The 57,671-nt window shown below is 72.0% G+C and carries 44 protein-coding genes and 5 pseudogenes (1 of these 49 only partly in view); 37 read left to right on the forward strand and 12 right to left on the reverse strand.

Annotated elements, in window-relative coordinates; genetic code table 11:
* Positions 1-98 precede the first annotated feature (98 nt).
* The 4 genes from ACQPYA_RS07625 to ACQPYA_RS07640 form a co-directional block, all read right to left on the reverse strand.
* Entirely contained in the window at positions 99-590 is a 492-nt protein-coding gene (locus tag ACQPYA_RS07625; RefSeq protein ID WP_433531933.1) for a universal stress protein, read from the reverse strand.
* Positions 591-595: 5 nt separating this feature from the next.
* Complete coding sequence (locus tag ACQPYA_RS07630) at positions 596-2,209, reverse strand: MDR family MFS transporter (RefSeq protein WP_433531934.1); 1,614 nt, start codon at positions 2,207-2,209, stop codon at positions 596-598.
* 111 nt (positions 2,210-2,320) lie between these two features.
* Positions 2,321-2,761, reverse strand: coding sequence for a MarR family winged helix-turn-helix transcriptional regulator (locus ACQPYA_RS07635; protein ID WP_433531935.1), 441 nt, complete (start codon positions 2,759-2,761; stop codon positions 2,321-2,323).
* A gap of 13 nt (positions 2,762-2,774) precedes the next feature.
* On the reverse strand, positions 2,775-4,469 hold the full coding sequence (locus ACQPYA_RS07640) for an alkaline phosphatase D family protein (protein ID WP_433531936.1): 1,695 nt from the start codon (positions 4,467-4,469) through the stop codon (positions 2,775-2,777).
* 147 nt (positions 4,470-4,616) lie between these two features.
* On the opposite strand from ACQPYA_RS07640, the gene ftsY reads away from it, so the two are divergent.
* From ftsY to ACQPYA_RS07770, 26 genes and pseudogenes are all read left to right on the forward strand, one after another.
* On the forward strand, positions 4,617-5,804 hold the full coding sequence (gene ftsY, locus ACQPYA_RS07645) for a signal recognition particle-docking protein FtsY (RefSeq protein WP_433531937.1): 1,188 nt from the start codon (positions 4,617-4,619) through the stop codon (positions 5,802-5,804).
* Positions 5,805-5,810: 6 nt separating this feature from the next.
* Positions 5,811-6,674 carry a phosphotransferase gene (locus ACQPYA_RS07650; RefSeq protein WP_433531938.1) on the forward strand — a complete coding sequence of 288 codons (864 nt, stop codon included), beginning with the start codon at positions 5,811-5,813 and terminating at the stop codon, positions 6,672-6,674.
* A gap of 170 nt (positions 6,675-6,844) precedes the next feature.
* Complete coding sequence (locus ACQPYA_RS07655) at positions 6,845-8,212, forward strand: ammonium transporter (RefSeq protein ID WP_433531939.1); 1,368 nt, start codon at positions 6,845-6,847, stop codon at positions 8,210-8,212.
* Positions 8,213-8,237: 25 nt separating this feature from the next.
* Positions 8,238-8,576: a P-II family nitrogen regulator gene (locus tag ACQPYA_RS07660; protein ID WP_433533410.1), complete on the forward strand. Its 339-nt coding sequence runs from the start codon at positions 8,238-8,240 to the stop codon at positions 8,574-8,576.
* Between the two features lie 11 nt (positions 8,577-8,587).
* Positions 8,588-10,957: an HD domain-containing protein gene (locus ACQPYA_RS07665; protein ID WP_433531940.1), complete on the forward strand. Its 2,370-nt coding sequence runs from the start codon at positions 8,588-8,590 to the stop codon at positions 10,955-10,957.
* Positions 10,873-11,109 carry a hypothetical protein gene (locus tag ACQPYA_RS07670; protein WP_433531941.1) on the forward strand — a complete coding sequence of 79 codons (237 nt, stop codon included), beginning with the start codon at positions 10,873-10,875 and terminating at the stop codon, positions 11,107-11,109. Before ACQPYA_RS07665 ends, ACQPYA_RS07670 begins: the two co-directional genes overlap by 85 nt.
* Positions 11,110-11,263: 154 nt before the next feature.
* Positions 11,264-12,163 (forward strand): ABC transporter ATP-binding protein, encoded by a 900-nt coding sequence (locus tag ACQPYA_RS07675; protein ID WP_433531942.1) that lies wholly within the window; start codon positions 11,264-11,266, stop codon positions 12,161-12,163.
* Positions 12,153-12,974 carry an ABC transporter permease gene (locus ACQPYA_RS07680; RefSeq protein WP_433531943.1) on the forward strand — a complete coding sequence of 274 codons (822 nt, stop codon included), beginning with the start codon at positions 12,153-12,155 and terminating at the stop codon, positions 12,972-12,974. The genes ACQPYA_RS07675 and ACQPYA_RS07680 overlap by 11 nt, the downstream gene beginning before the upstream one ends.
* Before the next feature lie 177 nt (positions 12,975-13,151).
* Complete coding sequence (locus tag ACQPYA_RS07685) at positions 13,152-14,279, forward strand: sensor histidine kinase (protein WP_433531944.1); 1,128 nt, start codon at positions 13,152-13,154, stop codon at positions 14,277-14,279.
* On the forward strand, positions 14,276-14,932 hold the full coding sequence (locus ACQPYA_RS07690) for a response regulator transcription factor (RefSeq protein WP_433531945.1): 657 nt from the start codon (positions 14,276-14,278) through the stop codon (positions 14,930-14,932). The genes ACQPYA_RS07685 and ACQPYA_RS07690 overlap by 4 nt, the downstream gene beginning before the upstream one ends.
* A gap of 160 nt (positions 14,933-15,092) precedes the next feature.
* Entirely contained in the window at positions 15,093-16,640 is a 1,548-nt protein-coding gene (gene ffh / locus ACQPYA_RS07695) for a signal recognition particle protein (RefSeq protein WP_433531946.1), read from the forward strand.
* Between the two features lie 2 nt (positions 16,641-16,642).
* Positions 16,643-16,795 (forward strand): hypothetical protein, encoded by a 153-nt coding sequence (locus tag ACQPYA_RS07700; protein ID WP_433531947.1) that lies wholly within the window; start codon positions 16,643-16,645, stop codon positions 16,793-16,795.
* Positions 16,796-16,813: 18 nt separating this feature from the next.
* On the forward strand, positions 16,814-17,905 hold the full coding sequence (locus tag ACQPYA_RS07705) for an amidohydrolase family protein (protein ID WP_433531948.1): 1,092 nt from the start codon (positions 16,814-16,816) through the stop codon (positions 17,903-17,905).
* Between the two features lie 111 nt (positions 17,906-18,016).
* Positions 18,017-19,423: a proline--tRNA ligase gene (proS, locus tag ACQPYA_RS07710; protein ID WP_433531949.1), complete on the forward strand. Its 1,407-nt coding sequence runs from the start codon at positions 18,017-18,019 to the stop codon at positions 19,421-19,423.
* A gap of 106 nt (positions 19,424-19,529) precedes the next feature.
* Positions 19,530-20,177: a DUF402 domain-containing protein gene (locus ACQPYA_RS07715; protein ID WP_433531950.1), complete on the forward strand. Its 648-nt coding sequence runs from the start codon at positions 19,530-19,532 to the stop codon at positions 20,175-20,177.
* 292 nt (positions 20,178-20,469) lie between these two features.
* Positions 20,470-20,922 (forward strand): 30S ribosomal protein S16, encoded by a 453-nt coding sequence (gene rpsP, locus ACQPYA_RS07720; RefSeq protein WP_433531951.1) that lies wholly within the window; start codon positions 20,470-20,472, stop codon positions 20,920-20,922.
* Positions 20,897-21,157: an RNA-binding protein gene (locus tag ACQPYA_RS07725; protein WP_175440282.1), complete on the forward strand. Its 261-nt coding sequence runs from the start codon at positions 20,897-20,899 to the stop codon at positions 21,155-21,157. Before rpsP ends, ACQPYA_RS07725 begins: the two co-directional genes overlap by 26 nt.
* On the forward strand, positions 21,157-21,720 hold the full coding sequence (gene rimM, locus ACQPYA_RS07730) for a ribosome maturation factor RimM (RefSeq protein ID WP_433531952.1): 564 nt from the start codon (positions 21,157-21,159) through the stop codon (positions 21,718-21,720). The genes ACQPYA_RS07725 and rimM overlap by 1 nt, the downstream gene beginning before the upstream one ends.
* A gap of 17 nt (positions 21,721-21,737) precedes the next feature.
* Entirely contained in the window at positions 21,738-22,511 is a 774-nt protein-coding gene (gene trmD, locus ACQPYA_RS07735; protein WP_433531953.1) for a tRNA (guanosine(37)-N1)-methyltransferase TrmD, read from the forward strand.
* 144 nt (positions 22,512-22,655) lie between these two features.
* Positions 22,656-23,012 (forward strand): 50S ribosomal protein L19, encoded by a 357-nt coding sequence (gene rplS, locus ACQPYA_RS07740; protein WP_013732104.1) that lies wholly within the window; start codon positions 22,656-22,658, stop codon positions 23,010-23,012.
* A gap of 183 nt (positions 23,013-23,195) precedes the next feature.
* A pseudogene (gene lepB / locus ACQPYA_RS07745) lies at positions 23,196-24,070 on the forward strand (signal peptidase I).
* A 9-nt stretch (positions 24,071-24,079) separates the two neighbouring features.
* On the forward strand, positions 24,080-24,715 hold the full coding sequence (lepB, locus tag ACQPYA_RS07750) for a signal peptidase I (protein ID WP_433531954.1): 636 nt from the start codon (positions 24,080-24,082) through the stop codon (positions 24,713-24,715).
* A gap of 8 nt (positions 24,716-24,723) precedes the next feature.
* Positions 24,724-25,302 (forward strand): NUDIX hydrolase, encoded by a 579-nt coding sequence (locus ACQPYA_RS07755; protein WP_433531955.1) that lies wholly within the window; start codon positions 24,724-24,726, stop codon positions 25,300-25,302.
* A complete protein-coding gene (locus ACQPYA_RS07760; RefSeq protein WP_433531956.1) occupies positions 25,296-26,108 on the forward strand; it encodes a ribonuclease HII in 813 nt (270 codons plus the stop codon). The genes ACQPYA_RS07755 and ACQPYA_RS07760 overlap by 7 nt, the downstream gene beginning before the upstream one ends.
* Entirely contained in the window at positions 26,105-26,428 is a 324-nt protein-coding gene (locus ACQPYA_RS07765; protein ID WP_011905215.1) for a DUF2469 domain-containing protein, read from the forward strand. Before ACQPYA_RS07760 ends, ACQPYA_RS07765 begins: the two co-directional genes overlap by 4 nt.
* Before the next feature lie 204 nt (positions 26,429-26,632).
* Positions 26,633-27,259, forward strand: a pseudogene (locus ACQPYA_RS07770) (murein hydrolase activator EnvC family protein); the annotation flags it as partial.
* 124 nt (positions 27,260-27,383) lie between these two features.
* Here ACQPYA_RS07770 and ACQPYA_RS07775 read toward each other — a convergent pair.
* The 5 genes and pseudogenes from ACQPYA_RS07775 to ACQPYA_RS07795 all read right to left on the reverse strand — a co-directional run bounded on the left by ACQPYA_RS07775 (position 27,384) and on the right by ACQPYA_RS07795 (position 33,110).
* Positions 27,384-28,565: an aminotransferase class V-fold PLP-dependent enzyme gene (locus ACQPYA_RS07775; RefSeq protein ID WP_433531957.1), complete on the reverse strand. Its 1,182-nt coding sequence runs from the start codon at positions 28,563-28,565 to the stop codon at positions 27,384-27,386.
* Between the two features lie 138 nt (positions 28,566-28,703).
* Positions 28,704-29,776: pseudogene (locus ACQPYA_RS07780) on the reverse strand (tyrosine recombinase XerC).
* A 190-nt stretch (positions 29,777-29,966) separates the two neighbouring features.
* The gene (locus ACQPYA_RS07785; RefSeq protein ID WP_433531958.1) at positions 29,967-31,157 is read right to left on the reverse strand and encodes a DNA-processing protein DprA; all 1,191 of its coding nucleotides are present in this window, start codon (positions 31,155-31,157) and stop codon (positions 29,967-29,969) included.
* Positions 31,158-31,233: 76 nt separating this feature from the next.
* Positions 31,234-32,751 carry a YifB family Mg chelatase-like AAA ATPase gene (locus ACQPYA_RS07790; protein ID WP_433531959.1) on the reverse strand — a complete coding sequence of 506 codons (1,518 nt, stop codon included), beginning with the start codon at positions 32,749-32,751 and terminating at the stop codon, positions 31,234-31,236.
* A complete protein-coding gene (locus ACQPYA_RS07795; RefSeq protein ID WP_433531960.1) occupies positions 32,751-33,110 on the reverse strand; it encodes a YraN family protein in 360 nt (119 codons plus the stop codon). Before ACQPYA_RS07795 ends, ACQPYA_RS07790 begins: the two co-directional genes overlap by 1 nt.
* 303 nt (positions 33,111-33,413) lie before the next feature.
* Here ACQPYA_RS07795 and ACQPYA_RS07800 point away from each other — a divergent pair, with 303 nt between their 5' ends.
* From ACQPYA_RS07800 to ACQPYA_RS07835, 8 genes and pseudogenes are all read left to right on the forward strand, one after another.
* Positions 33,414-34,298 carry a hypothetical protein gene (locus tag ACQPYA_RS07800; RefSeq protein ID WP_433531961.1) on the forward strand — a complete coding sequence of 295 codons (885 nt, stop codon included), beginning with the start codon at positions 33,414-33,416 and terminating at the stop codon, positions 34,296-34,298.
* A gap of 323 nt (positions 34,299-34,621) precedes the next feature.
* Positions 34,622-35,464, forward strand: coding sequence for a 30S ribosomal protein S2 (gene rpsB, locus ACQPYA_RS07805; protein WP_433531962.1), 843 nt, complete (start codon positions 34,622-34,624; stop codon positions 35,462-35,464).
* 135 nt (positions 35,465-35,599) lie between these two features.
* Entirely contained in the window at positions 35,600-36,427 is an 828-nt protein-coding gene (gene tsf / locus ACQPYA_RS07810; RefSeq protein ID WP_433531963.1) for a translation elongation factor Ts, read from the forward strand.
* Positions 36,428-36,585: 158 nt separating this feature from the next.
* Positions 36,586-37,353 (forward strand): UMP kinase, encoded by a 768-nt coding sequence (gene pyrH / locus ACQPYA_RS07815; protein ID WP_433531964.1) that lies wholly within the window; start codon positions 36,586-36,588, stop codon positions 37,351-37,353.
* Positions 37,354-37,433: 80 nt separating this feature from the next.
* Complete coding sequence (gene frr / locus ACQPYA_RS07820) at positions 37,434-37,991, forward strand: ribosome recycling factor (RefSeq protein ID WP_433533411.1); 558 nt, start codon at positions 37,434-37,436, stop codon at positions 37,989-37,991.
* Positions 37,992-38,777: 786 nt separating this feature from the next.
* Positions 38,778-40,049 (forward strand): annotated as a pseudogene (locus tag ACQPYA_RS07825) (phosphatidate cytidylyltransferase); the annotation flags it as partial.
* A gap of 104 nt (positions 40,050-40,153) precedes the next feature.
* A complete protein-coding gene (gene rlmN / locus ACQPYA_RS07830) occupies positions 40,154-41,335 on the forward strand; it encodes a 23S rRNA (adenine(2503)-C(2))-methyltransferase RlmN (RefSeq protein ID WP_433531965.1) in 1,182 nt (393 codons plus the stop codon).
* Positions 41,335-42,455: pseudogene (locus tag ACQPYA_RS07835) on the forward strand (DivIVA domain-containing protein). Before rlmN ends, ACQPYA_RS07835 begins: the two are co-directional and overlap by 1 nt.
* A gap of 77 nt (positions 42,456-42,532) precedes the next feature.
* Here ACQPYA_RS07835 and ACQPYA_RS07840 read toward each other — a convergent pair.
* Entirely contained in the window at positions 42,533-42,754 is a 222-nt protein-coding gene (locus ACQPYA_RS07840) for a DUF2631 domain-containing protein (RefSeq protein ID WP_433531966.1), read from the reverse strand.
* Positions 42,755-42,978: 224 nt separating this feature from the next.
* Here ACQPYA_RS07840 and ACQPYA_RS07845 point away from each other — a divergent pair, with 224 nt between their 5' ends.
* Entirely contained in the window at positions 42,979-44,550 is a 1,572-nt protein-coding gene (locus ACQPYA_RS07845; RefSeq protein ID WP_433531967.1) for a Rieske 2Fe-2S domain-containing protein, read from the forward strand.
* 114 nt (positions 44,551-44,664) lie between these two features.
* Here the strand turns inward: ACQPYA_RS07845 and ACQPYA_RS07850 are convergent, their stop codons facing one another.
* Entirely contained in the window at positions 44,665-46,200 is a 1,536-nt protein-coding gene (locus ACQPYA_RS07850; protein ID WP_433533412.1) for a phytoene desaturase family protein, read from the reverse strand.
* 337 nt (positions 46,201-46,537) lie between these two features.
* Between ACQPYA_RS07850 and ACQPYA_RS07855 the strand changes: the two genes are divergently transcribed.
* On the forward strand, positions 46,538-49,108 hold the full coding sequence (locus ACQPYA_RS07855) for a M14 family metallopeptidase (RefSeq protein WP_433531968.1): 2,571 nt from the start codon (positions 46,538-46,540) through the stop codon (positions 49,106-49,108).
* Positions 49,109-49,278: 170 nt separating this feature from the next.
* Here the strand turns inward: ACQPYA_RS07855 and ACQPYA_RS07860 are convergent, their stop codons facing one another.
* Positions 49,279-52,458, reverse strand: a complete 3,180-nt coding sequence (locus tag ACQPYA_RS07860; protein WP_433531969.1) for a DNRLRE domain-containing protein — start codon at positions 52,456-52,458, stop codon at positions 49,279-49,281.
* Positions 52,459-52,899: 441 nt separating this feature from the next.
* Here ACQPYA_RS07860 and ACQPYA_RS07865 point away from each other — a divergent pair, with 441 nt between their 5' ends.
* Positions 52,900-57,671, forward strand: partial view of a ricin-type beta-trefoil lectin domain protein gene (locus tag ACQPYA_RS07865; RefSeq protein ID WP_433531970.1) — the 5' portion only. Its footprint extends 3,046 nt past the window's final position; only the first 4,772 of its 7,818 coding nucleotides appear in the window; it begins with the start codon at positions 52,900-52,902; its stop codon lies off the right edge, out of view.

A 57,671-nucleotide genomic window follows, 5' to 3' on the forward strand; every position in this document is an offset into this window, starting at 1 on the left:
CGCACCCGACCACCGGCGACACGATTTCGGCCGGGCCGAAATGTTAGGAGGGGGCCCCTATACAACGCTAGGCGTTAATAGGGGGCCCTTCCTTTCGCTCAGGGGACGACGATGACGGGCCAGCGGCCGGTGCGGACCAGGCGGGTGGCGACCGAGCCGACCAGGCGGTGCCCGGCCTGCTCAGAGGCGCCCACCACGACCAGGTCCGCCCGGGTCTCGTCGGCCGCGGCGCAGAGTTCGGTGTACGCGTCGCCGCGCCGGCCCAGAAAGGTCACCGGCACTCCCAGTTCGTCGGCGCCGCGCCGGCACTCCTGGCGCAGCTCCTCGGCCAGCTCGTCGTGGGTCTGCTGGACGGCACCGGCCACCACGCCCGAGATCATCGTGGCGTAGGCGGCCGGCGAGCTGACGAAGACCACCACGAGCCCGGAGCCCTGGCGGCGGGCCAGCCCGGCGGCGTACGCGGCGGCGCGCAGCGAGGTCCGGCTGCCGTCGACGCCGACCAGGACCACCCGCGGCCCGTCCGTGCCCCGCTCGTACGGCAGCGGGCGGGCCTGCGGGCCGTACTGCTCGCGATCGACCGGGCTGTTCACCGGGGTCAGTCCCGACCGGTCGGGATCACGGCTGCGCCGCCACCCGCGGCCACGGTCGACTCCTGCTCGACCTCGTCGGCGATCGGCCCGCCGGTGTGTCGCAGCAGCGGCACCTCCTTGATGAAGAGGACCGCGATCAGGGCGATCAGCCCGAACGGCGCGGCGGCCAGGAAGATGTCCCCGGCGCCGTGCCCGTACGCGGCCTCCACGACCGCCCGGATCGGGGCGGGCAGGGTGTGCACGTCCGGCAGTGTGCTGCCGCCGCTGCCCGAGGTCGGGATGCCGAGCGCGGCCAGTCCGTCGGCGAGGTACCGCTTGACGTTGTGGCCCAGCAGCGCACCCAGCGCGCTGACGCCGACCGCGCCGCCGAGGCTGCGGAAGAAGGCGACCACCGAGCTGGCCGCGCCGAGTTCGTGCGTGCCGACGGTGTTCTGCACGGCCAGCACCAGGTTCTGCATGGTCATGCCGACGCCGATGCCGACCAGCGCCATGAAGCTGGCCAGCAGCCAGTACGGGGTGTCCACCCGTACCGTGCCCATCAGCGCGAAGCCGACGGTGAGCAGGGCCGACCCGGCGACCAGGTAGCGCTTCCAGCGTCCCGTGCTGGTGATGAGCCGGCCGACGACCGTGGAGGAGACCAGCAGGCCGAGGATCATCGGCAGGGTCATCAGGCCGGACATGGTCGGGCTCACCCCGCGGCTGATCTGGAAGTACTGGCCGAGGAAGACCGAGGCGCCGAACATGCCGACGCCGACCGCGATGCTCGCCACCACCGAGAGGGTGATGGTGCGGTTGCGGAACAGCCGCGGCGGGATCAGCGGCTCGCTGGCCCGGTTCTCCACCCGGATCGCCGCGGCACCGAGCAGCAGCGCGCCGCCCACCATGACCGTGCTCTGCCAGGAGAACCAGTCGTACGTGTTGCCGGCCAGCGAGACCCAGATCAGCAGCAGCGAGACGGCGGCGGTGATCAGCGTGGCGCCCCACCAGTCGATCTTCACCTTGCGCTTGACCACCGGCAGGTCGAGGGTCTTCTGGAGCACGATCAGGGCGAGGACGGCGAACGGCACGCCCACGTAGAAGCACCAGCGCCAGCCGAGCCAGGAGGTGTCGACGATGACGCCGCCGATCAGCGGGCCGCCGATGGTGCCGACGGCCATGACCGCGCCGAGGTAGCCGCTGTACCGGCCGCGCTCGCGGGGCGCGATCATCGTCGCCATGATCACCTGAGCCAGCGCGGTGAGGCCGCCGGCGCCGACGCCCTGGAGCACCCGGCAGGCGATCAGCTGGCCGGTGGACTGGGAGAGCCCGGCCAGCACGGAGCCGAGCACGAACACCGTCAGGGCGACCTGGACCAGCACCTTCTTGCTGGTCAGGTCGGCGAGCTTGCCCCAGAGCGGGGTGGTCGCGGTGGTCGCCAGCAGCGTCGAGGTGACCACCCAGGTGTACGCGGACTGGGTGCCGTGCAGTTCGGTGATGATCCGGGGCAGCGCGTTCGCGACGACCGTGCCGGACAGGATCGCGACGAACATGCCCAGCAGCAGGCCGGAGAGCGCTTCCAGGGTCTGCCGGTGGGTCATGTTGACGGTGGTCGCCCGGGCGGGCGCGGTCACCTGCGTCATGGGGGATGCCTCCGGATGGAGTCGAGAGTTGTTGCCTGAGGCAAACACTAAGGCTTGGTTGCCTCAAGCAACAACTTGACGGGCGGCCGGCCTATTCCGCTTCCGCAGAGGTCATCCCCAGGCGTCGTTGAAGCGCCGGAGCAGGCGCGCGAAGTCCTCGACGTCCTGCTGTGGCCAGCTCTCCAGGGCCCGGCGGATCTGCCCGAGGCGCGGCGCGCGGGCGTTGTCGAACCGGCGCTGACCCTCCTCGGTCAGGCTGAGCTGGGCGGCCCGCCGGTCGCTCGGGTCCGGTTCACGCCGGACCAGCCCGAGGCTCTCCAGGCTCTGGATCTGCCGGCTCAGCGTGCCCTTGCCGATGCGGAGCCGGGCGGCCAGGTCGGTGAGGCGGATTGCGCCGGAGCGGCGCAACCAGAGCAGCAGCCCGTACGTGTTCGGCTCCAGGTCGGGATGCACCTCGCTGGCGATCTCCCAGGAGATCGCGCGCCCACGGCGCAGCAGTGCGGTCAGCTCGTGCTCGACCTCGCGCAGGCTCTCCGGCAACTGCTCGTCCACTCGGGCAGCGTACTCAGCCGGCGTCGGTCAGCCGGTGCCGTGCCACCTCGCGGAGGTGACCGTCGGCGGTGGTGCCCTCGATGGTCACCTCGGCGGTGCGGCCGGCGTGGGTGAGGGTCGCCACCGCGTTGCCGAAGTACGGGCCGGCCAGCTTGCGCCACCGCACGCTGGGGCGGCGCACCCCGGCGCTGCGGGCCAGTGCCCGGGTCGCGCCGGCCGGGCCACGGGTCCAGCTGAGCCGCATCAGCGGGCGTATCCCGGCCGGCACCTGGTTGTGGATCGGTGAGCAGGTGAGCTGGTGCACGGGGGTGCGTACGGTCGGGTCGGCGAACCGGACCCGGGCCACGTACGAGTGGTGCACGTCGCCGGAGAGCACGCTGATCGACGCCGGTGGCGGGTACGCCGGGCCGGCGCCCTTGCGGTCGTCGGGCGTACCGGGGACGCCGCCGCCGATCCGGGCGAACAGCGCGCCGAGGGCGTCGAACGAGCGGCGGAAGGCGCCCCAGTGCTCCAGGTCGAGCGCGCGGCGTAGCCGCTCGCCCAGCCCGGCGACCCACGGCCGGTGCGAGTCGGCCAGTCTCTCGTTCCACGCCTCGACGTGGTGGATGCCGGGCGGCAGCAGCCAGGGCAGGGAGGAGCCGACCACCAGGTGGTCGTAGCTGCCGTGGGCGCGGTCGACGAACCACGACCACTCGGCGGGGGGCAGCATGGCCCGCCGGCCCGGCGCCAGCACCCGGCTGCACCGGCTGTCCAGCATCACCAGGCGGGTCCGGCCCAGGTCGAGCGCGTAGCTCCACTGGTAACCGCCGGCCGGCACCGGGTCGGCCTCGGTGTCGACCCGCTGGCCGAACTCGCGCAGCACCCCGGTGGCGTCCTCGGCCGTGCGCACCTTCGCGAAGACCGGGTCGGCGGCGATCTCGTCCGGGTCGAGGTTGCCCAGGTGCTGGTAGACCCAGTAGGAGGCGAGGCCGCTGGCGATCCGCTCGGCCCACCAGGGCTGCTCGCGCATCTCGGCCCGCCAGGAGGCGGAGGTGTTCCAGTCGTCGATGATCTCGTGATCGTCGAAGATCATCACGCTCGGCACGGTGGAGAAGAGCCAGCGGATCTCCGGGTCGCTCCACGACTCCAGGTAGAGCTTGGTGTACTCGTCGAAGCTGACCACCTGGTCGCTCGGCGCGCCCCGGGGGCGGCGGCGACGCCGACGCAGCAGTCGTTTCATGGTCGGCGAGGTCTCGTCGGCGTAGACTTGGTCGCCGAGGAGCACCAGCAGGTCGGGCAGGTCCGCCGGGTCGAGGTCGGCCAGCACCCGCCGGGTGTACGCGTCGAGCGCGTCCGGGGGAAGCCTGCGGGTGGTGGCGTGCTGGGTGGTCTCCCGGCAGGAGCCGAAGAGCAACCGGACCGGCTGATCCCGGTCGTCGGTGGCGCGGGTCCGGATCACGCTGGGCGGGAAGCGGCTCTCCGGCAGCGGCCAGGCCAGCTCGTCGTCGATCAGCACCTGGTAGGTGGTGCTGCTGTCCGGGGCGAGCCCCTCCACCACCACCAGCGCGTAGTGGTGGTCGTACGCGGAGAAGGTGGGTGCGGTGCCGGTCGCGCCGTCGACCGTGCGGACGGTGACCACCGCGGACGCCGTGGTCTCGACCCACACGGTGGCCCGCGTGCCGACGACCCGCCGCAGCAGCGGACCGATGAGCAGTTGGGCGGCGGGCATGGCGAACCTCCGAGCCGAGGAAACTCCCTCTTTACTACCCCGCCGGCGGTCAAAGCACTGCTGGCTGGCCGAGCCTACCGCCGGCCACCCGGGGCTTGAGAGCGCGGTGGATGAGACGCCGTCGCGGGCATCTGACAGGATTTCGGCATGAAGGAATACCTCCTCGTCGCCATCGCCCTGCTCGGCGTGCTGATCCTCGCCGGGATCGGGCTGGTCGTGCCGCGGCTACGCCGGCGGCCGGAGCCGCCGCTGCCGCGCACGGAGGTCGACACCAGGGCGGAGGAGGACCTCGCCGGTCCGCCGGTGCAGGCACCGGAGTCCGATCTGTCCACCGGCGTCCTGGTCGAGCCGCCACCGGTGGTCGAGGCCCCGCCGGCGGTCGAGGTGCCCGAGCCCACCGCCGGCCGGCTGGTACGGCTGCGGTCCCGGCTGTCGCGCTCGCAGAACGTCTTCGGCAAGGGGCTGCTCGGCCTGCTCAGCCGCGACCGGCTCGACGAGGACGTCTGGGAGGAGATCGAGGAGAGCCTGATCACCGCCGACGTGGGGGTCGACGCCACCCGCGAGATCGTCGACCGGCTGCGCGAGCGGACCCGGGTGCTGGGCACCCGTTCCGCCGCCGAGTTGCAGGCCCTGCTCGCCGCCGAGCTGGTCAACGCCCTCGACCCGGCGTTGGACCGCTCGCTGCACACCGCGCCGAAGGAGGGCGTGCCGGCGGTGCTGCTGGTGGTCGGGGTCAACGGCGCCGGCAAGACCACCACCTGCGGCAAGATCGCCCGGGTGCTCATCGCCGACGGCCGCAGCGTGCTGCTCGGCGCGGCCGACACCTTCCGCGCCGCCGCCGCCGATCAGCTGGAGACCTGGGCGGGGCGGGTCGGCGCCGAGACCGTCCGCGGCCCGGAGGGCGCCGACCCGGCGAGCGTCGCCTTCGACGCGGTCAAGCGGGGCATCGACACCGGCGTGGACACCGTGCTCGTCGACACCGCCGGCCGCCTACAGAACAAGATCGGCCTGATGGACGAGCTCGGCAAGGTCAAGCGGGTGGTGTCCAAGCACGGGCCGATCGACGAGACCCTGCTGGTGCTCGACGCCACCACCGGGCAGAACGGTCTGGAGCAGGCGCGGGTCTTCACCGAGGTGGTCAACGTCACCGGGGTGGTGCTGACCAAGCTCGATGGCACCGCCAAGGGCGGCATCGTGATCGCCGTGCAGCGCAAGCTCGGCATCCCGGTGAAGCTGGTCGGCCTCGGCGAGGGCCCGGACGACCTGGCCCCGTTCGACCCCGCGCAGTTCGTCGACGCGTTGCTGGGCACCGACGCCCCCGGCCAGACCGCGTAATCTCGGGTGACCAGAGACGATCGCGCGTACGCGGGCTGGCGCGACCCGAGCCACCCGTCGCAGCGCCTCGGGAGACCGTACGTGACTTCGCAGGAGATCCCCCTGCACGGCGGGAACGTGAGCACCGTGGTCCGGGTGGGCGACACGGTCCGGCGCAACGCCGGTCCGTGGACACCCTCGGTGCACGCCCTGCTGCGGCACCTGGAGTACGTCGGGTTCACCGGCGCACCCCGGGCCCTCGGCATGGACGAGCGCAACCGGGAGGTGCTGTCGTACCTGGAGGGGGAGTGCGGCGAGTATCCGCTGGCCCCGCACTGGGTCACCGACGAGGCGCTGGTGACCGTCGCCACCATGCTGCGGATGTTCCACGACGCCCAGTACGGCTTCGTCCCGCCGCCGAGCGCGGTGTGGCGCTCGTTCGGCCCGCCGCCGCCGGACACCGAGGTCATCTGCCACCACGACGCCGCACCGCACAACGTGATCTGGCGGCCGGACGGCACCCTCGGGCTGATCGACTTCGATCTCGCCTCGCCCGGCGCGCGGATCTACGACGTGGCGTACGCGGCCTGGACCTGGGTACCGATCTTCTCCGACCGGGACTCGATCACCCTCGGCTGGACCCACCCGGACCGGCCGCGCCGGCTGCGGCTCTTCGCCGACGCCTACGGGCTGATCCCGCGCGACCGGCATCGGCTGATCCGGACGATCCGTAAGCGGATCGTCGATCATGTGGAGGGCATCCGGCGGATGGCCGCGGCGGGGGAGCCGGCGTTCGTCCGGATCGTGCACAAGGGCCACCTGCGCCGGCCCATGCGGGACCTGCGCCTGCTCGACTACGAACGGCAGGCCCTCGAGTACGCCCTGCAGTGAACCGTAGGGGGAACGTCCCGCACCAAATGGCCGATCCGCCCCCCACCAAGTCGCCGAGGTGTGCGACTTTCTTCACACGTCCGAAACAACCCGTCACGGTTCGGAAACCAGCCGGGGACCCTGGGTGAAACAGCCGGCGATCAGGCTTCCGCGCAACCGGCGTACGGGCGATGCTGCGCGATGCCGGGAAGGAGGAAGACAACCCGAGAGGAGGCAGCGTGCCGGAGCTAGATTCTGGTGCCACCGCCTGGATTTTGACTTCAGCCGCGCTGGTGTTGCTCATGACGCCCGGCCTGGCGCTGTTCTACGGCGGTATGACGCGATCCAAGTCCGTGCTCAACATGATGATGATGAGCTTCGGCGCGATCGGCCTGGTCAGCCTGTTGTGGGTGTTCTACGGCTACAGCATCGCCTTCAGCGGGGACGTCGGCGGGATCACCGGTGATCTTTCCGCTGCCGGTCTGCGCGGCATGCTGGAGAGCGGCACCGAGGGCGGTATCCCCGACCTGCTGTTCGCCGGCTTCCAGCTGATGTTCGCCGTGATCACCGTCGCCCTGATCAGTGGCGCGATCGCCGACCGGGCCAAGTTCGGCCCGTGGCTGATCTTCGCCGGCCTCTGGGCCACCCTGGTCTACTTCCCGGTGGCGCACTGGGTCTGGGGCGGCGGCTGGATCGGTGAGCTGGGCGTGCTCGACTTCGCCGGTGGCACCGCGGTGCACATCAACGCCGGTGCCGCGGCGCTCGCCCTGGCGCTCGTCCTCGGCCGGCGGGTCGGCTGGCCGAAGGACAAGTTCAAGCCGCACAACCTGCCCATGGTGCTGCTCGGCGCCGGCCTGCTGTGGTTCGGCTGGTTCGGCTTCAACGCCGGTTCGGCCGGCGCGGCCGACGGCGCCGCCGCCGTCTCACTGATCAACACCCAGGTCGCCACCGCCGCTGCGGTGCTCGGCTGGATCGTGGTCGAGTGGATCCGCGACGGCAAGCCGACCACCCTCGGCGCGGCCTCCGGCGCGATCGCCGGCCTGGTCGGCATCACCCCCGCCTGTGCGTTCCTGGAGCCGCTGGGCGCGATCGCCCTCGGCGTGATCGCCGGTGCGGTCTGCGCGCTCGCGGTGGGTCTGAAGTACCGGTTCAAGTACGACGACTCGCTCGACGTGGTGGCCGTGCACATGGTCGGCGGCATCATCGGCTCGCTGCTCATCGGCTTCCTGGCCATCGAGGTGCTGGCCGGCGAGGACGGCCTCGTCTACGGCGGCGGCATCGGGCTGCTGGGCAAGCAGGCGGTCGGTGTGATCGCCGTGCTGGTCTACTCGTTCGTGGTCGCGTACCTCATCGGCTTCGCGATCGAGAAGACGATCGGCTTCCGGGCCAGCGCCGACGCCGAGGTCGAGGGCATCGACAACGCCGAGCACGCGGAGAGCGCGTACGAGTTCAGCTCCACCGGTGGCGGTGGCGGTGCGTTCGCCGCCGCAGGCATCGCCGGCTCGGCCACGTCGAAGGCCGAGCCCACCGAACCGGTAAGCGAAAAGGTCGCCGGCTAACGTTCCTGAGATGGAGGGGTTGGACATGAAGCTGGTGACCGCGGTCATCAAGCCGCACCAGTTGGACGCCGTCAAGGAAGCCCTGCACACGCTGGGCGTGGCCGGGCTGACCGTGAGCGAGGTCCAGGGTTACGGGCGGCAGAAGGGCCACACCGAGGTCTACCGTGGCGCCGAGTACACCGTCGAGTTCCTGCCCAAGATCCGGGTGGAGGTGCTCACCGACGAGATCGACGTCGAGAAGATCGTCGACGCCGTCGTCAGCGCCGCCCGGACGGGCAAGATCGGTGACGGCAAGGTCTGGGTGACCGGAGTCGAGGAGGTCGTCCGGGTCCGCACCGGCGAGCGCGGCCTGGACGCCCTGTAGGAACACCATCGATGACCTCGTTGACCTCCAGATCGGCCTCGGAGCCTGTCCGGGGCGCGGGACTCCTGGCCAACGAGGTCATCGGTGTGCCGTCCGGGATCGGCGCAACGGCGCGCCGAGCCCGGGCGGACGCCTACGACGCCTGGCTGGCCCGGCTGATGCCGGCCCGGCCGGGCGTCGCGCTGCTCGCGGTCGGCGGCCTGGGCCGGCGGCAGTGCGCCCCCTACGGCGACCTCGACCTGGTGCTGGTGCACGCCGGGGTGCCCGGCATCGACGAGCTGGCCGCCGGGCTGTGGTACCCGATCTGGGACGCCGGGCTGCGGCTGGACCACTCGGTGCGGACCGTCGCCGAGGCGCTGTCGGTGGCCCAGGACGACGTCAAGGTGGCCCTCGGCCTGCTCGACGCCCGGCTGGTCGCGGGCGATCAGGAACTGGCCGACACCCTGGTACGCAGCGCTACCGATCACTGGCGGCGCACCGCCGTACGGCAACTGGCCCCGCTGCGGGAGACCACGGCCGCCCGCTGGCAGGCCCACGGCGAGTTGGCGTTCCTGCTGGAGGGCGACCTCAAGGAGGCGGCCGGCGGCCTGCGTGACGTCGGCCTGCTGCGCGCCATCGCCACCGCCGGGATCACCGACGCGCTGCGCCCGGCGGTCCGCGCCGCGCACCTGCGGCTGCTGGACACCCGCGACGCGCTGCACCAGCAGGTCGGCCGCCGGGTCGACCGGCTGCTCGCCCAGGAACGCGACGGGGTGGCGGCGCTGCTCGGGCTGCGGCAACTCGCGTCCGACCCGTCCGGCACCGGACCGCTCGCGCCCGACACGCTCGACAGCGCGCCGCCCGGGAAGGGCCGGGCGGCCGAGAACACGCCGCCCGGGACGGGCCCGGCGGCCGAGAACACGCCGACCGGGGTGCGGGCGACCGGGCCGGAGACCGCGCCACGGATGTCGCCGTCGGGTCCGCCCGACGACGCGCGGCGACCCGGGGAGGGCGACGGCGACGCCCTGCTGCGCCGGGTGGCCGGCGACGCCCGCACCGTCAGCCACGCCCTGGACGACGCCTTCCGCGCCGCCGACCGGCTGCGCTCCGGCCGTCGCCGGGGCGCCGACGGGCGGCCGGTCCGTCGGCCGGTGGCCCGGGACGTGGTCGAGCACGACGGCGAACTGGTGCTGGCCCGCACCGCCATCGGCGCCCGTCCCGACCCGAGTCTCTCGCTGCGGGTCGCCGCCGCCGCGGCGACCACCGGGCTGCCGATCGCCCGGGCCACCTGCGAATGGCTGGCCGCGTACTGCCCGCCGCTGCCGACACCCTGGCCGGCCGAGGCCCGGGCGGCCCTGACCACGCTGCTCGGTGCCGGCGCGGGACTGCTCCCGGCCTGGGAGACCTGCGACCGGTACGGGCTGATCGACGGCTGGCTGCCGGAGTGGACCCGGCTGCGCAGCCTGCCCCAGCACAACCCGGTGCACCGGTTCACCCTCGACCGGCACCTGGTGCAGACCGCCTTCGAGGCCAGCCGGCACACCCGCGACGTGGACCGGCCCGACCTGCTGCTGCTCGGTGCCTTCCTGCACGACATCGGCAAGGGACTGCCGGGCGACGGGACCGCCGGGGGGCACGAGAACACCGTCGCGGACCACTCGATCGTGGGCGCGCCGATCGCCGCGGCGATGGCCACCCGGATCGGCCTGCCCGCGGCGGAGGCGGCGCTGATCGGCACGCTGGTCCGGCTGCATCTGCTGCTGCCCGAGGTGGCCACCCGCCGGGACCTCGCCGATCCGGTCACCATCGCCCGGGTCGCCGAGGCGGTCGGCGATGCCACCACCCTCGACCTGCTGCACGCGCTGGTCCGCGCCGACGCCGCCGCCACCGGACCGGCCGCCTGGTCGGACTGGAAGGGGCGGTTGATCGCCGAGCTGGTCGCCCGGGTCCGGACCATGCTCGACACCGGTGCCGTCCCGGAGCCACCGGCACCGGACCCGACGCTGGTGGCGGGGCCGCTGCCGGTCGTACACCTGACCGGGGACCGGGTGGCGGTGGCCGCGGCGGACCGGCGGGGACTGCTCGCGACGGTGGCCGGCTGCCTGGCCCTGCACCGGCTGGAGGTGCTCTCCGCCGACGCCTCGACGGTGGACGGCCGGGCCCTGGTCGAGTGCCGGGTGCAGCCGCGTTACGGGCTGCCGCCGGATCCGGTGGCGCTCAGCGCCGACCTGCGCCGCGCGGTCGGTGGCGACGTGTCGGTGACCCAGCGGCTCCGCGGCCGGGCGCTGGCCGCCCGGGGGCCGGGGCGCAGCCGCGGGTGGTCTGGCACCGCGACGCCGCCACCGACGCGGTGCTGCTGGAGTTGCGCGCCGCCGACGCCGCCGGCCTGTTGTACCGGGTGACCAGCGCGCTGGACGCCGCCGGCGTCCAGGTCCGGGCGGCCCGGATCGCCACCCTCGGCGGCGACGTGGTGGACGCCTTCTACCTGGTCGGCAACTGGCCGACCGACACCGAGCGCGCCCGCTTGGAGACCGCCGTCCTCGCCGCCGTGTAAGGAAGGGCCCCCTGTTAACGCCTGCGGTAGTAAAGGGGCCCCCTCCTAACACCGGGCGCGGTGGATGGGGCGGTCGGCGTACGTAGCGGAGCGTAGGTGCGATGCCGCTCGGCGGGCGACGTGCCTCGACCCGCGCCCCGGCACGCTTGCGGGCATGACGCCAGTGCAGACCGAAGGGCTCAGCAAACGGTACGGCGGCGTGGTCGCCGTACGCGATCTCGACCTGACCGTCCGGCCCGGGGAGGTGTACGGCTTCCTCGGTCCCAACGGCGCCGGCAAGACCACCACCCTGCGGATGCTGCTCGGGCTGGTCCGGCCCACCGCCGGGACGGTCCGGCTGTTCGGCCGGACGCCCGGTGCCGGCCGGCTCGCCGGGGTCGGCGCGCTGATCGAGGGACCGGCCTTCTACCCGTACCTGTCCGGTCGGGAGAACCTGCGGGTGCTCGCCCGTTACGCCGGAGTCGGCGGCGACCGGGTCGCGCTGGTGCTCGACCTGGTCGACCTGACCGACCGGGCCGGCGACCGGTACGCGGGCTACTCGTTGGGCATGAAGCAGCGGCTGGGGGTGGCCGCCGCGCTGCTCCGGGACCCGCGCCTGTTGATCCTCGACGAGCCGACCAACGGCCTCGACCCGGCGGGCATGGCGGACATGCGCATGCTGATCCGCCGGCTCGGCGCGAGCGGCTGCACGGTGCTGGTCTCCAGCCACCTGCTCGGCGAGGTGGAGCAGATCTGCGACCGGGTCGGGGTGATCTCCCGGGGCCGGCTGATCGCCGAGGACAGCGTCGCCCAACTGCGCGGCGCGGCCGGCCTGCGGGTGCTGGCCGATCCGGTCGACGAGGCCGCCGCCCGGGTCCGGGCGCTGGTCGGGGCGGAGCGGGTACGGGTGGTCGACGGTGGGCTGGAGCTGTCGGTGGAGCCGGAGCGGGCGGCCTGGCTGAACACCGAACTGGTCGCCGCCGGGGTGGCGGTCCGCGAGTTGCGTCCCCGCGAGCGTGATCTGGAGCAGGTCTTCTTCGACCTCATCGAGAAGGGCACGGCCGATGTTGCGTAGCTGGTCCGCCGAGTCGGTCAAGCTGGTCCGCCGGCCGGCCTCCTGGCTGCTGCTGGCGGTCGCGCTGGTGCTCGGCCTGACCTTCACCTATCTCCTGCCGTACGCCAGCATCGCCGGCGGCACCGGCGGCCCGAACAGCGACCGGACCCTGCCGATGCTGCTGCCGGAGCGGCTGGTGGGCAACTCGCTCGGCGGGCTGCCGGTCTTCCTCGGTGCGATCCTGCTGATCATCGGGGTGCTCGCCGTGGGCGGCGAGTACGCCTGGGGCACCTGGAAGACCGTCCTCACCCAGGGCCCGACCCGGTTCGAGGTGTACGCCGGCAAGCTGCTCGCCCTGGCCGCCGCCGCGCTGGCGGTGGTGCTCGCCGTCTTCGCTGTCGGCGCGGTGACCAGCGCGTTGATCGCGGTCGCCGAGTCGCAGCCGGTGCGCTGGCCGGCGGCCGGTGATCTGTTGACCGGGGTCGGTGCCGGCTGGCTCGTCGCCACGACCTGGGCCCTGCTCGGCGCGGTGCTCGCCATCGCCCTACGCGGGGTGGCGCTGCCCATCGGGTTGGGGCTGGTCTGGATGCTGGCGGTGCAGAACCTGCTCGCCGTGGTCGCCGCGCCGCTGCTCGACTGGGTCGCCGAGGCGCAGAAGGGGCTGCCCGGGCCCAACGCCGGTGCGCTGGTGGCGGCGCTCGGCGCGCCGGCCGACACGCCGGGCGTCGCGGCGACCGTCGGCGCCGGATCGGCGACCCTGGTCCTGGCCGGCTACCTGGTCGCCTTCGCGGTGCTGGGCGGGCTGCTGCTGCGGGCCCGGGACATCGGCTAGCGACGCGGGGACGTGGGCAGGTGGCACGGGACCTAGGCAAGCAGCGTGGGACGTGGGCTAGCGGCGCGGGGACATCGGCTAGCGGTGTAGGACATGGGCTGGCGGCATGAGAACTGGGCTGGACCGGCGCGCCATCGGGCCGGCACGCCATCGGGCCGGCGGGACGGGAGGGACGGCGTGCACCGCAACCGGAGCGGATATCGCGGCGGCCTCGTCGACGGGGCCCTCGCCCTGGTGCTGGTCGTGTTCGGGTTGTTCGGCACCGCGGGGGCCGCCGCGAGGCAGGGCGTGCCCGTCGGGCCGGCGGCGTACGCCCTGGTCGTGGCGACGGCGCTGACCCTGGCGGTCCGGCGGCGGTGGCCGCTGCTGACACTGGCGACCGGCACCCTGACCGTGGTGGTGTACCTGCTCCTCGGCTACCCGTACGGGCCGATCCTGCTCTCGTTCCTCGTCGCGGTCTACACGGTCGCCGCGCACCGGCCACTGCGGCCTGCGGCGGTGGCCTGCGGCGTCGTCCTCGCCGCCCTGCTGGTCCCCGTCTTCGTGGGCGTGCGCGCGCCCGGCTGGCCGGGCCTGATGCCGGTCACCGCCTGGGCGGTGGTGCCGTTCGCGGTGGGGACCGTGGTGCGGCTGGTCCGGGAGAACGCGGCCCGCGAGCGGGTGGACGAGGCCCGGCGGCTGGCCGACACCGAACGGCTGCGGGTGGCCCGGGAGGTGCACGACGTGGTCGGGCACGGCCTCGCGGCGATCCACATGCAGGCGGAGATCGCCCTGCACCTCTTCGCCCGGAAGCCGGAACAGGCCGAGGCGGCGCTGACCGCGATCAGCCGGACCAGCAAGGAGGCGCTGGACGAGCTGCGGGTGACGTTGACGGTGGTCCGGCGGGACGAGGCAACCGACGAGCGGTCCCCGGTGCCCGGCCTGGCCCAGCTGCCGCGGCTGCGTGACCGGCTGGCCGGTGCCGGCCTGCCGGTCACCGTCGAGACCGCGGGGGAGCCGCGTCCGCTCCCGGTCGCCGTCGACCTGGCCGCCTACCGGGTGGTGCAGGAGGCGCTGACCAACGTGCTGCGGCACGCCGGTCCGGCCACCGCGACCGTCCTGGTCGGCTACCGGCCGGAGGGGATCACCGTGGAGGTGACCGACACCGGCCGTGGCCCGGCGACGCCGGCGGTGACCGCCCGCGGGTACGGCCTGGCCGGCATGCGGGAACGGGTCGTCGCGCTCGGCGGGACGTTCCACGCCGGTGTGGCAGACGGCGGCGGGTTCCGGGTGTACGCCACACTGCCGGTGGAGGAGGTCGCATGATCACGGTGCTGATCGCCGACGACCAGGATCTGGTCCGGATCGGGCTGCGCGCCCTGCTGGAGAGCGAGGACGACCTCGCGGTGGTGGGCGAGGCGGCGGACGGGCTCGCCGTCGTCGAGCTGGCCCGGCGGGTACGCCCCGACGTGGTGCTGATGGACGTCCGGATGCCGGGCGTCGACGGGATCGAGGCGACCCGGCGGATCGTCGCCGATCCGGAGCTGGCCGGCACCCGGGTCATCGTGCTGACCACCTTCGAGCTGGACGAGTACGTCTTCGACGCGTTGCGGCACGGGGCCAGCGGCTTCCTCACCAAGGACACCCGGCCGGCCGAGCTGCTGCGGGCGATCCGGCTGGTTGCCGAGGGGGAGGCGTTGCTCTCGCCGTCGGTGACCCGGCGGGTGGTCCGGGAGTTCGCCGACCGGCCGGCCCGGGTGCCCCGCCCGCATCCCCGCCTCGGCACCCTCACCGATCGGGAACGGGAGGTGGTGGGGCTGGTCGGCGAGGGGCTGAGCAACAGCGAGATCGCCGAACGGCTGGTGTTGAGCCCGGCCACCGCGCGTACCCACGTCAGCCGGGCCATGGTGAAGCTGGGCGCCCGGGATCGGGCGCAACTGGTGGTCTTCGCGTACCAGTCGGGGTTGGTCGGGTCGTGACCGGCCGGGCCCGGGCGCGGGGTCTGCGCCTGCCGGGCCGCCGGAGGGTATGGCGGGGCCGGGCCGGGCCGGCGGCGGCGGGCTACGCTAGCGGTGGGCTGGACGACACCGGCCCGTCCGCACTGTTGTGCCCGCCGATGACGACAAACGGGATGTTCGCGTGTTTGACACCTTGAGTGACCGCCTCTCCGGGATCTTCACCAAGCTCCGCGGCAAGGGACGCCTCACCGACGCCGACATCGACGCGACGGCGCGCGAGATCCGTCTCGCGCTGCTGGAGGCCGATGTCGCCCTCCCGGTCGTCAAGGGCTTCATCGCGAACGTCAAGGAGCGGGCGCGCGGGGTGGAGGTCTCCCAGGCGCTCAACCCGGCCCAGCAGATCGTCAAGATTGTCAACGAGGAGCTGGTCAACGTCCTCGGCGGCGAGGGGCGTCGGCTCCAGTTCGCCAAGCAGCCGCCGACCGTGATCATGCTCGCCGGCCTCCAGGGCTCCGGCAAGACCACCCTCGCCGGCAAGCTGGCCCGCTGGCTCAAGACCCAGGGGCACCAGCCGCTGCTGGTCGCCGCCGACCTCCAGCGTCCCAACGCCGTCGGGCAGCTCCAGGTGCTCGGTGGCCGGGCCGGCGTCGAGGTGTACGCCCCGGAGCCCGGTAACGGTGTCGGCGACCCGGTGCAGGTGGCGAAGGCGTCGATCGAGCACGCCCGGCGGGCCGCCCGGGATGTCGTCATCGTCGACACCGCCGGCCGGCTCGGCATCGACGCGGAGATGATGCGGCAGGCCGCCGACATCCGCGACGCGGTCGACCCGGACGAGGTCATCTTCGTCATCGACGCGATGGTCGGCCAGGACGCGGTGCGTACCGCCGAGGCGTTCCGCGACGGCGTCGGCATCACCGGCGTGGTCCTCGCCAAGCTCGACGGCGACGCCCGGGGTGGCGCCGCGCTGTCGGTCCGTGAGGTGACCGGGCAGCCGATCCTCTTCGCCTCCACCGGCGAGAAGCTGGAGGACTTCGACGTCTTCCACCCCGACCGGATGGCCAGCCGGATCCTCGGCATGGGCGACGTCCTCACTCTGATCGAGCAGGCCGAGGCGGCCTTCGACACCGATCAGAAGGAGAAGATGACCGCCAAGCTGATGGGCGGCGAGCAGTTCACCCTGGAGGACTTCCTCGACCAGCTCATCGCGGTGCGCCGGATGGGGCCGATCGCCAACGTGCTGGCCATGATGCCGGGCATGGGGCAGGTGAAGGACCAGCTCGCCGAGGTGGACGACAAGCACTTCGACCGGATCACCGCGATCATCCGCTCGATGACCCCGGCCGAGCGCACCAACCCGAAGATCATCAACGGCTCCCGTCGGGCCCGGATCGCCAACGGTTCGGGCGTCACCGTGATGGACGTCAACCAGCTGCTCAACCGCTTCACCGACGCGCAGAAGATGATGAAGCAGATGGGCGGCATGATGGGCCTGCCCGGTGGCCGGCGCAAGGCGACCAAGTCGCCGAAGAACAAGCGCAAGGGCACCAAGGGTGGCGGTCGGCCGCGTACCGGTGCCGGGATGCCGGGCGGCTTCCCGGGCGGCATGCCGCAGCTTCCCCCGGCGATGAGCCCGGACGACCTGGCGGCCGGGCAGGGCCTGCCGCCCGGCTTCAAGCTGCCGAAGATCGACTTCAACAAGTTCGGCAAGGGCGGCCAGCCGCCTCGCTGAGCGTGGCCGAGTACGTGTTGGGCCCGAGCGGCGAGCACGAGGTCGGCGCGCAGACCGAGGACCTCTTCGTCACCGAGCGGCCCCGGAAGGTGTCCGTCGACCTGCCGGCCCTGACCGCCCGGCGGGCGGGGCTTCTCGCGCGCGACGGGGAGTGATCGGGTAGGACTGTGCACATGGCTCTGCATGTGCGCGGCGTACTTCTGCCGGACGACGAGGTCCGGGATCTGTGGCTGGTCGGCGACCGGGTGACCTTCGACCCGGCGCCCGGGGCGGAGACGGTGGCCGACGGCGGTTTCATCCTGCCGGGTCTCGTCGACGCGCACTGCCACATCGGCATCGCCCGGGGCGGCGCGCCGATCACCTCACTGGACCAGGCGCGCGCACTGGCGCGTACCGACCGGGATGCGGGCGTGCTGGCGATCCGGGACGCGGGCTCGCCCTTCCCCTATCCCGAACTGGACGACGAGCCCGACCTGCCGCGGCTGGCCCGCGCCGGCCGGCACGTCGCGCCGCCAAAGCGCTACCTGCGCGACATCGGCGTGGAGGTGGGGGCGGCCGAGGTCGCCGCGACCGTGGCGGGGCAGGCCGCCGCCGGCAACGGCTGGGTCAAGCTGGTCGGCGACTGGATCGACCGGGGCGTCGGTGACCTGACGCCGGCCTGGGACGCCGACACGATGACCGCCGCAGTGGCCGCCGCGCACGCCGCCGGGGCACGCGCCGCCGTGCACACCTTCAGCGAGTCGGCCGTGGAGATCATGGTGCGGGCCGGGGTGGACTCGGTCGAACACGGCACCGGGCTGAGCCTCGACCTGATCGACCTGATGGCCCGGCAGGGCACCGCGCTGGTCCCCACGATGATCAATATCCGTACCTTCGGCCACATCGCCGACCAGGCCCGCTCGAAGTTCCCCGGGTACGCCGACCACATGCTCGCCCTGCGCGACCGGTTCCCGCAGGTGGTGCGGGCCGCGTACGAGGCCGGGGTGCCGATCTACGTGGGCACCGACGCCGGCGGCGGCATCGACCACGGCCTCGCCGTCGAGGAGATGCTCCTGCTGCACGAGCAGGCCGGCATGAGCAGGCTGGACGTCCTCGCCGCCGGCTCCTGGGCCGCCCGCGCCTGGCTGGGCCTTCCCGGCCTCACCGAAGGCGGCCTGGCCGACCTGGCCATCTACCCCAAAGATCCCCGCCAGGACCTGACCGTCCTCCGCACCCCCACCCGCCTGATCCTCCGCGGCCACCCCCTCCCCGCCCCACCCCGTTGATCATGAAGTTGTCGTGGCGACACGCCGGACCGGGCGACAACAGCTTCATGATCAACTGTGCTGGCGGGGCGCGGCGCGGTGGGGGCGGTGGGGTGAATAGGATGTGCGGTTATGGCGCGTGTGCTTACTCCCCGGGCCGAGGACTTTCCTCGGTGGTACCAGGACCTGATCGCCAAGGCGAAGCTGGCCGACAACGGGCCGGTGCGGGGGACCATGGTGATCCGACCGGCCGGCTATGCCATCTGGGAGCGGATGCAGGCCGAGATGGACGACCGGATCAAGGCGGCCGGCGCGGAGAACGCGTACTTCCCGCTGTTCATCCCGGAGAGCTACCTCAAGCGCGAGGCCGAGCACGTCGAGGGCTTCTCGCCGGAGCTGGCGGTGGTCACCCACGGTGGCGGCAAGCAGCTGGCCGAGCCGGTCGTGGTGCGCCCCACCAGCGAGACGGTCATCGGCGAGTTCATGGCCAAGTGGATCGACTCGTACCGCGACCTGCCGCTGCTGCTCAACCAGTGGGCCAACGTGGTCCGCTGGGAGCTGCGCCCGCGGGTCTTCCTGCGCACCAGCGAGTTCCTCTGGCAGGAGGGGCACACCGCGCACGCCTCGCGTGAGGACGCCCGCGCCTACGCGCGCAAGATCCTGCACGAGGCGTACGAGGACCTGATGGTCAACGTGATCGGCATCCCGGTGGTGGTCGGTCTCAAGACCACCCGGGAGCGCTTCGCCGGGGCGACCGCCACGTACACCTGCGAAGGCATGATGGGTGACGGCAAGGCGTTGCAGCTCGGCACCAGCCACGAACTCGGGCAGAACTTCGCCAAGGCGTTCGACATCAGCTACTCCTCGGCCGAGGGCGGCCGGGAACTCGCCTGGACGACCTCCTGGGGCACCTCGACCCGGATGCTCGGCGGCCTGATCATGTGCCACGGCGACGACAACGGGCTGCGGGTGCCGCCGCGGCTGGCGCCGGTGCAGGCGTACGTCATGGTGGTCAAGGACGGCGACGGGGTCACCGAGGCGGCGGCCAAGCTGCGCGACGCGCTGCGGGACGCCGGGGTCCGGGTCGCGCTCGACGACCGCACCGACACCCCGTTCGGCCGCCGGGCCGTCGACGCCGAGCTGCGCGGCTACCCGGTACGCGTCGAGGTCGGCCCCCGCGACCTGGCCGCCGGCAACGCGGTCGTGGTCCGGCGTACCGACGGCTCGAAGTCGCCGGTGCCGGTGGCGGACGTGGTCGGTGCGGTGCTCGCCGCCCTCGACGCCGACCAGCAGGCCCTGCACGACCAGGCGCTGGCCTTCCGCACGTCGCGCACCGTCGACGTGGCGACCCTGGACGAGGCGTTGGAGGCGACGGTGACCGGCTGGGCCCGGGTGCCGTGGTCGGCGGTCGGCGTGGAGGGCGAGGCGAAGGCCAACGGCCAGGGCGTGACCGTCCGCTGCCTGGTCCGCGCCGACGGCTCCGTCCCCGACACCGAGGACGAACCCGACCTCACCGCCATCCTCGCCCGCGCCTACTGAGGTGTAAGGAAGGGCCCCCTATTAACGCCTGCGGTAGTAAAGGGGCCCCCTCCTAACGGCTTGCCGTTGCCGTGCGTGCCGGCTGGCGGCGGGTAGGGTCCGGGGCGTGAGGTTCGAGCCGGGCCGGTTGGTGGTGCACCGCAACGTGCGGCGGGGGCGGATCGGGTGGGTCCGGCCCGCCCGGGTGGTCAGCGACGACGAGCGGGGCCTGGTGCTCTGGGTGGCCGAGGGGTCACCGGTGGCCGGTGAGGTGAACGAGGCCGGGCTCGGCATGCGGGCGGTCCCGTTCCACGAGTGGCTCACCCCGACGTACCGCCTGGCGGAGGGCCGGTGGAACGGCCCGCCGCTGCTGAAGTTCCTGCCCGCCGGGGCGGCCCACTCCGTCTGGTGGTTCCGCGACGCGCGGGGCCGCTTCATCGGTTGGTACGTCAACCTGGAGGAGCCCGCCGTGCGATGGGACGACGGCGGGCTGGCCGGCGTCGACATGGTGGACCAGGATCTCGACGTGTGGGTTCACCCGGATCGCAGCTGGCAGTGGAAGGACGAGGAGGAGTTCGTCGAGCGGCTGGCCTTTCCCGAGCACTACTGGGTGGCGGACGAGTCGGCCGTCCGGGCCGAGGGGAAGCGGGTGATCGCCGTCGCCGAGGCCGGGGGATTCCCGTTCGACGGCAGTTGGTGCGAGTTCACCCCGCCGCCGGGGTGGGGCACCCCGGAACGGCTCCCCGACGGCTGGGACCGCCCGCCGGTCCGCTGACCCCCGCCAGCCAGCCGGGGCCGCCCGCGACCTGGATCCGTCACCGTGCTGGTGTGTTTTCCGTCACGTCCAGAGGCTTCCGGGTGACCCGGGGTGGTCCGGTGCGAGGGATCCGGGGTGGATCTGGCAGAATGGCTGGCTGGTATCCGGCGCGTGCCCGGCGCCCTCTAACCCGGGCGCGTCGCCAGTCCACCCGAGCGGTTTCCGGCCCAACCCCACTGTGCCGGTCGACGTTCACCCATGCACACCGCCCGTGTCGGGCCGGTGAGATCGCAACAGGAGCGAAACAACCGTGGCCGTAAAGATCCGGCTCCTGCGGATGGGCAAGATCCGCAACCCGCAGTACCGCATCGTCATCGCCGACTCGCGTACCAAGCGCGACGGGCGGGCGATCGAGTTCGTCGGGATCTACCAGCCGAAGGAGGACCCTTCGGTGATCGAGGTCAAGTCGGAGCGGGTCCAGTACTGGCTCTCCGTCGGTGCCCAGCCGAGCGAGGCGGTGCAGCGGCTGCTGGAACTGACCGGCGACTGGCAGAAGTTCAAGGGCCTGCCGGCTCCGCCGCCGCTGAAGGTCGCCCCCGAGCGGGCCGACCGCAAGGCCGCCTACGAGGCCGAGGCGAAGGCCGCCGCGGGCGTGGCCGACACCCCCCCGGCCAAGCCGGCGAAGAAGGCCGCCAAGGCTGCCGAGGCCGAGGCGCCGAAGGCCGAGGAGCCGGCCGCTGCGGACTCCGGCGAGCAGGCCTGACATGGCGCTGCGGCCGGCGTTGGAGCACCTGGTCAAGGGCATCGTCGACCACCCCGACGACGTACGCGTCCGGATGGTCGACTCCCGTCGGGGCAAGCGGCTGGAGGTCCGCGTGCACCCCGAGGACCTGGGCACCGTGATCGGGCGGTCCGGTCGGACCGCCAAGGCGCTGCGCCAGGTGATCGGCTCCATCGGTGGGCGTGGCGTACGCGTCGACATCGTCGACTCGTACTGATGCAGCTCATCGTCGGCAGGATCGGCAAGCCGCACGGCATCCGCGGTGAGGTCACCGTGGAGGTGCGTACCGATGAGCCCGAGACGCGGTTCGCCCCCGGCATGGTGTTGCGCACGATGCCGGGGGTGAACCCCCGGGGCATTCCGGAGCCGGTGGCCGGCTCCGGAGTGCGCTACGAGGCGCCCGACGAGCTGACCGTGGAGGCGGCCCGCTGGCACCAGGGGCGACTGCTGGTCGCCTTCGAGGGGGTGCTGGACCGCGACGTCGCGGAGGCGTTGCGCGGCACCCTGGTCACCGTCGACAGCGCCGACGTGGCCGCACCGGAGGATCCGGAGGAGTTCCACGATCATCAGCTGGTGGGGCTGGCCGTGGTCACGCCGGCCGGCGAGCGGTTGGGCGAGGTGGCCCGGATCGACCACGCTCCCGCCTCCGACCTGCTGGTGCTGCGGCGTCCCGAGGGGCGTACCGCGTTGATCCCGTTCGTCAGGGCGATCGTCCCCGAGGTCGATCTCGCCGGTGGCCGCGTGGTGGTCGACCCGCCCGCCGGCCTGCTCGACCTCTAGTCCGCGGAGCACCCCTGATGCGCGTCGACATCGTGTCGATCTTCCCGGAGTACTTCGCCCCGCTGGACCTGTCGCTGGTCGGCCGGGCCCGGGCCAACGGCACGGTGCGGCTGGCCGTACACGATCTGCGCGACTGGACCCACGACGTGCACCGCACCGTCGACGACACCCCGTACGGCGGCGGTCCCGGCATGGTGATGCGGCCCGAGCCGTGGGGCGAGGCGCTCGATGCCCTGGCCCCGGCGGAGCTGACCCCGCCGCGGCTGCTGGTGCCGTCCCCGGCCGGCGTGCCGTTCACCCAGGCGTTGGCGTACGAACTGGCCGCCGAGCCGCACCTGCTCTTCGCCTGCGGCCGGTACGAGGGGATCGACCAGCGGGTGCTCGACCACGCGGCGACCCGGATGCCGGTCACCGAGGTCAGCCTCGGCGACTACGTGCTCTTCGGCGGCGAGGTCGCGGTGCTGGTGATCCTGGAGGCGGTGACCCGGCTGCTGCCGGGGGTGCTCGGCAACGCCGGCTCGCTGGCCGAGGAGTCGCACGCGCACGGGCTGCTGGAGGCGCCGATGTACACCAAGCCGGCGACCTGGCGGGGGTTGGACGTGCCGGAGGTGCTCCGCTCCGGTGACCATGGCCGGATCGCCCGTTGGCGCCGGGACGAGGCGTTGGCCCGGACCGGCCACCGCCGGCCCGACATGCTCACCGCGCTGGACCGGGAGAGCCTGGACAAACGGGACGTCGCGGCGTTGGGTCGGGCCGGATTTCAGCTGCCCGGATCGGATATGGCAAAGTAGAGGGGTTGCCGCAGTCGTCTGCGCCGTGGACGGCTGCGAGGATCCCCGACCGGGGTCGGTTTGTGTCGGCCGCCATCCGGGGATCAGTATCACCCGTTCGCGCACCGAGTGACGGTGCGCCGTGAGCCTCCCGAGGACACCGCGATGAACATCCTGGACGCCCTTGACGCCCAGTCGAAGCGCACCGACCTCCCCGACTTCCGTGCCGGTGACACCGTCAAGGTGCACGCCCGGGTGGTCGAGGGTAACCGGTCCCGGGTCCAGATCTTCCAGGGCGTCGTCATCCGCCGCCAGGGTGACGGACTGCGCGAGACCTTCACCGTCCGCAAGCTCAGCTTCGGCGTCGGTGTCGAGCGGACCTACCCGATCAACAGCCCGGCGATCGACCGGATCGAGGTCGTGACCCGCGGCGACGTGCGCCGCGCCAAGCTCTACTACCTGCGTGAGCTGCGGGGCAAGAAGGCCAAGATCAAGGAGCTGCGCGAGAAGCAGCCGAGCTGACCTCGCGTTGCGCCACGCCGCCCAAGCTGCGCGTATGCCGTACTGGCCAGATCGCACTACCCTGGTCGTACGGGCGCAGCAGGGCGGTCACCCGCCCGGCGTGGCGGGTGACCTCCACTACCGCCCGGGGAGCCTCGACGAGGCTTCCGGGCGGTAGTCGTTTCTGCGGACCGGGGAGTAGGCGTGGTACAGGCGCTTGACGACAGCGGCGCGGTCGATCCGTGGCGGCGACGCACCCGGCGCGGCAAGCCGCAGATGCCGCTCTGGCAGGAACTGCCGCTGCTGCTCATCGTCGCCTTCTGCCTCGCGGTGCTGATCCGCACCTTCCTCCTTCAGGCGTTCTTCATCCCCTCCGGGTCGATGGAGGACACCCTGCTCGTCGGTGACCGGGTCCTGGTCAACAAGGTCGTCTACAACGTGCGGGATCCGCAGCGCGGCGAGGTGGTGGTCTTCCGGGGCACCGACCAGTGGGTTCCGCAGGTCGACGCGCAGCCGGCCACGGGCTTCGCCGACAAGCTCGGTCGTACCGTCGGCGACCTGGTCGGCCTGAGCCGCCCCGGCGAGAAGGACTTCATCAAGCGCGTGATCGGCCTGCCCGGCGACCGGGTGAGCTGCTGCGACGACCAGGGGCGGGTGCTGGTCAACGGCACCCCGCTGGACGAGTCGGCGTACGTCCTGCGGGACTCCCCGCTGGACCTTCCGCCGAACCCGGACGAGTGCCGGTCCCGGCGGTTCGAGGAGATCGTGGTCCCGCCCGGCCAGATGTTCGTGCTCGGCGACCACCGGCTGGTCTCGCAGGACGCCCGCTGCCAGGGCCCGGTCCCGATCGAGAACGTGGTGGGACGGGCCTTCGCGGTGGTCTGGCCCTCCGACCGCTGGCACTCACTGCCGGTGCCCGAGACCTTCGCCAGCGTCGCGCCACCGTCCACCGCCGCCGGTGGCGCCGCTCCGCCGGTACGACCCACGCCCGACGGCGGTGTGGCCCTGCTCCTTCCGGTTACCGCCGCGTTGTCCGCTCTCGCGCGTTCCGGACGGTGGCGTCCAGCCGGGCAACGTAGGCTCCTTCCGTGATTGACGAGCAGACCGACAAGTCGCGCCATTCCTTCTGGAAGGAACTACCCATCCTCCTCGGGGTGGCGATCGTGGTCGCGGTACTGGTACGCGCCTTCGTACTGCAGACCTTCTTCATCCCCTCGCCGTCCATGGAGAACACCCTCAAGATCGACGATCGGGTGCTGGTCAACAAGCTGGTCTACAACTTCCGTTCACCGCACCGCGGCGAGGTGATCGTCTTCAAGGCGCCGGTGGAGTGGAGTGGCAACCCGTCGGGGGAGGACTTCATCAAGCGGGTGATCGGTGTCGGTGGCGACCGGGTGGTCTGCTGCGACGACCAGGACCGGCTGGTGATCAACGGTGTGTCGCTGGACGAGCCGTACATCTTCTCGGTCGACGGCCACCGGGACAAGCCGGCGGACCAGGAGTTCGACGTCACGGTGCCCGACGGCCGGCTCTGGGTGATGGGTGACCACCGCTCCGCCTCCGGCGACTCACTGGAGCACTACCAGCAGTCCGGGCAGAACATCACCTCGGCCACCATTCCCGAGAAGGACGTCGTCGGTCGGGCCTTCACGATCTTCTGGCCGGTCGACCGGGCCACCCTGCTGAGCGTGCCCGAGCAGTTCGAGGCGATCCCCAAACCCTGACCGGGGGCGTGGGCGTTGTCGTCGGCGTCTGGCAGTCTGGTGCGGTGACGGTCTACACCCCGAGGCGCGCCGCCCGCGTGCTCCTGGTCGACGCGGCCGGTCGGTTACTGCTGTTCCGCGGCGTCGACCCGGCCCGTCCCGAGCATGGACGCTGGTGGTTCACCCCCGGCGGTGGCCTGGATCCGGGTGAGACGTACGCCGAGGGCGCGGCACGTGAGCTGGCGGAGGAGACCGGGTTGCGGGTGACGGCGTCGGAGGTCGGCGAGCCGGTGCACACCGACCTGACGGAGTTCTCGTTCGACGGCGTGTGGTATCGCCAGGAGCAGCAGTTCTTCCTGGTGCGGGTGGCGGCGCACGAGGTCGACACGACCGGCTTCAGCGACGTCGAGCGGAGCAGCGTGGACAGCCACCGGTGGTGGTCGGCGGAGGAACTGGGTGGCACCGAGGAACGCTGCTACCCGGCCGACCTGGCGGCGGTGCTGGCCCGTGCGCTGGCCGGCAACCCCGTGCTGGCCGAGGACGCGGCGCTGGCCGGTGACCCGGCGGGTACCGGTGACCCGGCGGTGGCCCGGGGTTCGGCGTGCTGACCCCGCCGCGCACCGTGGTCCGCCGCGAGGCGGGGCTCTACGCGCTGGAGCGGGCCCTGCAACGGCGTGGCTTCCGGCACGTCGCCGGTGCCGACGAGGCCGGCCGGGGCGCCTGCGCCGGGCCGCTGGTGGCCGCCGCCGCGATGCTGCCGGAGGGGCGGCGCGGCGAGATCGACGGCCTGGCCGACTCCAAGCTGCTCACTCCGGCCAGCCGGGAGCGGATCCATGACGAGGTCGTCGCGCGCGCCCTGGCGTACGCCGTGGTGGTCATCCCGGCCGAGGAGGTCGACGCCCGCGGGCTGCACGTGTGCAACCTGGCGGCGATGCGACGGGCGTTGGCCTCGCTGACGGTCCGGCCGGAGTACGTGCTGACCGACGGGTTCGGCGTGGACGGGCTGGACGTGCCCGGGCTGGCGGTGTGGAAGGGCGACCAGGTGGCCGCCTGCGTGGCGGCGGCGAGCGTGCTGGCCAAGGTCACCCGGGACCGGATCATGGTAGAACTGGACGCCGAGCATCCCGGCTACGGCTTCGCCGAGCACAAGGGGTACATCACCGCGGAGCACACCGCGGCACTACGTGAACACGGACCGTGCCGGGAACACCGGTTCTCCTACGTCAACGTGGCCGCCGTCTCCGGTCGGGACGGCCGCCCACCTCGCTCGCGTCGGCCGCCGAGCGTCGGGCCGGACGAGCCGATGGAGCGCTCAGGCGCCGCAGGGGGTACCGTCGGCGTGGCGTTGGGCGAGCAGCCTCGGCCTTCGGCGCCGGTGGGGGAAGATGTGGTCATGGAAGGCGGAGTGGGATGAGCGCGGAAGATCTCGAAAAGTACGAGACAGAGATGGAGCTCCAGCTCTACCGGGAGTACCGCGACATCGTCCGCCAGTTTTCCTACGTGGTGGAGACCGAGCGCCGGTTCTACCTGGCCAACCAGGTCGACCTGCACGTACGCAACTCCGACGGCGAGGTCTACTTCGAGGTCGAGATGCACGACGCCTGGGTCTGGGACATGTACCGCCCTGCCCGGTTCGTGAAAAATGTACGAGTAATGACATTCAAGGATGTCAACGTCGAGGAGTTGGAGAAGCCGGACATCTCCCTCCCCGCCGACTCCGGCTTCGGCAGCTGACCCGCGTACCCGCGCCCCGGCGGGCGTCGCCGGCGGACCCCCACCCGCCGTCATCCGTCCACAAAGGCGCGATCGGCCTCCCCGGTCGGTAACGCCTTAACAGATCATCTCTTCCTGCGGGGCCTGTCCACAGCGCGTTCAGTTGTCCACAGCCGAGCGGTCCGGGGCGGCGGATGCCGGGTCCAGCCCGGCAGGCTCGGCGGCATGCGTACACCGTTGCTGCCACTGCGTGGGGCGCTCTGCGGCCTCGCGCTGCTCGTACTGCCGCCGACGGGTTCGACCGCGGCGGCGATGTCCGACCGGCCGCCGGGCCTGATGCGGCATCGGACACCGGATCGGGTGTGGGATCGACCGCCGGACCGGCTGCCGGATCGGCCGCCGGCTCTGCTGACGGGCGTGCGACGAAGCCCGGTCGCGGCCACCGCCGGGCCGTTCCGGTGGCCGGTGGACGGCGTGCCGCGTCCGGTACGCCGGTTCGACCCGCCGCCCCGGCCGTGGCTGTCCGGGCACCGTGGGGTCGACCTGCTCGCGCCGACCGGCGCGACGATCCGGGCGGCCGGCGCCGGCACGGTCCTCTACGCCGGCATGGTCGCCGGCCGACCGGTGATCTCCGTTGGGCATGCCGACGGGCTGCGGACCACCTACGAACCGGTCCAGCCGGCGGTCACCGCAGGCACCGTGCTGCCGGCCGGAGCGGCGCTGGGCGACCTGCTTCCCGGGCACGTGGGCTGCCCCGGGACGGCCTGCCTGCACTGGGGGCTGCGCCAGGGGCCGGAGTACCTCGACCCGCTGGCCCTGCTCGGTCTCGGCCGGGCCCGCCTGCTGCCGCTCGGCGAGGTCCAAGCGGCCGGGGCGATCGGCGAGGCCCGTGCGATCGGCAAGGTCGGGGCGGCCGGCCGTGCCGGTCCGATCGGCGAGGTCGGGGCGGTCGGCGGTGCCGTGCGGCCTGGCCCGCTCACCGCTGGGCGAGCAGCGGGGGCAGCCGGACGGCGAGCCGCTCGTACTCGTCGGGCGAGTTGTACACCTGGCCGCAGAGCCGCAGCCAGCCGCGCCCGTCCCAGGCGTTGACCGCCACCTGCGTGGCGAGCCGCTCGGCGATCCGGGCCCGCAACGCCCGCGCCGCGTCCAGGGTGGTGGCGAGACCCGCCGGCAACGGGACGATCCGCATGGCGACCGTGGGTCCGCCGGGGTCGGGCAGGTCGGTCGGTGGCACGCCGAGCGCGTCCCCCAGCACCCGCTGGCCGTACGCGGCCAGTGCCGCATTGTGCGCGCGTACCCGGTCGACGCCCAGGCTACGCAGGGCGTAGAGCCCCGCCGGGGCGCTCAGCCAGGCGGTGTAGTCCATCGTCGCCTGCCACTCCAGCCGGCCCGGGAAGCCCGCCTCCTGCTCCCACGAGACCACCACCGGCTCGATCCGCTCCCGCCACGGCGGTGCCACCACCAGCACGGCGGTGCCGCGCGGGGCGTACCCCCACTTGTGCAGGTTGCCCACCCAGAAGTCGGCTCCGATGCTCTGCACTGTCGCCGGCAGCATGCCCGGCGCGTGCGCGGCGTCGACCAGCACCGACACCCCGTGTTCCCGGGCCACCCCGACCAGCGCCGCGACCGGGAACAACCGGGCCGTGGCCGAGGTGAGCTGGTCGACGACGAGCAAGCGGGTACGGCCCGGACGCAGCCCGGACCGCACGATCTGCACGACCTCCTCGTCGGTGGCGGCCAGCGGCACCCGCAGGACCCGGTGCGTCGCCCCGGTGCGCCGGCATTCGCGGCGGATCGAGAACTCGACGGCGCCATAGCCGTGCTCGGTGGTGAGCACCTCGTCGCCGGGGCGCAGTCCCAGCGACTGGAGCACCACCGCCACGCCGGTGGTGGCGTTCGTGGTCAGGGCGGTGCCGTCCGGGTCGGCGCCGAGGAACCCGGCCAGGTGCCGGCGGGTGTGCGTGATCCGGTCCGCCAGCCCCTGGGTGAAGAAGCGCAGCGGATCGGCCTCCATCTCGTCGCGCAACCGCTGCTGGGCCCGCTGCGCGACGATCGGCACCGCGCCGAAGGAGCCGTGGTTGAGGTGGCTCACCGCCGGGTCGAGGGAGAAGAGCAGGCGGGCCCCCGTGATCGGCTCGGGTGGCGGCGGGACGCTCACCCGATGATCGTAACCGCCGGCCGGCCTCGCCTCGGCGGCTATCGCCGGGCGGTCATGTCGTCCAGAGAGTGTGTCGTCCAGAGACTGTCGGGAAGCCTCGCGGCATGCGGCGCTCGCCCCGGGTTTCCCGACAGCCGCTCAGGCGCGGGGGTGGGCCTGCCGGTACGCGGCCCGTAGCCGCTCCATCGAGACATGGGTGTAGATCTGCGTGCTGGCCAACGACGAGTGACCCAGCAACTCCTGCACCGCCCGTAGGTCTGCGCCGCCTTCGAGCAGATGGGTGGCGGCGGAGTGGCGCAGCGCGTGTGGACTGGTGCTGGGCAGACCGGCCGCTTCGGCGTACCCGCCGACGATCCGCCGGGCGGTTGTCGGATGCAGCCGGCCGCCCCGGGCGCCGAGCAGCAGCGCGTCGCCGGAGTCGGGCACCGCCAGCACCGGCCGCCCCTGCCGCAACCAGTCGTCGAGGGCTCGCTGGGCGGGCAAGCCGTACGGCACCGTCCGCTCCCGCCCGCCCTTGCCGTGGACCCGGACCACCCGCCGGGCGTGGTCGACGTCGGCCACGTCGAGACCGCACACCTCGCTGACCCGTGCCCCGGTGCCGTAGAGCAGTTCGAGCAACACCCGGTCGCGCAGCAGCACCGCCTCGGACCCGCGATCGGACGTGCCGGCCCCGGCAGTTGCGGCGACTGTCGGGGAACCATGGCGACGGTCGCCGCCCTTACCTTCAACATCACCCGGCTGCGGCTGCCGCTGCGGTGGGCCCTGCCGGCGACCGGCGGCCTCGTCCCGGGGACCGGTGCCGGCGGCCGTACCGGCGGTCGGTGCCTCGACGAGCGCCGCCGCCTGGTCGGCGCGGAGCACGGTGGGCAGGCTCTGCCGCCGGCGGGGCTGGCCAGCGTGGCGGCGACGTCGGTGGGCAACCGCCCGCCGCGGTGGGCCCAGGCGCTGAACGTCCGTGCCGCCGCCGCCCGCCGGGCCAGCGAGGCGCGGGCCGCGCCCATCGTCCGTTGCCGGGCCAACCAGCTGCGTACCGTGTCGAGGCTCAGCTCGGCCAGCTCGGTGCAGCCCATCCGCTGGGCGTGATCCAGCAGTGACACCAGATCGGCGACGTACGCCCGCACGGTGTGCTCCGAGCGGTTGCGCACCGAGGCCAGGTGGCGGGCGAACTCGTCCACCGCGTCCCGAAACGGCTCGGGCAGCGCCGCGTGCACGGCTCGCGTGCCGCGGGCGTCCCGGCCCTGCGCACCCGTAACCCGCGGCGCACCGGTGTCCTGCGGCGGACCGGTGTTGTCCCGCGGCGCACCGGTGTCCCGCGGTTCAGCGGCATGCCGCGGCGGATCGGTATCCGGCGGCGCACCGGTGGTATCCCGTAGCGCACCCGTTTCCCGCACGGATCCCAGCCTACGGCCGGCCGGCCCGGATCGACGGCGGGGCCAGGGCGTAGCCGTCGTCGCGGCGCACCACCAGGGACAGCTCCTCCAGCATGGACAGCTTGCGCAGCACCGTCCGGACGGCCAGGCCGGCCCGCGCGGCGAGCGCGTCCACACCGACTCCACCGCGCCGGGGCAGCGCCTCCACGATCGACCGCGCCTCGTCGTCGAGCAGGTCGGTGGGCCGATCCGGGCCGCGCGGCACCGGGGCCAGCTCGCCGATCCGGCCCACCTCCTCCAGCACCTGCGCGAGGTTCGTGACCAGCCGAGCCTCCGGCTGCTCGCGCAGCAACTCGTGGGCACCGACCGACATCGCCGAGGTGACCGGCCCCGGCACCACCATCGCCGGCCGGTTCAGGGCGATGGCCCGCCGGGTGGTCTGGGTCGCGCCACTGCGGGCCGCCGCCTCCACCAGCACGGTGCCCCGGGTGGCCGCGGCGATCACCCGGTTGCGGATGAGGAAGCGGGGACGCAGCGGGTCGGCCCCCGGCGGCCACTCGCTGACCAGCAAGCCGACGTCGGCGATCCGGTCGAACAGCGCCGCGTTGCCCATCGGGTAGGGGCGGTCCACCCCGCAGGCGAGCACCGCGACAGTCCGGCCGCCCGCGTTCAGCGCACCGCGATGCGCGGCGGCGTCGATGCCGAATGCGCCCCCGGAGACGACGGTCCAGTCCCGGTCGGCCAGGCCATAGCCCAGGTCGGTGGCGACATGAGTGCCGTACGACGTGGCGGCTCGCGCCCCCACCACCGCCACCGACCGTTCCAGCGCCTCGGCCAGCGGCCACGGGCCGCGTACCCAGAAGCAGAGCGGCGGCGCGGTCTCGATGTCGACCCGCCGCCGCGTGCCGGGCAGGCGCAGGTGAAGGCAGCGCAGCTGCTCGACCGTCACCGGCCACTCGTCGTCGCCCGGGGTGACGACGCGGACCCGGAGCCGGTCGGCGCAGCGCAGCGCCTCGGCGGCGACCGCCCGCGCGTCCCCGGCCTGGCTGCGCGCCGCCACGGCGTCGCGGAGCCCTTCCTGCGGCGCCCCGCCGTCGAGCAGCAGCTCCAGCGCGGCCACCGGGCCGAGTTCGTCGACCAGGTGGTACACCGACCGGGTGCCCGGCTCGGCCAGCCAGGTCAACGCCACCCGGGCCAGCGTCGACTCCTCGTGCCTGCTCATGACCGCACTCCGATACGCTCCGTGCCGTCATGAGGCGCCACCGCACCGAACTGACGATTCACTCGCTGACACTCGCTCATGTGCCTTCCCCCGTCCGGAGCGCGATGGCCTCGCCGACGTCGCCTCTGTCGGGCCGGGCCCGGCCGTCCAGGTCGGCGATCGTCCAGGCGAGCCGGATGACACGGTCGAAGCCGCGGGCGGAGAGCGAGCCGGAGTCGAGCCGGGCCCGCAGGTCGGCGGTGTCCCCGGCGGGTAGCCGCCACGGCGACCGGCGCAGGTACGGCCCGGGAATCTCGGCGTTGAGCCGTCGGCCCAGCGCGGCCCAGCGTCGGGCCGCCGCCTGGCGGGCCGCGACCACCCGTGCGGCGACCACCGTGGAGGACTCGTGGGCGGCCGTCTCCATCAGCTCGGCCGCGCGCATCGGCGGCAGCCGTACCTGTAGGTCGATCCGATCGAGCAGGGGGCCGGAGAGCCGGCCAAGGTAGCGGCGACGGGCCAGCGGAGCGCACTCACAGCGGTCGTCCCCCGCCGGATTCGCGCACGGGCACGGGTTCGCGGCGATCACCAGCTGTGCGTTGGCCGGATATTCGGCGCTGCCCCGGCTGCGGGTCAGCAGCACCCGGCCGTGCTCCAACGGCTGGCGCAGCGCCTCCAGCGCCGGCTTGCCGAACTCGGGCGCCTCGTCGAGGAAGAGCACCCCACGGTGGGCGAGCGAGATCGCACCGGGACGGGCCAGCCCCGGCCCGCCGCCGACGATGGACGGAACGGTCGCGGTGTGATGGGGGGCCTGGAACGGCGGCCGGCGGATCAGCTGGCCGCCGGCCGGCAGCAGGCCCGCGATCGAGTGCAGCGCGGTGACCTCCAACGCGGCGTCGTCGTCCAGCGCCGGCAGGATCGACGGCAGGCGCTCGGCGAGCATGGTCTTGCCGGCGCCCGGCGGACCGATCAGCGCCAGATGGTGCCCACCGGCGGCGGCCACCTCCAGAGCCCGCCGGCCGAGGCCCTGCCCGGCGACGTCGGCCAGGTCCGCTCCGGGCGCGGTCGGGGGCGGGGCGTCGGTCGGCGGTTCGAGCAGCGGCTCGCCGTCGCGTACGAAGCCGACCAGACGGTGCAGGGTGTCCACGCCCCGAACCCGCACCCCGGGCACGACGGCGGCCTCGGCGGCGTTGCCGACCGGCACGATCACCCGTTCGACGCCGGCCTGTGCCGCCGTGGCGACCATCGGCAGTACACCCCGGACCGGTCGCACAGTGCCGTCCAGGCCCAGCTCACCCAGGACCACCACCCCCTCCAGCGGCAGCAGCGGCAACTCGCCCGAGCCGCCGAGCAGCGCCACCGCGATGGCCAGGTCGAACGCCGAGCCGTACTTCGGCAGGGTGGCCGGCAGCAGGTTGAGGGTGATCCGCCGGTTGGGCCACCGCTGGCCGGAGTTGACCACCGCGGCGCGGACCCGGTCCCGGGCCTCGTGCAGGGCGGTGTCGGGCAGCCCGGAGATGACCACCCCGGGCAGCCCGGCGGCGAGGTCCGCCTCCACCTCCACCAGGTGGCCGGTCACCCCGACCAGGCCGACACAGAGCACTCGGGCGTAGCTCATCAGAACGCGCCCTTGAGGTGCTCGACGCGGGCCCGGCCGATGCGGGGCAGCAGCACCGAGATGACGTCGAAGCGGACCTCGTCGACGGTGGTGCCGGTGGCCGCCAGCCAGGCGGCGGCGAGCCTGCGCAGCCGGCGTGCCTTGCGTCGCACCACGGCCTCCGCGGGCGTGCCGAAGCTCGTGGTGCGGCGCGTCTTCACCTCGCAGAAGGCGAGCACCGGCCCGTCCCAGGCGATGATGTCGATCTCTCCAGAAGGGCAGCGCCAGTTCCGGGCCACCGGCCGCAGTCCCGCCTCGATCAGGTGTCGGACGGCACACCGTTCGCCGTACCCGCCGACCGCCTGGTTCCGCTTGGTCATGACCGGAACCCTGGTCCGTGCGCGGCGCGCAGGCGACCCGGTCGGCCCAACCTGTGGACGACCGACGGTGCTGTGGACGAACACACGATCATGCCCGAATGTGCTAGGCCCTGTGTCGAAGTCCCCGGCCGCCTGGCCGGATCGTCGTCTGGATTCCGCCTCGGCTCGACTGCGGATTTCGACACGGGCCGGGGCGACGAATCCGCCTCTTACTCTCCGTACCCGGTCGAATTGGCCTGATGGCCTCTGGCCTGGTCCGGGGCCGGATGGCGGCCGGCTGGCCGGTCGCATACGGTGCCGGGCGTGGATGGACGACGCAGCTTTGCCGATGATCAGGAGTCGCGCTGGTACCCGGGCGAACGCGACCGTGGCTACGGCGATCCGGAGTGGGGTGGCGCGGCGGAGGCGCGCTACCGCGACGACGAGCCGCGAGTGGCTCCCGAGCAACGGAGCGATGACGACGACCGGTACGCCTCGCCGCGACGCTTCGGGCCGACCGACCCGCTCGGTGACTCGCCGCTGGAGACCGAGCGTTACCGGGCATCGCGGGCGCGGCGTGCCGAATCAGGAGATCCGGAGGTCTCCGGCGAACTGCCCGCTGATCGTCCCGGTCGCCGCGCCGCCCGGGAGGCGAGCCCGACCCCTGGCGCGGATCCGCTGGCCGGCGACCCGATCCGGTCGGCGTCCCTGGCTGGCGACCCGATCCGGTCCGCGCCCCTGGCCGGTTATCCGATCGTCGGGACCAAACGGGAGTCGGAGCCGGCGAGCCCGCTGGAGCAGCCGACCGGGCCGATACCGCCGGTGACCCTCCGGAGCGACCTGCCGGCGGGGGAGGCCGGGTCCGGGTACCAGGTCGGTGCGCCGGCCGGGCTGCCGGTCGGCGACGGGGTCTACCGGACCCGGCGGCCGGTGCTCGCCGTGCTCTTCGCCGCGCTGGTCGTGATCTTCGAGGTGCCGGCCCTGCGGGTGCTGTTGCACGGGGCGACCGCGGATCCGGTCTCCGCCGCCGACGTGCTGGTGGGCACGTTCCTGGTCTGCGGTCTGCCGATCTTCGCAGCCGGCCTGTACGGGCTGCGGACCACCGGGTTCTCGCTGACCGACGGGGCACGGGGCTGGCTGCGGCCGCCGACCGCGTACCTGACCGTGGGTCTGGCGCTCTTCCTCGTCGCCGCCCTCGCCGCCGGCTGAGCTGACCCGGCCGCCGACGGGCGAGCCGTCGCGTCACGCCGGTCGGCACCCCGAGGTGTTAACAGGGGGCCCTTTCTCTACACGAGGCGTTAAGAGGGGGCCCTTCCTTACACCCGGAGGTGGGGTGGTGGGGGGAGCGCGTACACTGGTCGACTGGCGACCGCCGTCGGCGGTCGACCTCGCGTGCCTTTTCCACGAGTCGTCGTGGGGCGGCGGCCTCCCTGGTCCCGACCTGGTCGGGCCCATCATGGCCGGCGTCCGGGCACCAGGCGCCCGGCCGCCGGCCGGGCGAGACAACCAGGGACCGCAAGGAGTACGAAACCATGGCCGTCGTGACCATGCGTCAGCTGCTGGAAAGTGGTGTTCACTTCGGGCACCAGACCCGGCGCTGGAACCCGAAGATGAAGCGCTTCATCTTTACCGAGCGTAACGGCATCTACATCATCGACCTGCGCCAGACCCTCGACTACATCGAGAAGGCGTACGACTTCGTGCGCAACACGGTGGCCGAGGGCGGCAGCATCCTCTTCGTCGGCACCAAGAAGCAGGCCCAGGAGGCGATCTCCGAGCAGGCGACCCGGGTCGGCCAGCCGTACGTCAACCACCGCTGGCTCGGTGGCATGCTGACCAACTTCCAGACGGTGTACAAGCGGCTCCAGCGGATGAAGGAGCTGGAGGCGCTGGGTGACCTGAGCGGCACCGCCGCCGGTTACACCAAGAAGGAGACCCTGCAGCTCTCCCGCGAGAAGATCAAGCTGACCCGCACCCTGGGTGGCCTGCGGGACATGCAGAAGCTGCCGGCCGCGATCTGGGTGGTCGACACCAAGAAGGAGCACATCGCCGTCGACGAGGCCCGCAAGCTGGGCATCCCGGTGATCGCCGTGCTCGACACCAACTGCGACCCGGACGAGGTCGACTTCCCGATCCCGGGCAACGACGACGCGATCCGTTCGGCCGAGCTGCTGACCCGGGTCGTCGCCGCCGCCGTCGCCGACGGCCTGATCGCCCGTTCCGGTCGTCGCCGGGGCGGCGACGAGAAGCCGGAGGCGGGCGTCGCCACCGACGAGCCGCTGGCCGAGTGGGAGCGCGAGCTGCTGGAGGAGCCGAAGAAGGCGGCCGACGAGCAGGAGCCGGCCGAGCAGCCGGCGGCCGCCGCCGGGCAGTGATCTCCGCCGCCGCCCGGCCACCGTCCGTTTCGCTGATGGTGGCCGGCGGCGGGTAGGCAGGGCACGAACCTCCCGGAATCGGGTAACCGTCACCCCAGACCATTCCATCGCAGTCTCAATACCGAAGAGAGAGCCATGTCCCAGATCACCGCCGCGGATGTCAAGAAGCTCCGCGACCTGACCGGCGCCGGCATGATGGACAGCAAGAAGGCCCTGACCGAGGCCGAGGGCGACTTCGACAAGGCCGTCGAGATCCTGCGCGTCAAGGGCGCCAAGGACGTCGGCAAGCGGGCCGGGCGCACCACCGCCAACGGCCTGATCGCCCACTCCGGCCAGGCGCTGCTCGAACTCAACTGCGAGACCGACTTCGTCGCCAAGAACGACGCCTTCATCACGCTGGCCCAGCAGCTGGTCGAGCACGGCGAGCGCTCGGGCGTGAGCACCGCCGAGGAGCTGCTCGCCAGCGAGCTCGACGGTCGTACGGTGGCCGACCTGGTCCAGGAGCAGTCCGCCAAGATCGGCGAGAAGCTGGTGCTGAACCGCTTCGTCAACCTCGACGGCACCGTCGCGGTCTACCTGCACCGCAAGGCCCAGGATCTGCCCCCGGCGGTCGGCGTGCTGGTGCAGTACACCGGCAAGAGCGACGAGGCGGGCGACGCCGACGCGCGCGGTGCGGCCATGCAGATCGCCGCGATGCGCCCGCAGTACCTCACCCGGGACGAGGTGCCGGCCGAGGTCGTCGAGTCCGAGCGGCGCATCGCCGAGCAGACCGCCCGCGAGGAGAACAAGCCCGAGGCCGCCCTGCCGAAGATCGTCGAGGGCCGGGTCAACTCCTTCTTCAAGGACTTCGTCCTGCTGGAGCAGTCGTCGGTCACCGACAACAAGAAGACGGTGAAGCAGGTGCTGGCGGAGGCCGGCATCGAGGTCACCCGCTTCGTGCGGTTCGAGGTCGGCCAGGCCTGAGCCGCCCGCCGGGCGCGCACGCCGCGCCCGTGGGCTGAGCAACCACGAGACGAGGAGGCCGCCGGTGTACGCGATACGCACCGCGGCCTCCTCGTCCCATAAGGTCGGCAACGGCAGGTACGCGCACCCGGGCGCGTCGGTGGGGGAAGGACGGGCGGATGACGCAGGTTGTGAGTGAGCGGACGCTGGCGGCGGACGATCCGACGGCGCCACCGCCCGGTCGGGCCCGACGGGTGGTGCTGAAGCTCTCCGGTGAGGTGTTCGGCGGCGGTGCGATCGGCGTCGACCCGGACGTGGTCCAGGCCATCGCCCGGCAGATCGCCACCGTGGTCCGCCGGGGTGTCCAGGTCTCCGTGGTGGTCGGCGGCGGCAACTTCTTCCGGGGCGCGGAGTTGCAGAAGCGCGGCATGGACCGGGCTCGGGCGGACTACATGGGCATGCTCGGCACCGTGATGAACTGCCTCGCCCTCCAGGACTTCCTGGAGAAGGAGGGCATCGAGACCCGGGTGCAGAGCGCCATCACGATGGCCCAGGTCGCCGAGCCGTACATCCCGCTGCGGGCGATCCGGCACCTGGAGAAGGGCCGCGTGGTCATCTTCGGTGCCGGGGCGGGCATGCCCTACTTCTCCACCGACACGGTGGCCGCCCAGCGCGCGTTGGAGATCCACGCGGACGTGGTGCTGATGAGCAAGAACGGCGTCGACGGCGTCTACACGGCCGACCCCCGGATCGACCCGAGCGCCAGCAAGTTCGACTCGATCACCTTCTCCGAGGTGCTGCGCCGCAACCTCCGGGTCGCCGACGCGGCCGCCTTCAGCCTCTGCATGGAGAACGGCCTGCCGATGCTGGTCTTCGGCGCGCAGGGCGACGACACCATCGTCCGGGCGGTGGGCGGCGAGAAGATCGGCACGCTGATCACCACCTGAGTTGACCGCCGACGGTGATCTCGGCGGTCCCGGTGACCCGACAAGCCCACGACGAGCACAAGAAGGAGGCGAGGAGAGCGGTGATCGACGACACCCTCCTCGAGGCCGAGGAGAAGATGGAGCGTGCGGTCGAGCACGCCAAGGAGGAGTTCGGCGCCATCCGCACCGGTCGCGCCAATCCGGCCATGTTCTCCAAGATCATCATCGACTACTACGGCAGCCCGACGCCGCTGACCCAGATGGCGTCGGTGGGCATCCCCGAGCCGCGGATGGCCATCATCAAGCCGTACGACAACTCGCAGATCAACGCCATGGAGAAGGCGATCCGCGACTCGGACCTCGGGGTCAACCCGAACAACGAGGGCAACCAGCTGCGCATCCTGCTCCCGCAGATGACCGAGGAGCGCCGCCGCGACATGATCAAGGTCGCTCGCCACAAGGGTGAGGAGGCCAAGGTCGCCATCCGCAACATCCGGCGCAAGGGCAAGGAAGAGCTGGACCGCCTGGTCAAGGACGGCGAGGTCGGCGAGGACGACGGCCGGCGCGCGGAGAAGGAACTGGACGACCTCACCCAGCGCTACGTCGGCCACGTGGACGAACTGGTCAAGCACAAGGAAACCGAGCTTCTGGAGGTCTGAACCTCCCCCACCCCGATCTCCTCCCGCCCGCGTTGATCATGAAGTTGCCGCCCGCGATGCCGGCGCGTCGTGGCGACAACCTCGTGATCAACGCGGGCGGGGGTGGGTACTGGTAGGTCCTGTCGGGCGGGTGGGTGCAGTAGGCTCGGCACGATTCCCGGCGACCCGGCGATGAACGGTGGGGATCGGCCAGCCGACGGGCCGGCAAATCAGACGGAGCGCCTCGCGCGGGTTGGGGATGGTAGTGGCAGTGCGTCAAGTGGTGGATCTCGTACCGCTCTCGTCCGGTGCGTGATGTCCCACCTCGACCCCTACGGCGGCGCCGAGGCCCGTGGCTGGGACCGCCCGGACCACCCCGACCGGCCGACCCCGCTGCCCTGGCCGGAACCGGATCTCGAACCCGGCCCGTGGTCCCGGGACGCGCACCCCGGCGCTGAGCTGTACGCCGAGCCCGGTACCCGCCCCCGGCCGCAGCCCGACCGCCCGTACCCCCCGCATCCGCAGGAGCGGGGCGGCCCGGTCGACGCCGGCTTCGGCGGCCGGCGCGGCCCGTACGACGACCGCCCCCCGCGTGCCCCCCACGACGACCGTGACCCGCGTGCGCCCCGTGACGACCGTGACCGGCATGTCCCCCGGAACGACCGCGATCCGCGTGCGCCCTACGACGACCGGGGCCCGCGTGCGCCCCATGACGACCGGGACCGGCGCGGCCCTCAAAACGACCGCGACCCGCGTGGACCCCACGACGACCGTGACCGGGTCGCGCCTCACGACCGTGAACCGCGCGGTCCCCGCGACCGGGACCGGCGCGGCCCGCGCGACGACGACCGCGACCGGCAGGCCCGGTACGAGGACCGGGGCCGGCCTGGTCCGCCCGGCGGCGACCGGGGCCGGCCTGGTCCGCACGGCGGTGACCGGGACCGGCCTGGTCCGGGCGGCGGTGACCGGGACCAGCGTGGTCCGGGCGGCGGTGACCGGCGCGGCCCTTACGACGGCGGTCGGGAACGCTCCCCGGGCGGGGCGAACGGACGCCGCGACCTCGATCACGAGGACGCCCCCACGGCGCAGCTGGCGCCGGTGCGGGTCGGTGCCGGCCGGGACCACGACGACGCGCCGACCACCCAACTGGCCCCGGTACCGGCCGAGGACGCCCCGGAACCGGAGGCCGGGTCCGAGCCGGGCCGTCGCCACCGTGGCCGTCGCCGGGCCGGTGCCGGCCGTCCGGCCAGCCAGCCGGCGGCGACCCGGGCCGGACGGAACCTGCCGGCGGCCATCTCGGTCGGCCTGGGCCTGGGCGCCGTCGTGCTGTTGCCACTGTTTCTCTACCCCCCGGCGTTCCTCTTGGTGATCGTCGCGGCCTTCAGCGTGGGCATCTGGGAGATGTCCCGGGCGGTACGCCGTGGCGGCGCCGAGGTGCCACTGGTGCCGCTGATCGCCGGTGGGGTGCTCACCGTCTGCCTGGCCTGGTTCGCCGGCCTGGACGCGCTCATGCTGGGCCTGCTGGTCACCGTCGCGGGCGCACTGGTCTGGCGGCTCGGTGACGGCATGTCCGGCCTGCGGCGGGACATGACCGCGGCCACCCTGATCGCGGTCTACGTGCCGTTCCTCGGCGGCTTCGCCGCCCTGCTCGCGTCCTCCCCCGACGACGGGGCGCTGCGGGTGCTGGTGACCCTGGTCGCGGTCGTGCTCTCCGACACCGGCGGGTACGCGGCCGGGGCCAACTTCGGCAAGCACCCGATGGCGCCGACGATCAGCCCGAAGAAGTCCTGGGAGGGGCTGGCCGGCTCGGTCGGCGCCGCGGCGCTGGGCAGCGCCCTGCTGCTCTGGCTGCTGTTCGACGTGGCCCCGTGGTGGGGGGCCGTGTTCGGGGTGGCGGTCTCGGCCGCGGCGGTCCTCGGCGACCTCGCCGAATCCATGATCAAGCGGGATCTCGGCGTGAAGGACATGAGCAACCTGCTGCCCGGGCACGGCGGGCTGATGGACCGGCTCGACTCGATCCTGTTCGCCGTTCCGACCGGGTACCTGCTGCTCGTGGTCTTCGTGCCGGCGGTGAACTGAGGCATGGATCACGCCGGCGCAGCCGGGTCGCGGTGGCGGCCGGAGCGGTTCTGCCGCCTCCGGACGCGTGCGCTCCGAGCCGGGCGTGCCAGACTGGACGGGCCATGACGAGCCTGCCCCTGATCCCGGTCGACCCGGACGCGCCCGGTGCGCGCCGGGCCGCAATGCCACCGCAACACCTCGCCGACCTCGACCTGGCCGGCCGCAAAGCCCTGGTCGCCGGGCTCGGAGAGCCGGCGTTCCGGGCCCGGCAGGTGTCCACCCACTACTTCGGCCGGCTGGTACGCGACCCGGCACAGATGACCGACCTGCCGGCGGCCGCCCGGGAGCGCCTGGCCGACCAGCTGCTGCCCCGGCTGCTCACCCCGGTGCGGGAGCTGGCCTGCGACGACGGCGCGACCCGTAAGGCGCTCTGGCGACTGCACGACGGGTCGCTGGTGGAGAGCGTGCTGATGGGCTACCCGGACCGGGTCACCGTCTGCATCTCCAGCCAGGCCGGTTGCGGCATGGCGTGCCCGTTCTGCGCGACCGGCCAGGCCGGTCTGACCCGCAACCTCTCCACCGCGGAGATCGTCGACCAGGCGGTCTACCTGGCCGGCGTGGCCGCCTCCGGCGCGGTGTCGGGGTCGCCGCCGAGGCTGTCGCACGTGGTCTTCATGGGCATGGGGGAGCCGCTGGCGAACTACAACCGGGTGCTCGCCGCGATCCGCCGGTTGGTCGCGCCGGCCCCCGAGGGCCTCGGCCTGTCCCAGCGGCACATCACCGTTTCCACCGTCGGGCTGGTGCCTGCCATCCACCGACTGGCCAGCGAAGACCTCTCGGTGACTCTTGCGTTGTCGCTGCACGCCCCCGATGATGAGCTGCGCGACGAACTCGTGCCGGTCAACCAGCGCTGGAAGGTGTGCGAGGTGCTGGACGCAGCCTGGGCCTACGCGGCCCGCACGGGGCGTCGTGTGTCGATCGAATACGCGATGATCAAGGACGTGAACGACCAGCCGTGGCGAGCTGACCTGCTCGGGCGGCTGCTGGCCGGCAAGCTGGCCCACGTGAACTTGATCCCGCTCAACCCGACTCCGGGCAGCCGCTGGGACGCGAGCCCGAAGCCGGTCGAGCGGGAGTTCGTCCGGCGGTTGCGCGACGCCGGGGTGTCCACCACGGTGCGGGACACCCGAGGTCGCGAGATCGACGGAGCGTGTGGGCAGCTGGCCGCCGCGGAGGACAGTGGCACCGACCCGGTCGGGGGAGTCGGCGTGACCGGGCGTGGCGAACGAGACCAGGAGACATAGTGGCGAGTCAGGGTCAGCGTTTCCGGCGTAAGGCGCTCCGCCGGGGATACAAGGTTGACGAGGTGGACGCCTTCCTGGACCGGGTCGAGGCGACACTCGCGGGCCAGCCGGTCGGAGCTCCGGTGGCCTCGCAGGAGGTCCACGACGTCGTCTTCCGGGTTCGCTTCAACGGGTACGACGAATGGCAGGTCGACCTGCACCTCGACCGGGTCGAACGGCAGCTGGCCGAGCTGGAGGAGCGCGGCGCCGCCGGCCGGGCCGGCGACGGCCGGATGGGCCCGCCGGATCGGATGGGCCCGCCCATGCGCGACGACCGCGGGATGTCCCCGGTGCCGCAGCCGCCGATGCCACCCCGGCCGATGCCGGCGCAGGCCGGCCCGCCCTACGGCCGCTACGACGAGCCGACCGGCGCTTTCGCTGGCGGGTACGACGCCCCTCGCGGCGGCTACGACGCGCCGCGCGGCCCCGGCGGGCCGATGGGTCCCCCGGTGGCCCGATGGGCCACGGCGGCCTGCCGCCGCGCGGCCTGCCCGCCGGTCCGGGCGGCTACGGCCCGCCGGACGGCCCCGGTGGCTACGGCCCGCCGGATGGTCCCGGTGGCTACGGCCCGCCGGATGGTCCGGGCGGCTACGGGCCCCCGGACGACCAGCGCTTCGACGGGTTCGAGGCGGGCCGGCACGGCCGCGCCGACATGACCACGGAGATGCGGGCCCTGCCGGACCGCGACCCGCGCCGGGGCCCGGCGGGGCCGCCCGGCATGCCGCAGCAGGCGCTCGGTGGGCCGCCGATGGGCGGGCCCCCGCCGATGGCGGGCCCGCCGGCGATGGCCGGCTCGTCGATGGGTGGGCCGCCGATGGCCGGGCCGCCCGGCAGCGACCTCTACCGGGTGGACCAGATCCGGCGCAGCTTCCAGGTCCGCCGGTTCGGCAGCGGGTACGACCCCGACCAGGTGGACCGGTTCTTCGAGACTCTGCTCGGGGGCATGTCCGGGCGTAACCAGATGCCGGTGAACCCGAAGGATCTGGACACGCTGCGTTTCGGGCTGGTGCAGGGCGGCTACTTCGAGGCCGAGGTCGACGCCGCGCTGAAGAACGTCCAGGACATCCTCTTCGGCCGCTGAGACCCGACGGTCCGGCCGCTGACACGACGCCGAGGGCCCGCTCCCGGGATCGGGGGCGGGCCCTCGGCGCGGTCGGGTCAGGAACGCAGGCCGTTGCGGCGCAGCACCACGTCGCCGAGCACGATGAGCAGCAGGAGCGCGGCCAGGCCGATCAGCCAGATGTCCTCGACCCTGCCCTCGTGGTTGCCGCAGAGCATGGCCAGCAGCACGAGCGCGGTGGCTACCGCACCGATCCGCCCGGCCTTCCGATGCCCGGGCTTGTGCTGGTCTGGCGAAGTTACCGGCTCGCTTCCCGCCACTGTCGGTCCTTCCTCGCGTTCGGATCTCCGGCTAGTCTGGCACGCCCCCCACGCGGGGACCTGCGGCGGGGCTGATCCGCCGGCCCGAGGGGTCCGCCGACCCGGGACCTTCGGCCCGTTCAGGCGGGGCGGGCGGGTATGGCGGCGTCGCGGGACGTAGACCAGACTGCCTCCGGTAGCGTTCTGGGGTACGCCTTTGTCTGTCTTTCTGAGGGGGAACTGCGGTGCGAGTGACCGGTACCGGGCACGCGAGCATGCGGATCGACACTGCCGCGGGCAGCATCCTGTGCGACCCGTGGGTCAACCCGGCCTACTTCGCCTCCTGGTTTCCGTTTCCGGACAATTCCCAGCTCGACTGGGAGGCCCTCGGCGATGTCGACTACCTGTACGTCTCCCACCTGCACCGGGACCACTTCGACGCGGCGCACCTGAAGCGGTACGTGTCGAAGAAGGCGACCGTGCTGCTGCCCGAGTTCCCCACCTCCGAGATGGAGGACGAGTTCCGCGAGCTGGGCTTCACCAAGTTCCTGAAGACCCGCAACGAGGAGGTCATCGAGCTGGACGGTGGCCTCAAGGTCATGATCCAGGCGTTGACCAGCCCGACCGACGGCCCGATCGGCGACTCCTCGCTCTGGGTGGAGCACGACGGCGTCCGGCTGCTCAACCAGAACGACGCCCGCCCCACCGACCTGAGCGTCTTCGCCGAGCTGGGCCACGTGCACGCGCACATGCTCCAGTTCTCCGGCGCGATCTGGTACCCGATGGTCTACGAGCTGCCGCAGGCGGCGAAGACCGCGTTCGGCAAGCAGAAGCGGGAGCGGCAGTTCGACCGCACCTGGCGCTACATCGACGACCTCAAGGCCGACCACGTCTTCCCGATCGCCGGCCCGCCCTGCTTCCTCGACGACGAGCTGTGGCAGTTCAACGACATCTTCGGCGACGAGGGGAACATCTTCCCCGACCAGTCGGTCTTCCTCACCGAGTACGCCAAGGTCGGCGGCACCAACGGCATCGTGCTGCTGCCCGGCAGCGTCGCGGAGGTCACCGCCTCGGGGGCGACCACGACCCACCCGCAGCCGATCGAGGAGTTCTTCGCCAACAAGGTCGCCCACCTGGAGGAGATGCGCGAGCGCAAGCGGCCGGTCATCGAGGCGGAGAAGGCGTCCTGGCGGCACCCCGAGGTCGACGTGCTCAAGGAGCTGAAGCGGCGGGTCGAGCCGCTGCTGGACGAGTCGATCTACCTGGCCAAGGGCGTGGGCGGGCCGGTCCGCTTCGACCTGGTCGGCTACGACGGCGACAGCGTCGAGTCGATCGTGGTCGACTTCCCGGGCAAGCAGGTGCGACCGTACGCGGACGAGAAGGTGCGCTACCGGTTCCGTACCGAGCGGGCGCTGGTGGAGCACCTGCTGCACATCGGCGAGGTGGACTGGGTCAACTCGCTCTTCCTCTCCTGCCGCTTCTCCGCGGCCCGGATCGGGCAGTACAACGAGTTCGTGTACGCCTTCTTCAAGTGCCTCTCCACCGAGCGCCTCCAGTACGCGGAGGGCTGGTACGACGAGCACGAGCGTTCCGTCGACGCCGAGGACATCACCCTGGGCGACTGGGTGGTGCAGCGGCGCTGCCCGCACCTGAAGGCGGACCTGAGCCGGTTCGGCATCGTCGACGGCGACCAGCTCACCTGCCAACTGCACGGCTGGCGGTTCGACCTGCCCAGCGGGCGCTGCCTGACCAGCGTCGGCCACAAGGTCCGCGCACATCGCGCCGGCGAGGAGCCCCCCGCCCAGCCCGCCGACTAACCAGCACCCCACCTCCCCACCCCCGCGCGCACGCCGCCGCGTGCTGGCGCTCGTGTTAGGAGGGGGCCCCTTTAGTACACCAGGCGTTAATAGGGGGCCCTTCCTTACATCTCCTTAGCGGCCGAGGTCGGCGAGGATGCGTTGGGCGGCGTTGTGGCCGGCTGCGCCGATCACGCTGCCGGCCGGGTGGCAGCCGGCGCTGCCCGCGTACACGCCGTCGATCCCGGTGGCGTAGGGCATCCGGTCGGTGAACGAGACGGTGTTGTCGACGTGGTGGATGTGCCCGCCGGTGATGCCGAAGTGCGCCTCGATGCCGGGCGGGGGCAGCGGCACCGCGTCGGCGATCAGGTCACCGGTGCCCGGGGCGTACCGTTCGCAGATCTCCACCAGCCGGTCCACGTAGCCGGGCAGCGCCTCGGCCCAACTGGTGCCGGCCAGCTCGTACGGCACCGACTGGACGAAGAGCGCCGACGAGTGGTGCCCGGCCGGGTCGGCCAGCGACGGGTCGACGGTGGTGTGCAGGTACCACTCGATGGTCGGCTCCGCCGGCAGCCGCCCGGCCTGCACGTCGGCCCACATCGCGCGCAGCGCCGCCATCGGCGACTCACCCCCGTCGCCGGTCAGCGACGCCGAGCCGGGCAGCAGGTGGATGGTGGAGCCGAACGGGCTCGGTGCCCCCTCGGGCAGGCAGGAGAAGCGGGGCAGGCCGCGCAGCGCCAGGTTGAGCTTGAGCGTGGTGCCGGTGCGCCGGGCCGCCGCCATCCGCTCGGCCAGCGCGGTCGGCAGCGCGCCGTCGGGCAGCAGCCCCATCAGCCGGTACGGGTCACAGGCGCCGAGCACCACCTCGGCGGCGACCGAGCGTCCATCGGCCAGCACGACTCCGGAGGCCGTGCCGCCGTCGAGGGTGATCGCGGTGACCGGCGCGCCGGTGACGATCCGGGCGCCGGAGGCGCGGGCCGCGTCGGCGAAGGTGCGGGACACGGTGCCCATGCCGCCTTCGGCGATCATCCAGGTGCCGCCCGAGCCGGGCAGCCGGCACATGTTGTGCACCAGGAAGTTGTGGCCGGTGCCCGGGTCGTCCGGGCCGGCGTTGAGCCCGGAGAGTCCGTCGGTGACCGCGTACATGCTGACCAGCAGCTCGGAGCGGAAGTCGAAGCGGGCCAGGTAGTCGGCGACCGAGCCGCGTACCAGGTCGACGAAGACCTCTCGCAGCTCGGGCCGGACGTAGCGCTGCGCGGTCTCCTCCACCGGCAGCGGCTCGGTCAGCCAGGCGGGGGCGAGGTCCTCGCGCAGCGCGGCCAGCTCGGCCTGCAACGCGTCGTCGGCGGCCACGTCGGCGGGGGAGAAGAACTCGGTGAGCTGCCTGCGGGTGGCCGCGGTGTCGGTGCCGAAGAGGAGGTACGGCGAGCCGGCGTCGCCCGGGGTGGGCAGGAAGTAGTGCGGGTCGCGGCGCAGCACCGGGATGCGTACGTCGAGCGCGGCCAGCAGCTCCGGCGGCATCAACCCGAGCAGGTACGACCCGGTCGAGTGCCGCAGCCCGGGCACCTTGGGGAAGGGGTTCTCGGTCCGGGTGGCCCCGCCGATCACGTCGGCGCCCTCGACCACCAGCACGTCCAACCCGGCCCGGCTGAGCAGGATCGCCGACACCATGCCGTTGTGTCCCGACCCCACCACCACGACATCAACCCGCCCCGGCACCCCACCGCCACCCGTCACCCCCGCACCATAACCCCTTCCACCCCCTCCCACCCCGGCCACGATCCCGTTGATCATGAGGTTGGCGGCGCTTTGATCTCCGTAACTGCCGCCAACCTCATGATCAACGAGGTGGCGGCCTCTCCTGCCCCTCGGCAAAACGATCCGGGAACGCTCCCGTGTGGCCCGAGCTATCGACTTGGGCCTGCGTCGCTGGTAGAACAGCCAATCATCGTCGCCGGCGATCAAGAGTCGCCCGGCGCGCCTTGTCTCCTCGAAACGAGGTACGTGCGTGGCTGTTCGACGACCACTGATAGCCCTGCTCGCCGCCGTGCTCCTGTTCGGACCGGCCACCGCGGCGACGGCGGCACCGTCCGCCCCGGCCCCCGACGTGGCGATCGAGTCGCCCCGCGGTCCGTCCGACACCGACCTGCCGTTCCACTTCGGGCCGGACCCGCAGGCCCGGTCCTTCGGCTCGCAGGGCTGGCTGCCCAGCCTGCCGGTGCCGTCGGCCCCGTCGGCGAAGCTGCCCGGCAAGCCGCGTAACGATGTCATCCAGGACGTGCCGGTGAATCCGGGTGACGCGTCCATCCCGCTCAATCTGATCCCCTACCACGGAATCCCGTCCGCGTTGCGTGCGCTCCAGCAGAGCAAGCGGATCAACGTGGAGGTCATCGGGCAGTCGGTGCTCGGCCGCGACCTGCACCTGGTGGTGGCCACCTCGCCGATGAGCAACAACGAGTGGAAGACCTGGCAGCACCTCTCCGACCTGCGGTTCAGCGACCCGCGTGCGGCGCAGGCCAAGGTCAGGGCCGGCGGGTACGACAAGTGGCGCACCCCGCTGTTCATCAACAACAACATCCACGGCAACGAGTGGGAAGGCACCGACGCCAGCCTCCAGGTCCTCCAGGAGCTGGCCTTCTCGACCGACCCCGAGATCGCGAAGCTGCTCGACCGGCACGTGATCGCCTTCGTGATCACCAACAACCCGGACGGCCGGGTCGCGGCCACCCGGGCCAACGCCAACGGCTTCGACATGAACCGTGACTACATCACGGCCTCGCAGCCCGAGGTCCGCGCCGTGCGCGCCCAGCTGGTCCGCTACAGCCCGCTGACCATGCTGGACATCCACGGGTACGTCACCTGCACGCTGATCGAGCCGACCACCGGCCCGCACGGCGACAACTACGAGTACGACCTGTACATCAAGCACGCGCTGCGCAACGCGCTCGCCATGGAGCAGGCCGTCCTCGCCACCGGTGAGACCCGGGCCAGCTGCACGAACCCGGACGGCAGCCGTCGCAACGACATCCCGTTCCGGGACCGGACCGACGGCTGGGACGACTGGCCGCCGATCTTCACGCCGATGTACGCCATGTACCACGGCACCATCGGCCACACCGTCGAGGTGCCGCTGAACCCGAGGGGCAACCTGACCGAGGCGGAGCGCCACGAGCGTACCCGGATCAACACCGCCGTCGCGGTGGCGTCGATCAAGGGGAACCTCGGCTACGCCACGGCGAACCGGTCGCAGCTCCTCGCCAACCAGCTCGAATGGTTCCGGCGTGGCGTCGCAGGTGAGCCGACGCGGCCGATCGACGACCCGCTGGCCCTGTCGCTCGGTCGCGGCGACAACGTCAAGACGCACCCGCAGAGCTTCCCGCGCGCGTACGTCATCCCGACCGGCAGCGGTCAGCGCAGCGAGACCGCGGCGGCCCGGCTGGTCCAGTTCATGCTCGACAACGACCTGAAGGTCCACCGTGGCTGGCGGCCGTTCATCCTGGACGGCAAGCTCTACCCGGCCGGCACCTACGTGGTCGACCTGCGTCAGGCCAAGCGCGGCCTGGCCAGCGCCCTGCTTGAGGTCGGGCGGGACGTGACCAACGACTTCAACGCGATGTACGACATCTCGGCCTGGAGCCACGGCCAGCTCTGGGGCGCGACGGTGCAGCGGGTGACCAGGAACGTGAGCCTCGACTTCAAGGGGCTGCTGCCGGTGACCGAGGCCCGGCCCACCGGCTCGGTCGCGCCGGGCAAGCAGTCGTACTACGGGCTGACCGTGGACTCGGTGGCGGGCATCCAGGCCGTCAACCGCCTCCTCGACGACGGGGTGAAGCTGGCCCGTACCGCCAACGGCACCTTCGTCGTGCCCGGCGACGCGTCGGTGGTCCGCCCGGTCGCCGCCGCGTACGGCGTCGAGTTCACCAAGCTCACCGCCGCGCAGGTACGCAAGACCACGCCGGTCTCCCGGACCCGGCTCGGTGTCGCCGCCAACGCCGGTGAGATCTTCGCCCTGCGGCAGATGGGCTTCGAGCCGATCTCGGTGACGCACACCGCGTTCAACTCGGGGACACTGTCCTTCGACGACTTCGACGCCTTCTTCGTCTCCACCACGACGTTCAACCCGGCCAGCCTGGACGCCACGCAGAGCGCTGCGTTCACCGCGTGGCTGGCCGACGGTGGCACCGTCGTGGGTCGGGGGAGCAGCGGGAAGCTCTTCAGCGACCGGGCCGGGCTGCTCGACGTCACGATCGCGGCGGGCCGCAGCGACGCGAACGGCATCGTCAAGGTGGTGAACAACCCGGCGTCGCCGATCACCGGCAACGCCCTGCCGACCGCCTTCGTCGACGCGCCGCAGTACTTCACCCGGGTCGGCGACGGCGTCCGCGTCGACCAGCGCCTCGCCGACGAGGGCTTCTTCCTCGCCGGCCACTGGGGCGGCCAGGCAGCGGCTGCCGGTCAGGCCGTGGTCGTCAGCGGCGTGGCGAAGGGGGCGAACGTGACCCTCTTCGGCACCGAGCCGCTCTTCCGGGCCCACCCCGAGGGCCTCTACCCGCAGGTCGCCAACGCCCTGTGGTGGTGACCTGGGCAGCTCCCGTGTGATCGTCTGCCCCGACCGGTGCGACCAGCACCGGTCGGGGCAGACGCCGGGATACTCCGATCCTGCTGGCGGTGCTGGGCCGGATGTTACGGACGCAGGCCGGCCTCAAGCCGGTGTCCGTCTCCCTGGGACAACCGCACCAGCCTCGGCGCTCAGCCGAAGGCCCTGAAGGTTGTGTAGTCGGGGGAGAGGACGACCTGCACCGAGGCATCGATGTTGGTGAGCGATGGCCGGTGCAGTCGGATCCGTCCATCAGTTCCGGAACGGGTCCAGAGGTCGGGTATCCCGTCGCCGCTGACGTCCGGGATGCCGATTACCGCGTTGTAGGCAGCCTCCGTCCAACCTGTGCCGATTCGGACGTCGCCATCGCGGGAGTTGATCGCCTGCTTGAGCGAGTCCAGGTTCACGCTCAGGGCGACGGGCCCCGGCTTGCCGTGCCGGACGTACAGGGTGCCGGCGTCCAGGTTGCGCCAGATCAGGTCCGGCGTGCCGTCCCGGTCGAAGTCCGTGATGTTGATGATCTCCCGGCGGGCCCAGGCGGTGCCCTCCATCAGCGTCGCCTCCTGGAAGGCACCCCCGGTGTACCCGGACAGTATCCAGAACTGGGCGCCCGAGCGTAGGGCCAGATCCGGGCGCTTGTCCCCGGTGATGTCACCGAGCGCCTTGATCTGCGTCCAGGTTGCCGGGTTCGGTGCGTTGGGCGGCAGGAGGATGCGGATCCGCTGGTCGACGTTGAAACTGCCATAGCCGTCACCGGGGTAGATCCAGAAACCGCCGTCCGGCGTGCGGGCGAACAGATCGGTGATGCCGTCGCCCGGGTAGGCGTCGGAGTGCTTGGTAATCAGGGCTGCCTTGCCGGTGGCCGGGCTGTACCAGTGCCCGGACGGGTTCTGCTGATGCTTTTCGTCGTAGGCGGCGGTGAGGTGGGCGTACAGCTCACCGCCCTCGTCGCCCACGTAGGTGCGTAGGTCGCCGTCCGCGTTGATGACGAGCATGTCGGGGATGTCGTCGCCGGTCGTGTCGGCGGGGCCGTCGGCCGACTTTCGTGGCCGTACATAGAAGGTGTAGTCGGTACGGAGGCTGCGGTTGCCGACGGCGTCGTAGGCGTACACGTGCAGGGTGTTGGGGCCGGCGTGCCGAGGTGCCAGGTCGGGCACGGTGGCCGTGCCGTTGGTGGCCGTCACGGGCTGGGTGCCGATGCCTTCGAAGGCGTAGGTGAAGCTGGTCGCGCCGGCCGCGCTGAAGGTGATCTCACCGGTCTCGCCGAAACTCGCCTTCGCCCAGGTCGCACCATCGGGAGTGGCTTCGAGGAACTTCTCGCTCGACACGGTTGGCGCGGGGGGTGCCGAGGCGTCGATGGTGAGTCGGCAGGGCTCCGTGCCGGGCGGGAAGATGCTCGACGTGGCACCCGCGTGGTCTTCCGCGCGTACGTCCCATGAGTAGGTGGCCTTGTCCTCAAGGCTGGTGGACGGGATGGTCAACCTCGCCTCGCCAGTACTGGTGGCGGTGACCACGGTGCCCGAGGGCACCGTCGACCCGGTCTTCCAAAAGCGGAACCGCAGCGACTTCAGGTTGTTGTCAGGGTCGGTGGCCTTCGCGTACAGCTCGATGTTGGTCCTGGCGACGGTGACGCCGCTGCCGGGGCCAGGCACGCAAGCGCCGCCGGGAGTGCTTCTGCCACCCGTCGGTGCCTTGGGCGGAGTGTTGTAGACGACTGTCAACTCCGCACTGTTGACCTTGAACCGGCGCCAGGTCAACGTGTCGGATTCGCTGGTTGCCTGCATACCTAGCGTGACGTTCGATGCGCCGGCCCGGGCGCCGTACTCCGCAGCCTCCTGCACGTCGAAGCTGACGTAGTCGTTGAGGCAACTGCTGCCGTAGCCGTGCGCGAATGAGAGCCGCTGTTGCACCTTGCTCCAGGTCGGCTGCTTGTTCCAGGTGGTGCCGGAGGAGATGGAGCCGGTACGCCACAGTTCCATCTGGCGGGCGGTGCAGCTCCAGGAGTGGTTGTTGAGCACCTTGAACTTCGCCGAGCTGATCGTCGCGTCCTTGATGTCGTTGCGGAAACCCATCCGCCAGAAGGAGCGGGCGGTGAGTGGGGTGTTCTGCTCGTGGCCCACTCGTGCGTCGGTGCTGCCGGAGTTGAAGTTGGTGCCGTTCCAGGTGTTGGTGCTGGGATGTTGCTTGTAGACGGTGGCCCAGGCTTGCATGAGGCTGTTCAGCGTCGGGTCGAGGAAGAGGGGGAACAGCGCATTCTCGTCGGTGAGGAGGCCGGTGGCGGCGGCGTCGAGGTGCAGGCGTACGTTTCCGGAACCGTCGCCGTCGACGCTGACAGGCATCGGAGCGTGGCGTGCGCCGGGCTCGACGCCGCTGAGACCGGAGAGGCTCAGCACGTCGGCGCTGGTCGCCGTCACTGTTCGGAGAGCGGGCTGGGGAGACGCCGGCTCCTGACCGGAGGAGTCCCAGGCGAACGGAGTGGGCATCGAGCTGATTTCCAGCCCGCTGACACCGTCGAAGATCTGGATGCCGCCGGTACTCGCGTCGTGACGGAAGACCGCCGTCGGGGAGGTCAGGCCGTACGTGGGGGAGCGGACGGCGTCGATCGTGGCCGCCAAGCGGCTCTTGACGATCAGCAACTGCCCGAAGCCGCCCGCCTCCCGGGCGACGAGGAGCAGGTCGACGCCGGGCCGGACCTCGGGGTAGAGGGCACGCGGACCGTCGAGGACCGGCTCCGGCAGCGCGCCGGGCCACAAATAGGTGACGGTGTGACCGTCGATCTCCACTTCGGCGAGCGGGGTGTCGGCCGGTTCCGTGTAAGTGTTCGCGACCAGGCGGAAAGCCTGCGGGGAGGAGCTTGTCCCCGGGGTCGCCCCGGGCTGCGCAGGGCTGCCACCGCTGGCGAAACGTACAGGGGTGGGGGCGTTGACCGGGCGGATGCCGAGGCCGTCGGGGGCTTCGCCGACTCGGGTGAGCGTGGTGTCGATCGGCGCCCACTGCCCGGTGCTGTCCTTGGCGCGTTGGGGGACGGCGTGGGTAACGGTGCGCCACTCTCCCGTCGGCAGCGCCCAGGTGAGCGACGTGGCCGTGGTCGCCGTCCCGACGAGCACCTCCTGACCGGAGCTGAGTGCCTCGGCCATCGCGGTCGCCTCGTCGCGTGGAGGATTCGACGCCGGGGCGGCCTCGGTGGCTGCCTCCGGGCGAGTGCCGGGTTCATCGAACCTCGGCCACCAGGGCAGTAGCGCGGCGACGAGGGCGACCAGCAGGAGGCCCATGGTGCAGATCAGCCGGCCGCGCGTACGCACGAATGGGCTGAGCAGGCGAGGCGCGGTCACGGCGGTCTACTCCCGTGGGGCCGAGTGGACAGGAAAGCGCGGAGAACAGCCTGCCCGTATGGGCCGATGGGCAGGCGCGCGGGCAAACGATCGCACGAAACAAGGGACTGGCGTCCACCCCGTCAATGTTGCCGATCCGTGATCTTCACTGAACGAACATCGACCGTTACGCCGGAATTCGATCTTGTGTGCTGGTTTGATGTAACGGCTTGTCGGACATGGTGGACTTATTTGTTTGATCGCTATCGCGGTGATCGGCGGCTTGCCGCGTCATTAGTCATATGGCGCAGATCACAAGATTGCATTGGTGATCACTTTCGGTGACTTGAGGTCCGAGCTGCCTTGACGGAAAGTGCTCACGCATGTGCCGAACTTGGCGCATGCCCTTTGTGGTTTTCGTACCTTCCTTTCGTCTTCGCGCCTGGGTGGGAGTCGACGCGCATGCGTGGTACCGGTTTGCTGGCCCGGCGGTCGGGTCGTCCCGCCCGTACGGTGTTCGTCCTGGCGCTCTCCACGACCATGGCGGTGACGAGCCTGCCCGCCGCCGCCCTCGCGGTGCCCGGCCCCGGCATGAGCCGTGGCATCGTCGAACTGCCGGAGCTTCCGGAGATCGAGCAGATCGCGCCCGACGAGCAGGCGGTGACGAATCTGCTCACCGACGAGCCGGGGCCGGTGGAGCCGTACGAGCCGACAGCCATCGAGGCGTGGCAGCAGGGCAGCGGGTCCGTGGACCTGACCGGTGTCGCACCCGGCGAGTCCCTGCCTGTTGACGACCTGCCGGTCGCCCTCGGCGTACCGGACGGTGGCGACCCGGCTGCCCTCGGCGGCACCTGGGCCGTCGACCTGGCTGCCCCCGAGGCATCCCACGATGCCGGGGTGTCGGGTCTGATCATGAAGATCACCCCGCCGGCCACCGCCGACCCGGAGGCCGAGGTCGCCCTCAGCGTCGACTACACGCCCTTCGCCGACTTCTACGGCCCGCAGGCCGCCGACCGGTTCGGCGTGGTGCTGCTGCCGGACTGCGTCTTCGACGATCCCGAGGGCGGCGACTGTGCCGACGGCGGCATCGCCCTCCGGGGGATCGAGCCCGGCGACACCAGCGCCCAGGTCGTCTCCAGCGAGGTGGAACTGCTCCCGGTCACCGGGGCATCCGCCCGCAGTGCCCAGATCGCCGGCGTCGACGAGGGCGCTCCCGCCCGCCGGATCGTCACCAGCAGCGTGCCGGTCGGCTCGCTGCTGAGGGCCGAGCCCGCCAGCCGATCGGCACTCGGCGCGCAGGCCGCCGCCACCGGCGGCAACGTCGTCGGTGTGCTGGACACCGGCGCCTCGTCGGCCGGTGACTTCACGGCCACCCCGCTGCTGTTCTCCGGCTCGTGGGCCGCAGGTTCCTCCTCCGGCGCGTTCACCTACTCGTACCAGGTGCAGGTGCCCGAGACGGCCGGCGGCCTGATGCCGAAGGTCGCCCTGTCGTACTCGTCGCAGTCGGTGGACGGGCGCACCTCCGCCACCAACAACCAGGCCTCCTGGATCGGTGACGGCTGGGACTACGCCGCCGGCGCGATCACCCGGACCTACGTCAACTGCCGGCAGGACTCCAAGAAGCCGGGGGCCAACAACACCACCCACCGGACCGCCGACCTCTGTTGGGGCTCGAAGAACGCGACGCTCTCCCTCGGTGGCATGACCACCGAGCTGGTCTGGGACGACAGCACGGGCACCTGGACCACCGCCAACGGTGACGGCTCCAAGGTGCAGCTACTCAAGGACGAGAACCTGGACAACGGCGACGAGGACGGTGAGTACTGGGTCGTCACCACCAGGGACGGCACCCGGTACCACTTCGGCCGGCACCGCCTGCCCGGCTGGACATCCAGCCAGGACGTGACCAACTCGGTCCTCGCCGTCCCGGTCTACGGCAACCACGCCGGGGAGGACTGCTACAAGGCCGGCAACTGGGCCGGATCGGCCTGTAAGCAGGCGTGGCGGTGGTCGCTGGACTACGTCGAGGACATCCACGGCAATGTGATGACTCTCTGGTGGGAGAAGGAGAAGAACTACTACGCCCAGAACTTCAACTTCAAGGAGCCGGTCCGGTACGACCGCGGTGGCCACCTCCTCCGCATCGACTACGGCCAGCGCAACACCAGCGGCAACGTCTTCGCGACCGCACCGCTGGCCCGGGTCACCTTCGACGTCAAGGAAAGATGCTTCGCCGAGGGCTCCCACACCTGCTCCGAATCCAACTTCAACAGCCAGATTCCTCACGACTACCGCATCTGGTACGACACCCCGGCCGACCTGGGCTGCGTCGAGGGTAAAAAATGCTGGAACGCCTCGCCGGCGTTTTTCACCCGCAAACGCCTGGACAAGATCACCACTTCGGCGCAGCGGCGTAGCGGCTCCAGCGCACTGCAAAAGGTGGACGAGTACCAGCTCAAGCAGTCTTTCCCGGTTCTGCTGACCGGCCCCAACACGGCTCTGTGGCTGGAGTCGATAAAGCGCACCGGCTATGGCGCCAGCGGCGCGGTCGACGACAAGGTTTCGCTCAACCCCGTGCGGTTCGTGCACAACGCCGAGGACATGCCCAACCGGGTCCGCAACGACCACCGGCCCAGCTTCTCCCGGCTGCGCATCTCACGGGTGGTCAACGAGTACGGCGGCGAGACCGTCATCACCTACAAGAGGCCCACCGGAGCCTGCTCCGCCGGCTCCGGCCTGCCCGGTGGGGACGACACCGCTGCGCTGAAGGCCAACACCCGGCTCTGCTACCCGAACTTCTGGCACCCCGACCCGGCCAAGGATGACGAGATCGACTGGTTCCACAAGTACGTGGTGGAGTCGGTCGAGGAACTACCCGCCATCGACGGGGCGGCCACCTCCACCGTCACGACGTATGCCTACGCGAACGCCGGCTGGCGCCTCGCCGAGGCCGAGTTCACCAAGAAGTCCCGCCGCACCTACTCGCAGTTCGCCGGCTTCGAGCAGGTCACCGTCCGCACCGGCCCGCCCGTCGCCGAGATGGGCAGCGAGCAGACCAAGTCCGTCACTCGGTACTTCCGGGGCATGGGCGACAGCGTCTCCGTCAAGGACACGCTGGGTACCGGCGACGAGATCGCCAAGGACCGGGAGCCCTTCGCCGGCAGGGTCGCCGAGGAACTGACATACGCCAGCGCCGGCGACTCCGACGCGAACTGGCTCACCCGCAGCGTCACCTACCCGGCAGCCCGGGAACTCGCCTCCCGACCCCGGGACGACGGCCTCAGCCCGTTGAAGGCCTGGCGGGTCACCGACACGAAGCAGAAAGCCTGGGCGAAGTCGTCCGGCACCGGCGACGACAACCGTGTCGAGCGGATCGTCGAGACCCAGACCGTGTACGAGGACACCTACGGCCTCCCGGTCAGGATCGAGTCTCTCGGTGACACCGGCGTCTCCGGCGACGAGTCCTGCACCTCCCTGGAGTACGTGCACAGCACCGCCAAGCACGTCCTCGGCCTGACGAGGCAGGTCCGCACCAGCCCGACGACCTGCACCGCAGCCAACTTCGACGACCTGACCACGCTCTCCTCTGCCGGCCGGGTCGGCTACGACGGCACCGCCTACGGGGCGGCCCTGCCGGCGAACACCCGTGGCCTCGCCACCCAGACCTGGTCGCTGAAGGCGGACGGTTCCGGGTTCCAGAGCGACGGCACCACCGGCTTCGACGCCATCGGCCGGGTGCTGACCCGTACCGACCCCGACGGCAAGACCTCCAGGATCACCTACACCCCCGCCAGCGGGCAGGCGTACTCGGTCAGCGAGGAGAACTCGCTCGGGCACAAGCAGACCCGGGAACTGGACCCGGGCCGCGCCGTCACCCTGAAGACCACCGACCCGAACAACCAGGCCAGCCACGCCGAGTACGACGCCCTCGGCCGCCTCGTCAAGGCGTGGGGCGCGGGCCGTACCCCGTCGACCTCGGCGGTGCCGGACTTCCGCGCCGAGTACGCCCTCCCCGAGGCCAGGGAGGACCCGGAGAACCCGGGCGAGACCATCCGCATCCCGCCGTACGTCACCACCTTCGCCCGTGGGCACGAGGACCGCATCCAGACCTCCGTCACCATCTACGACGGGCTGGGCCGCGAGCGACAGAGCCAGGTGGAGGCCACCAACGGCGGCCGGCTGATCACCGACACCCTCTACAACTCGGCCGGCGAGATCTGGCAGACCAACAACGCCTACTTCGCCGAGGGTTCCCCGATCGGCCAGCTTTTCACGCCGGCATCGGACACGGTGGTGCCCAACGCCACCCGCTACACCTACGACGGCCTCGGCCGGGTCACCAAGGAACTTCCCTACCTGCACGGCGAGAAACAGGAAGACCGAGCCACCGAGTACGAGTACGGGCGCGACCACTCCACGGTGATCAACCCGGCGGGTGCGACATCTTATCGCCTCTACACCGATGGCCTGGGGCACACCACGCGGGTCGACACCTTCCGCGACACCGCCCGGACCGACTTCACCTCGATGCGCTACGAGTACGACGCGCGTGGCCAACTGGTGAAGGCCACGCACTCCGCGAACCCGGTCCCGTGGACCTGGGCCTACGACCAGCGCGGTCGGCTGACCAGGAGCACGGACCCGGACAGCGGTGCCACCACCATGACGTACGACCACCGCGACCGGCTGCAGACCACCACCAACGCCCGCGGCGTCACAATGTGGAACGGGTACGACGAACTGTCCCGCCCGACCCAGCAGCGGCTCGGCGGCAGCAGCGGAACGCTGCTGGCCGACTACACCTACGACACGGTGGCCGGCGGCAAGGGCCTGTCGGCGACGTCGACCCGCTACACCGACGGCCTGCCGTACACCCAGTCGATCGGCGGCTACACGGCGGACTACCAGCCGACCTCGACCACGCTGACGCTGCCGCAGTCCATAGCCACCACGTGGGGGCTGAGCCGGGAGTACCGGTACGACTACAGGTATACCGACACGGGTCTGCCCGAGTCGAGCACGCTGCCGGCGGTCGGCCCCCTGCCGAGTGAGAAACTGCTGGCCCGCTACACCAAGGACGGCCTGCCGCTGTCGGTGTCCGGTCGGGACTGGTACGGCTCGGAGACGGTCTACTCGCCGTACGGGCAGGTGTTGCGCTCCACGCTGGGTGCCCACCCTCATCGGGTGTGGACCATGGCGTCGTACGACGACGCCAGCGGCGCGCTCACCCGGCA

The sequence above is a fragment of the Micromonospora sp. CA-263727 genome (assembly GCF_050942455.1).
Taxonomy (GTDB): Bacteria; Actinomycetota; Actinomycetes; order Mycobacteriales; family Micromonosporaceae; genus Micromonospora.

What these genes read in the sequence shown, in the direction of transcription:
- ACQPYA_RS07630 (WP_433531934.1), bottom strand. Translation starts at nt 2,209, where the DNA reads ATGACGCAGGTGACCGCGCCCGCCCGGGCGACCACCGTCAACATGACC.
- ACQPYA_RS07640 (WP_433531936.1), bottom strand. Translation starts at nt 4,469, where the DNA reads ATGCCCGCCGCCCAACTGCTCATCGGTCCGCTGCTGCGGCGGGTCGTC.
- ftsY (WP_433531937.1), top strand. Translation starts at nt 4,617, where the DNA reads ATGAAGGAATACCTCCTCGTCGCCATCGCCCTGCTCGGCGTGCTGATC.
- ACQPYA_RS07655 (WP_433531939.1), top strand. Translation starts at nt 6,845, where the DNA reads ATGCTGCGCGATGCCGGGAAGGAGGAAGACAACCCGAGAGGAGGCAGC.
- ACQPYA_RS07660 (WP_433533410.1), top strand. Translation starts at nt 8,238, where the DNA reads ATGAAGCTGGTGACCGCGGTCATCAAGCCGCACCAGTTGGACGCCGTC.
- ACQPYA_RS07665 (WP_433531940.1), top strand. Translation starts at nt 8,588, where the DNA reads ATGACCTCGTTGACCTCCAGATCGGCCTCGGAGCCTGTCCGGGGCGCG.
- ACQPYA_RS07675 (WP_433531942.1), top strand. Translation starts at nt 11,264, where the DNA reads ATGACGCCAGTGCAGACCGAAGGGCTCAGCAAACGGTACGGCGGCGTG.
- ACQPYA_RS07680 (WP_433531943.1), top strand. Translation starts at nt 12,153, where the DNA reads ATGTTGCGTAGCTGGTCCGCCGAGTCGGTCAAGCTGGTCCGCCGGCCG.
- ACQPYA_RS07690 (WP_433531945.1), top strand. Translation starts at nt 14,276, where the DNA reads ATGATCACGGTGCTGATCGCCGACGACCAGGATCTGGTCCGGATCGGG.
- ACQPYA_RS07705 (WP_433531948.1), top strand. Translation starts at nt 16,814, where the DNA reads ATGGCTCTGCATGTGCGCGGCGTACTTCTGCCGGACGACGAGGTCCGG.
- proS (WP_433531949.1), top strand. Translation starts at nt 18,017, where the DNA reads ATGGCGCGTGTGCTTACTCCCCGGGCCGAGGACTTTCCTCGGTGGTAC.
- rimM (WP_433531952.1), top strand. Translation starts at nt 21,157, where the DNA reads ATGCAGCTCATCGTCGGCAGGATCGGCAAGCCGCACGGCATCCGCGGT.
- trmD (WP_433531953.1), top strand. Translation starts at nt 21,738, where the DNA reads ATGCGCGTCGACATCGTGTCGATCTTCCCGGAGTACTTCGCCCCGCTG.
- rplS (WP_013732104.1), top strand. Translation starts at nt 22,656, where the DNA reads ATGAACATCCTGGACGCCCTTGACGCCCAGTCGAAGCGCACCGACCTC.
- ACQPYA_RS07765 (WP_011905215.1), top strand. Translation starts at nt 26,105, where the DNA reads ATGAGCGCGGAAGATCTCGAAAAGTACGAGACAGAGATGGAGCTCCAG.
- ACQPYA_RS07785 (WP_433531958.1), bottom strand. Translation starts at nt 31,157, where the DNA reads ATGAGCAGGCACGAGGAGTCGACGCTGGCCCGGGTGGCGTTGACCTGG.
- ACQPYA_RS07790 (WP_433531959.1), bottom strand. Translation starts at nt 32,751, where the DNA reads ATGAGCTACGCCCGAGTGCTCTGTGTCGGCCTGGTCGGGGTGACCGGC.
- ACQPYA_RS07795 (WP_433531960.1), bottom strand. Translation starts at nt 33,110, where the DNA reads ATGACCAAGCGGAACCAGGCGGTCGGCGGGTACGGCGAACGGTGTGCC.
- rpsB (WP_433531962.1), top strand. Translation starts at nt 34,622, where the DNA reads ATGGCCGTCGTGACCATGCGTCAGCTGCTGGAAAGTGGTGTTCACTTC.
- tsf (WP_433531963.1), top strand. Translation starts at nt 35,600, where the DNA reads ATGTCCCAGATCACCGCCGCGGATGTCAAGAAGCTCCGCGACCTGACC.
- pyrH (WP_433531964.1), top strand. Translation starts at nt 36,586, where the DNA reads ATGACGCAGGTTGTGAGTGAGCGGACGCTGGCGGCGGACGATCCGACG.
- rlmN (WP_433531965.1), top strand. Translation starts at nt 40,154, where the DNA reads ATGACGAGCCTGCCCCTGATCCCGGTCGACCCGGACGCGCCCGGTGCG.
- ACQPYA_RS07850 (WP_433533412.1), bottom strand. Translation starts at nt 46,200, where the DNA reads ATGGTGTCGGCGATCCTGCTCAGCCGGGCCGGGTTGGACGTGCTGGTG.